This window comes from Pseudoalteromonas luteoviolacea NCIMB 1944, assembly GCF_001625565.1.
Lineage (GTDB): Bacteria > Pseudomonadota > Gammaproteobacteria > Enterobacterales > Alteromonadaceae > Pseudoalteromonas > Pseudoalteromonas luteoviolacea_F.
Genome location: NZ_AUXS01000097.1, coordinates 173,015 through 230,685, shown reverse-complemented (window position 1 = coordinate 230,685; position 57,671 = coordinate 173,015). Strand labels below are relative to the sequence as shown.

The following is a 57,671-nucleotide window of genomic DNA, read 5'->3' as shown; positions in this document are numbered from 1 at the left end:
AATCAACCGAATCAAGAAATAAAGGGCTGGCCAATAAATCATCTTCATTGGACAGCTGCTTCACTTCGGACTCTTCTAGCTCAACTGAATCTACGATTTGTTGGCGCACCTGTTGGACTAAGTCTTCAAAATCCTTCATTCAGTTACTATTTCCTGTAAATCAATGGCTGCAACGCGCTTTTTGAATGACGCTTTTGGCGGTACGACTTCAACCTCACCACTGCAAATCAGTTCGTTGTCCTGATTTAAAATAGTGATAGTCAGCCTGACATGCCGATTGGGTAATTTTTGCGTCACTTGGACATGTGCATAAATGGTATCGCCAATATACAAAGGCGCATGGTGGCTAACTGTCATATTAGTCACCATGGAACCAACCCCAGGTAGTTTCATACCAATTACTTGCGCTACCATGGCTGGCGCGATCCCTGCATGAGCAATACGTCCTGCTAACCCCATTTTCTGAGCAAAAACGCTGTCTACGTGTAATGGATTGAAATCACCTGTGATCCCAGCAAAACTGTATACGTCTGATTCAGAGATAGTTTTAGAATGAACAGCACTATCTCCTTCGTTAAGTTCCCTATAGGTTTTTCCAGCCGTGTATAGAGTCATCGTCTTCTCAACTTTTATGCCGCAACTTGCTCGGAAATAAACTCGCTAAGAGAATGAATTGATGCCATTTTCTTTTGCACTAATTCACTGGGAAACTCCTTGAACTTAAGTCCATACTTTTTCTCAACGGCCGACACTAAATCCAAAAGCTCAATGCTGTCTAAATCCAAGCCATCACCAACTAGTGCTGCATGCTCGTCGATTTCTTCTAGAGAGTCTGCAACTTCTAACTCTTCGATTAAAATGTCATGTTTAATAAATGTGATAATTTCTTGTGTACTATTCATTGTTCTTCCTTAGATTTAAAAAATTTTTAGCGCTTTATTTAATCGAATAAAAAGGCAACCATTTCTTCAATTTCACCGTCTAGCGCGCGGTCTTCGATAACCGGAGAGAAAGTAGAAGCTAGAGAATCAAAAAACGCACGAGATAACCCATTTAACTTTTCAGCAGATTGGTCCTTATCAAGGACATAATATGCTTGGCGAATTGCCATAGCTTGAATGGCGATAACAGGCTTAATCAAAGAAAGGATATTCTTCAAATCACGAGCAGCAATTGTGCCCATACTCACAATATCTTGATTCAATGCTTCAGTCGTACGAGAAAAGACAGACATCGGTCCAGATTGCTTGAGCGCTTCAGCCACCAAAGCTGACGCACTGATCTGCATTGCTTTGAATCCATGATTGATCCAAGCCTTGTCTCCCAAGTCATCCACTGCAACGAGGTTATTTGGAATACCACCGTTTAACCTGTCATCAACTAAAATACCCAGCTCACGCTCTAATAACGCGCCCATATTTGCAACTTGAGGCTTTAGCGCATCGCAGATTGCAGCAATATGTCCACCATAAAAGTGGCCTGCGTTGAGTATCAAGTCACTTTCATGATCAATTAGAGGGTTGTCATTGACTGAATTGATCTCCACTTGTAAAACTGACTTTGCCCAGTTCAGCGTATCAACCAATGGCCCTAATACCTGTGGCGAGCAACGAATTGAATAACTATCTTGCAAACGGAAAGTTTCTTTCATTCCGTGTTCAATCACTTTATCTGTTCGCTGTCTGCGGCCTAACCTGAGCTCTGGATTTGATAGACGTTTATAAATCAGGTCAGCGCAATATCTTTGCCCTTGATGTGGCTTCAACTCATGCACTTTTGGATGAAAAGGGGATGCTCTACCGTCAATCAGTTCAACGAACAAAGCAATTAACTTACACGAAATATCAATGGCCTTATCAAGCTCATTAATCGTATTGGCAGTTATTGCACTCATGACAGAAGTACCATTCATGATTGCTAGGCCTTCTTTCGCTTTTAGTTCATAAGGCGTGATATTGAGCTCTTCAAACACTTCAGATGTCGGTCTGATCACACCTTGGTAATAAACGTTTCGCTGCCCATTAAGTGCTGCGCCAATATAAGACAGTGGAGTTAAATCTCCGCTAGCACCTACCGAGCCTTTCGCAGGGATCGCTGGAAAAATATTATGTTGTAAAAATAACTCCATTTGTTTCAATAACTCCCAACTGACACCTGAATAGCCCCTCGCATTACAGTTCAATCGGATCAATAGAGTTACTGCACAATCACGTTCACTTAGATATTCGCCTACGCCACACCCATGATATGCCAATAGGTTTTTCTGCAACTCTTGAGACATGGCTGGAGAAATTCGGTTACTCGCAGAGTTACCAAACCCAGTTGTTACACCATAGATGTCTTCTCTATCCGAAATACGCTTATCTATATACTTCCGGTTATTCTCAATGAGTGATTTGTGAACCTCTCCATTCAACTGCACTTTCGGATAATTCTCGTAGATAAACTTCTTTATATCTTCAAGTGTTAGCTGGCTTATTAAGTCTATATCTATTGTGGATACTACTTTATTTTCAGACTCAACTATTGAATCTGAAAAAGAGAGTTCATTACTCATTTTTCTTGCTTCCTTTAACAATTAAAAAACGGTCATCTAAGTTTTATATTTAAAATTTATAATCGCGAAAATATAAATCGAGCATGTATTCCCAAGCATTTCATGACGTAATATCTATTATCATCGTTATGCCACTCTCATCGCTCATATGGTCTTCCTTTGCCCTCAAAAAGGTGCAAATAGATACTGATCAACTCACTCAAAAGCGTGTGTGTCATTTTTTACACCATTACATTTAATCAATCAATAGTACCCACAAGAATTACACCGAAAACATTTATTGCTATAAACTTTTACAAAATAGTGGATAAAACAACCTGATTTAACAAAAAACAAACACCAAAGGGGAAAGTAAACCACCCTGAACTTAACAAAAAAGACGTGCTTTTCAGCTAACATTTGTAAGCTGAACTGCTAGAAAAGACTTCAAGTGATGACCAGATTATTACGATAAAGTTTAAAATATAAGAAAGGTGAAGGTTTATAATAAATTAATAAAAATAGATTTGACTTTTTAAACACCCATATAAATAAACTCATACAAATTAAAATAGAATATTAACTCAACCAACAGAAAGAACCAAAACAAGAGACTGTACCTACAAAGGTTAAAAAATTATGTCGTAAAAATGAATAGACACTGGTGAATAGATTAATTTAGAAATATTATATAAAGTATAATTTTATACTTTTATGTACACCTACATTTTTGTGTAAACATTTCCATTTTTTCAAGTAACCACATAAGGTACAAACATAAAAACCCGAATAAAGTGCACCTTTTTACAACAATTAAGTTTTGGTTACGCTCAAAAAAACAAAAATATTTCCTATAGGTGCATGTCAATTCGGCTTATATGAAATAATACGCGCATCTATTCTTTGCGAAAAAAAAGAATGGTGCCGTCAGTGAGCAATAAAATTGTCATACTCAAATACGAAGTGTATTTTTCATGCACCTTTTTAGCCACAACGTGAGTCGTTATCCACTTACCTGATCATGAAACATGTTTAATTAGAGTTTTTTGTAATACCACAAACAGGAAACAACTATGAATTGTCAGGTTTTGCAAACCTCTGAACATCACTGTAGTTACAGAAACTGACGCAGCTATAAAGAGGAAGAAGCGTGTTGAAACCAAGGAATGAGCAGTTCTATTTACTACAATTAGAAAGCCAAATATACATCAAAGCGCACTTATCCATTCCCTCACTGTGCGCATAGCGGACAAAACACTCTACAAAATCGAACTATATGTCCATATTTTTCGGTTTTACGCCGCTGTTCTTTAAAACTACCATCTAACTTAAGCATTGTCTTAATTTCACCTTAATGGAGTTTCATACCGTGGCTCAATTGCTCAATTCAACCACATATGATATTGGCGGATTGACCGTCAACCGACTACTACCGCATATGAAAAAGCGCATGGTTGGCCCATTTATCTTTTTCGATCATATGGGCCCAACAAGCTTTCCTGTCGGTGAAGGCATTGAAGTTCAACCTCACCCCCATATCGGTTTATCGACACTAACCTATTTAATCGAAGGCCAAATACTACACCGAGATTCACTGGGCAATTGTATTGAAATCACCCCCGGCGATGTCAACTGGATGACTGCAGGTAAAGGAATAGTGCATTCAGAAAGAGAAAGCTTTGAAACTCGGGCTAGCCAGCATAATCTGAATGGCTTGCAATTGTGGGTCGCATTGCCTGAACATTATAGCGACATAGAGCCTAGCTTTGAGCATATCAGTAGACACGACTTGCCACAGATAACACACAAGGGAGTAATGAAAAGAGTGATCGCCGGAGAAGCGTATGGACTTCAATCACCTATAGCTACTTATTCTCCAATGTTTTATGTCGATATCATCGCGTCAGCACAAAATCAGCTAGAGGTCCCTAATCCGAAGCAAGAAACGGCAATTTATTTGATTTATGGAGAAGTTAAAGTCGCAGGCCAAACCTATAACCCTGGCGACTTTGTGCTACTTGCAGCCTCAGACAAAACCATTTCAGTGTCAAAAAATGCGCGTCTGGTCTTGCTAGGTGGCGATAAATGGGAGAACGTGCCATATATACATTGGAATTTTGTGTCATTTAGTAAAGATCGTATAGAACAAGCGAAGCGAGATTGGCAGCAAGGTGATTTTCCTAGTATTAAGTATGACAATCTTGAGTATGTGCCCTTGCCCACAAAGCGCACTTTGTAAATACACTCAAATCTTATTTAAGGTGAGTTTTTAGCCTATTCAAAAACGGACAACATCATGAGAGAAAAAGTCGAGTTTATTAGTAATGGGAACACCCTTGCGGGCCTGCTTGAGCGCCCGAGCGGCCATATCAAAGCGGTTGCACTTTTCGCTCATTGCTTTACCTGCACAAAAGACATCGCAGCAGCATCGCGTATATCTAGAGCTTTGGTAAAAGAAGGATATGCTGTACTGCGGTTTGATTTTACAGGGCTAGGTAATAGCGATGGCGACTTTGCCAATAGTAACTTTTCATCTAACCTAGATGATTTGTATGCTGCAGCAGAATATTTACGCCAGCGCTTATATGCACCGCAAATTCTCATCGGCCATAGCTTAGGCGGCGCAGCGGTTTTGGCCGCTGCCAACCAAATTGAAGAAGTCAGCGCAGTTGTTACTATTGGAGCCCCCGCCAATGCACACCACGTGGTCCACAATTTTTCAGCGCATGTCGATCAAATCAACCAAACTGGCGAAGCGCAAGTCCAGCTAGGTATGCGTACATTTAGTATAAAAAAACAGTTTTTGGATGACTTAGCAGCCCATAAAACACAGCAAAATACTTTAAATAAAAAGGCGCTCCTAGTAATGCATAGCCCTGTCGACGACGTCGTGAGCATTGAGCAAGCAGAAGCCATTTATTCCAAAGAGAAGCACCCGAAAAGCTTTATATCTTTGGATAGTGCAGACCACTTACTCAGTAAGGCAAGTGATTCTGAATACGCAGCAACTGCGATTTCTGGATGGGTTAGTAAGTACATTACGCCTCATCCTGAGCCCAAAGCTGAAACAGAGGCTGTTGAAAACGGCCATCTAGTCGTAAGTGAAAGAGACCATAAGTTTACCTTAAATGTTGTCAGTGATAGTCATACATGGTTGGCCGATGAGCCGACTCACGTCGGTGGGAAAAATCTTGGACCAGACCCTTATGAGCACTTGTTAGCAGCCCTTGGCACCTGCACTGTGATGACGATGCGCATGTATGCAAATTACAAAAAGCTGCCAGTAAAAGACATTAAAGTGACTTTACACCACCAAAAAAACCATCATCAGGACTGCGATAACTGCGACGACAACAACAGTTACGCTGAGCATATATCACGAGAGATAGAGTTAGAAGGTGACTTAACCTCCGAACAAAAGCAAAAACTCTTGCGCATTGCAGATAAGTGCCCGGTACATAAAACACTGCACAATGAAATTAAAGTTACGACCGAACTAAAAGACACTTATTAGTCGGTGTCTTTCGTTGTTGCTCGCGGAGCACTGAGCGACGCAAGCAACAACTGCTTTGGATGACATTACGTTTCAATCCCGCTCATAACGCTCAAACCACCAAAGGATATACTCTAACTTTTGCTGCAAATATGAGGGCCTAGCGGTCAGCGCGTGGCTCATGTTTGGCATTCTTACCATCGCTGTGTCGATATTTTGTAACTTAAGCGCTTGGTAAAATTGCTCCGTTTCAGAAATTGGTGTTCGGTAATCCGCCTCCCCTGTCATTAACAAACTCGGGGTTTTTATATTATCCATGTATGTTATAGGGGAATGCTTTAAATAATGCGCTGTATTTTCCCAAGGTTTGCCATTAAACCAATATTGCGTAAACATCGGGTAAAAGTCAGACGTCAACACAAAACTATATAAATTTACCGCTGGCTTCATTATGGCCGCAGCAGCAAACCGCTGTGTCTTACCTAACATCCAAGTTGCTATCATACCGCCCCCTGAGCCGCCCATAACGTACTGTCGCTTTTCGTCAATAAAACCACGCTCAATCAAGTACTCTACACCACTGGTTAAATCATCATGCTCATGATTGGGAAAGTTATTGTGGATCAGCTGCGCAAATTCGTTGCCATATGAATCACTGCCTCTTGGATTCATATACAGAACCACGTAGCCTTTTGCCGCAAGCACCTGTAGCTCTGCTGTAAAATGCGGTCCATAGTTGGCCATCGGTCCGCCATGTATTTCTAGCACTAAAGGGTATTTTTTATTTTTGTCAAAACTTGGCGGATAAATAACCCACCCCTGTATTGGGCGGTTATCATGTCCCGAATTAACCCATAGCTCTTCAACTTTACCAAGCTTAATGTTATCCAGAAAAGTTCCATTAAAATCGCTGATTTTATCTACCGTTCTTCCCTGTAGAGTAGCTAATTCAGGCGGTCTTTGAGTATCAGCCAATGAAAATGCCACCATACCATTTCCGGCAACATCAAATTCCCCTCCAGCATATGGGCGACCCGAAGTCATGTTCCCCAACTGCTCAGTCAGCACTCTAAAATCACCTTTTAATCCGCTGTAACCGAGATGTGTTTTTCCTTGATTGTCATAGCTGAAATAAATACCGGAGCTGTCGTATTTCCACTGTAATTGTGAAACGCTCCTATCAAGCCCCGTAGTCAGCGCTTTGGTTTCACCACTTCGCAAATCCTTGATATACAGCTCTTTGTTTTGATAAATCATGCCGTTGTCATCATAGCCAATAAAAGCCAGATAACGACCATCGGGTGATACTGTTGGCATATCGTCTGGGCCCTTACGCTCAACAACGCCAGAAATCTTATGTGTTGCTAAATCCAAATAATAAATATTGGTATTGAAATGTGAGAGCGCCGGTTCTGCGTAACGTTTAGCGGACAAATAAATACCGCGTCCGTCCTTTGCAAAACTGAGTTTACCAGTATGACTATACTTACCTGAAGTAATCTGCTTAGGGGAAGACTCTCTCACTGATTGCATGAATATTTGACTCGCACCCGATTTCAAATATCCCGTACCATCAAGTCGATATCGAGTAGATTGGATCAGTTTTGGCTCAGGGGCCCAGTTCGCATTGTGTGGCTTTGAGGATAGTGGTATTGGCGAGTTTATCCGCTGTTCAACAAACATCGTAAATGCAACCGATTGATTGTCTGGTGACCAAGTTAAGTTATTCGGTATACCCTCATACCACTGGGTATAAGTCAATTGACCACTTTCGAGGTCTTTAAAGTGAATACGTGCCTTATTGCCTTCTTTGCTTGCAATATAGGCCAGCGTATTTTGATCTGGGCTGAGAGACGGTGCGAAACTGGTATAGGTCCCTGTATCCACAGGCTGTAGTGTTTGTGTGGCATTGTGGTAAAACCATACTTGGCTTAGTTTTTTATCATTGACTCTATCAAACTGGTTTTTTACGAAATAGATATCGTTTCGGCTGTCTGATATATCAATCTGATCAACATACTTAAGCTCAAAGTAATCTTCAGGCTGTAAATACTTTTCACTGCTTGCTTGGGTCATAAATGTATTAAGCGCACAGGTTGTTGCAACACATAAGGTTACAATCACATTCGTTTTTTTCATAGTTTTTCCTCCTGTGCCTTCTTTGTATAACGGCCTGAGCCATCCATCCAGTGAACAAACTCTTTTATCAGGAAACCGTCAGGAGAAATACAATTAAAAACATATAAAGCAGAAGGTTACACTCTGATTGAAACAAAAAACTAAGTGTCTAATATATAACTATATGACCCAATAAACGTATATTAATCAACCACAGTAACTTCTATAAATGCTTTGATTGCTATATCTTTGTGCAAATAACTATTCGAGACTGAGTTGCGCTTCGTTCAGATCTAGGGGGTAGACTTTAGATATTTTATCTTCTTTGGTACATTTCGTAGCCACTTTATTTGAGCCAACGCTTATTGAATTTCGACAAGTTACAAATTGCGCTTTCAAACCAAATTTACGTTTGTAATGCGCAACCACTTTGTCTATTTTATGTTGCATCTGAGGCGTTGCCTTGACATAGAGCGCATCATAAAAATTTACCCACTCTTCAATACCGGACTCGGCAGCCACACCTAGCCACCCCATACCAATTATCGTTGACTGTTCAACGTACTGGCCTTTTAAAAACATAAATGCCAAGTAATATTGTGCATCCTTATAGCCCCATGTAGCGAGCTCACTAAGCGCCTCAAATGCCTCTGGATATGCTTTTTGATGGTAGAGCTTGATACCCTTTGTTTCCTGCTTATGAATCGCATCAATATCTTTAATAATGGCGCGATTAGATTGGCACGCAGGTAGTAGTGTGATCAATACAATTAGAAGAAGTAACTTCTGTATCATGATAGACGTCCGGTCAATTTAATAATAAGAATTATAATTTGAGTCAGGATAACTCGTTGCAATCAAAAGAGTAAAAACGAATAAAGTGTTAAATATAGCAGTCTAAAAATAAAAAAGCGGCGGGACACACCCCCACCGCTTTATTCAACACACTCTCTTCTTTCGAAGATAAAGGAACATAAGTATGCGAATACTTTGAATATTAACGATATTTTATGACAAAATAACGAAAACACTCGAATTTTTTTAAAGTCGAATACCGCCGTCAATTTCAACAACTCGACCTGTAAAGAACTCATTTTCAATGATAAATTGTGCCGTGTGGGCTATTTCTTGCGCTTCGCCTAAACGGCCAACAGGCTTCATCTTAACCAGACGCTCTTTCGCTTCAGGCTTCATCGCATCAGTCATCTTAGTGCGAATAACACCAGGTGCAATTGCGCCGACACGAATACCATAGCGACCTAACTCTTTCGCCCATGTTGTCGTCATTGCTACTACACCCGCTTTTGCTGCCGAGTAGTTAGTTTGGCCGATATTACCCGCACGCGCCACGCTGGACATGTTAATAATAACGCCACCTTGATCTGCCTCAATCATTTTAACAGCCGCTTCTCGTCCGCACAGGAATACACCAGTGAGATTCACATCCATTAAAGACTGGAATTGATCAAGAGACATCTTTTTAACCACTTCACCGTCTTTTACTTTTACAAACAATCCATCACGTAAAATGCCCGCGTTGTTGATCAGTACAGATAACGAGCCAAAATCTTCAACGATTTTATCAAATACTTCTTCTACATTGCTCTCGATACTGACATTCGCAACATAAGTTCTAACGGTTACATCAAATTGGCTAAGTTCTTCTACTGCTTCTTGCAAAACTTCTTCTTGCATATCAACAAGCGCTAGATTTGCGCCCAAACTTGCCATTTTATGTGCCATTGCAAGACCTAAGCCCTGTGCACCACCTGTAATTACAACCGTTTTATTTTCTACATTCATAACTAAATTTTAAACCTTTACGTTTTAAGACTTTTCAGAGAAAAGTTTAAATATCGCACTAAAATCTTCCGCCCCTTTGCCTTGGTTTTGCATTAGGTTATAAAGATTTTTAGCCAGTGCGCCCATTGGGGTGGCTGAATTTGTCTGCTGAGCGGCTTGCATTGCAAGTCCTAAGTCTTTTGCCATCAAATCCACCATAAAGCCCGGTTTGTACTCATTTGAAGAAGGAACATTGTCCAGTACATTCGGGCATGGGTTATACACTTCAAGTGTCCAATTGCGCCCAGAGCTATTGAGCATAATCTCACTCAATACTTTGGGGTCTAAGCCGTGATCTACACCCATTTGGAGTGCTTCGCTGGTCCCTGCCATTAAGATTGACAGCAGCATGTTATTACAAATTTTTGCGACCTGCCCGGCACCTATGTCCCCAGCGTGATAGATATTTTTACCCATATCCTTCAACACTGTGTGCGCTTTGGCAAAATCTTCGTCGCGTCCACCTACAATGAAAGTCAACGTCCCAGCAGCAGCTCCGGCCACACCCCCAGACACTGGTGCATCAACAAAAGACACGCCTGCATTTGCCAGCTCTTTACCAACAAATTGGGCGGACTCTGCGTCTATTGTCGAACAGTCAATAACCAGTGCCGACTTACTAAGGTAGTTGATTAATCCATCTTCGCCAGTATAAATTGAGCGAACATGTTTGCCAGCTGGCAACATGCTGATCACAAAGTCTGCACCTGTACAGGTATCAGATACTTTTGTGGCGGCGCTAGCACCTTGTTCAACTAGTTGATTTACAACTTCTTCATTAAGGTCAAATACCGTCACACTGTGACCAGCTTTCACTAAGTTTGCGGCCATTGGGCCACCCATATTACCTAGGCCAATAAATCCAACTTTTGCCATTTTTATTTCCTTACATAGTTGCCAATGGGTGGTTTTTGTCATCCCACTTAGGTACAAAGAAGCTCTCAATCACATCACCGTCTACATCAGCAATGGATTTAAAGCGCCAGTTTGGTTTGCCATCTTTATCTATCAATAATGCACGCACGCCCTCTTGAAATTCACCCACCTCTCCACAGTGAACGGACATCGCCAGCTCTTGTGAAAAACAAGCTTTTAAAGATTGGCCCGCAAGGCGCTTAAGTTGTTCACTGACTAATACGGCACTCAGCGGTGAGCCGTGTTTTAGGCCCGCCTGAGCTTTGCTCAGCCATTTGTTTTCGCTGCTGTCAATGGACAAAATATGTTCTACTTGCGCAGATAAATTTGGCAAATCCACTAGCTTCTTAATCTCATTTGCTAGCGGCTTAAGCGCGCTACTAGGCAGTGAGTGAGCGCCCTCTTCAATTGACAATAATAGTTGTGTCAATTTATCGTGATTCAGCACATTGGTTTTACCCCAATTTACTTCACTTAAGTTATGCAACAAGATGTCAAAGTGATCAGCATTGATAAAGTGATCTGCCAGACCAACAAACTTAGCGTCATTGGCATTCACAGAAGCGCCTGTTAAACCTAAAAACAGGCCAACACCTTCTGGCATTTTATTTAAGAAATAAGAGCCGCCCACATCTGGATATAAACCGATGGTGATTTCAGGCATGGCAATACGCGACGTTTCTGTTACCACACGGTGACTAGCCCCGGCCATCAGGCCCATACCGCCCCCCATAATGATGCCATTACCCCAAAGTAGAATAGGCTTATCATAATTATGGATTTGGTAATCGAGTTTGTACTCTTCGCTAAAGAAAGTTTCGAGGAAGTTATTTCCATCGTCGGCTGCCATCGCTTTATATAAACTGACAACATCGCCGCCAGCACAGAAGGCCTTATCACCCGACCCTCTCAGTACCACCATCGCAATGCTGTCATCGGCCGACCATTCACTCAACTGAGGAGCCAGTAAGCGGATCATGTCTAAATTTAGCGCGTTCAGCGCTTTTGGCGCATTTAAGGTCGCAATTGCGACCTTCATGTCGTTATTACAGTGCGCCAATTGAAACACGACCGGCGCGTCTTCTTGGTTTAGTAACTGTAATTCAACCATTAGCCATTCACCCAATTTGCTTTACGCTTTTCTAAGAATGCGTTGACGCCTTCTTTTTGATCTTGTGTATCAAATAAAGTTACGAATAACTCACGCTCTAACGGCAGTGCACTATCGATGGTACCTGTACGGCCTTTTTGGATAAGTGACTTACACGCAGTAACTGCAACAGGACTTTGATCTTCTACTTTTGTTGCAAGCTCTAAAGCCGCTTCTAGTGCCTGACCTTGCTCAACAACTTCTTCAACTAAGCCAATTTTTTCTGCTTTGTCAGCTTTAAGGCGCTCACCGCATAAAATCATGCGCTTCGCCCAACCTTCACCGACCAACCAGGATAGATTCTGGGTACCACCAGCACAAGGAAGTAAGCCCACTTTTGCCTCTGGTAACGCCATTTGTGCTTGCGCCTCTGCGATACGAATATCACACGCCAACGCGACTTCTAGACCGCCACCCATTGCAAAGCCATTAATCGCTGCAATCGATACGCCTCGGAAGTTGCTCAGAGTTTCAAATGCTTCGCCAAAGACGCGTGACATGTCAGCCGCAACACCTTTGTCACCATCTGCAAATACATTCAAATCAGCGCCTGCTGAGAAGAACTTTTCACCTTCACCTGTGATAACAAGAGAGTAAATCTCTTTGTCCGCGTTTAGTTCATTAACCAGCTCTTTTAAGCCAACCAATGTATCACGCGTCCAAGTATTCGCGGGTGGATTAGACATAGTTACAATTGCAATGTGACCACGTTTTTCAAGTTTTAATTGTGCAGACATTTATTCGCTCCTTATAAAACGCTTGCAGCGCCTTCAGCTAAAATTCGACGGGCAATGATCACACGCATGATCTCATTTGTGCCCTCTAAGATTTGGTGAACGCGTACATCACGTAAATGGCGCTCAAGTGGGTACTCTTTGATATAACCATAACCACCATGGATTTGCAGGGCATCATCACACACTTTAGTACCTACATCGGTTGCAAAGCGCTTTGCCATCGCACAGTAAGTGGTTTTTTCAGGATCATTGCTATCCAGTTTAAATGCTGCCAAACGCACCATTTGTCGTGCCGCAACAAGTTCGGTATTCATATCAGCAATTTTAAATTGTAATGCTTGGAAAGCAGCCAGTGGCTTGCCAAATTGCTGACGCTCTTGCATGTATTCTTTGGCAGTATTCAACGCCTGTTGCGCAGTACCAATTGAACAAGTTGCGATATTAATGCGGCCACCATCTAGGCCTTGCATGGCAAATTTGAACCCTTCGCCTTCTTTGCCCATCAAGTTCGCAGCGGGAATTCTAACGTCTTCAAAAGTGATCAAACGAGTCGGCTGTGCATTCCAACCCATTTTCTCTTCGGCTTTACCATAAATAACACCAGCGGCATCAGCTGGAACAACAAACGCAGAGATCCCTTTTGGGCCATCCTCACCGGTACGCGCCATAACCACTAAAACATCTGTTTCGCCCGCGCCCGAGATAAACATTTTCGACCCGTTCAGGATATACTCATCGCCTTCTAATACGGCTTTAGTTTTCAGTGATGCAGCGTCTGAACCTGAACCTGGTTCAGTTAAGCAATATGATGCAAGCAACTCACCCATAACCAGCTGGTCCATATACTGATTTTTCACTTCGTCAGTACCAAAGCTTGCAATCATCCACGTCGCCATATTGTGGATAGTCAACATCGCAGTTGTCGCTGTACAACCCATAGACAGCTGCTCAAAAATAATACTTGAGTCAAGGCGAGATAAGCCTAAACCACCCGCCTCTTCTGGCGTGTAAAGGCCACAAAAACCAAGCTCGCCTGCTTGTTTGATAACATCTTTAGGAAAAATATGCTCTTGGTCCCAGCGCGCTGCATTAGGAGCAAGTTCGGTCATAGCAAATTGGTAAGCGGTTTCGGCGAATGCCTGTTGATCTTCGTTCAGATTAAAGTCCATAAAAGACCTCTCTTGTTGTCGTATCAAGTGATATACATCACTTGTTTTTATTCTTGTTGCACCTGATCTGCGTCAGGCGGTACTACTAAAAGCCCAGCATAGGTACTGGGCTTTGGGATTTTGCAGAATTAACGTAGGTTAATACTCATATTTGGGCCAGTGACTGCTTCATCAGCAAACCAGCGAGATGTGATTGTCTTAGTTTCAGTATAGAAACGCACACCTTGTTTGCCGTATGTGTGAACATCACCATAGAAAGAGTTTTTCCAACCTGTGAATGAGAAGAAAGGCAACGGCACAGGAATTGGGATATTAATACCTACCTGACCAACCTGAATTTCTTGTTGGAATTTACGTGCAGCTGCACCACTTGCTGTAAATAGTGAAACACCATTTCCATAAGGGCTGTTATTGACAAGCGTAATCGCCTCTTCAAGGGTATCAACAAATACACAGTTTAGTACTGGACCAAAGATTTCCTCTTTGTAAATGTCCATGTCTGTTGTCACATTGGTAAATAATGTAGGGCCTACCCAGTTACCTTTTTCGTAACCTTCAACTGTAAAATCAGAACCATCTAGCAGACAAGTTGCACCTTGTGCTTTACCCGACTCAATCAAAGACAAAATACGAGCCTTTGCAGCTGCTGAAGTCTGTGGACCGTATGCTGCTTCAGGATCATTCCAGATACCTGGACGAACCTTTTCAAGACCCGCTTTTAAATCATCAACCCACTCTTGAGACTTACCAACAAATACAGCGACCGAAATACCCATACAACGCTGACCTGCCGCACCCACTGATGCACCAACTAGGTTGTTGATAGTCTGCTGTTTGCTAGCATCTGGCATGATCACCATATGGTTTTTAGCACCTACACATGCTTGAACACGCTTTAGGTTTTCAGTGCCTTTGCTGTAAATATATTGACCAACACCACACGAACCAACAAATGATACGGCGCGAATTTCCGGCGCTTCTAAAATTTGGTCTACTTGGTCTTTACCACCGTGAACAACTTGCAGTACGCCTTTTGGTGCACCTGCTTCTTCGAATAGCTCGACTAAGCGCATCGGCGTCAATGGATCTTGCTCAGATGGTTTAAGTACAAATGTGTTACCGCACACAATCGCCATAGGGAACATCCATAATGGGATCATTGCCGGGAAGTTGAACGGTGTAATACCAGCACAAACACCTAGAGGCTGGATGTACGAGTAAGTATCGATATTGCGAGCAACATTTTCTACTGTCTCACCCATCATCATGGCAGGCGCATTAGCGGCTTGTTCAACTACTTCAATACCACGCCAAACGTCACCTTTTGCATCTTCAAATGTTTTGCCAAGCTCATGACAAATAATGGTAGCGATTTCTTCTTGGTGCTCTTTTAACAGTGCTGCATATCGCATCATGATACGTGCACGCTCTGGTACAGGTACATTTTTCCATGTTTGGAAGGCTTCTTGAGCAGAATTAATTGCTGCTTGTACTTCTTGTGACGTAGCGCAAGGTACCTGTGCAAGTACTTCTTGATTTGCTGGATTAACAACGTCTAACCATTTGTCAGACTGCGACTGTGTGAATTCACCGTTGATGTATAATGGTACCTGGTGCATTTTGCACTCCTCCCCAAAAAAACTGAAAGTAGCGCCGCGTTAAAAGTTAGTATTGTTGCGGCGCTTGACGATTTAAACTTCTACTGCGAGTGCAACCGCCTCACCACCACCAATACATAGTGATGCAACGCCTTTAGATAGGCCGCGATTGCGAAGTGCGTGGATTAGTGTCACCAAAATACGTGCGCCACTTGCACCAATTGGATGACCTAGTGCACACGCACCGCCGTTAACATTGACTTTAGCGCTATCTAGCTGCATTTCGTTGATTGCAAGCATAGTTACCATAGCGAATGCTTCGTTGATTTCCCAAAGGTCGACATCTTCTTTTGACCAACCTGCTTTATCAAGCAACGAGTTCATAGCGCCAACAGGAGCAATAGTGAACTCAGCTGGAGCCTGAGAGTGTGTTGCGTGTGCAACAATCTTACATAAAGGCGTAAGACCGTGTGCTTTTGCTTCTGATTCGCTCATTAGGATCAGTGCCGCTGCACCATCTGAAATAGACGACGAGTTAGCTGCTGTGATAGTGCCATCTTTTTTGAAAGCTGGACGAAGTGAAGGGATTTTATCTGGACGTGCATTACCTGGCTGTTCATCCGTTGTTACCTCTACATCACCTTTTCGCGTTGAAATGATGTGTGGGATAACTTCGTTATCAAAACTGCCACTTTCAATTGCCGCGTTTGCCTTACTCAAAGAGTTAAGCGCAAATTCGTCCATATTTTCACGAGTGATGCCATATTGATCCGCAGTGTCTTGGGCAAAACAACCCATTGCTTTTTTATCATATGCATCTTCAAGACCATCTGCCATCATGTGGTCAATAACTTGGTTATGACCCATGCGCATACCACCACGAGCGTTAGGCATGAAATATGGTGCATTTGTCATGCTCTCCATACCACCTGCAACCGCAGTTTTTATACTACCTGATTTGATCAAGTCATGAGCGAACATTGCTGCTTTTAGACCTGAACCACATACCTTATTGATAGTTGTTGCACCTGTAGAACGTGCAAGACCTGCGTGCAGCGTCGCTTGACGCGCTGGCGCTTGACCTAAACCTGCTGGTAAAACACATCCCATGATAACTTCATCGATGCTGGCATCCGATAAACCAGTATCATTCATGACAGCTTTGATTGCAGTTGCACCTAGATCAGTCGCGGACGCGCCTGAAAGGCTACCCATAAACCCACCCATAGGTGTACGTTTTGCTGCTACGATGACTACGGCTTCGTTACTCATTTAAAACTCCTGTTAACAAGCAAATTGCTTGCTTTTAGTAATCTCTTACGTCGAGCATACCTAAAATTTACGTTTACGCCAACGTAAATCTAAAAACAAGCGCTTTGCGATTTTCAAAAATGTAAAGTTTACTTGCACAGCTGTGTTGCCAAGTTGGCAGTTTACTGCGCATTCCCTTGCTATATCCCATGTCGAAGAGCTAATTAACAAAGCATATAGTGCCTTATGCGAGCTAAAAGTAGTTCAAGATCCAGATTTTGCATATGCGACTAAAGCATGATGCAAAAACGACACTTTACCTTTACGTAAACTTCACTTATATTGGTCTAATCAGTTTCGAAGTAAGTGTGTAAATAATGCAAGACACCAATAAAGAACCAACCTACTCAATAAGCGAACTCGCTAAGGAGTTTGACATTACCACACGAAGTATTCGTTTTTATGAAGATCAAGGATTACTTTCGCCAGAGCGTAATGGTCAGACCCGTATATATTCAAAGCGAGACAAAGTGCGTCTTAAACTTATTCTGCGCGGTAAGCGACTAGGTTTTACGCTTGCCGAAACTGGCAGATTGTTTGAGTTATACGATGCAGATAAATCCAGTGAAAAACAGCTCCATACCATGTTGCAATTAATAGAAGAGAAAAAAGCCGACCTGAGTCAACAAATGGATGACATTAAGGTGGTGTTGATGGAACTAGTTACTGCTGAAAGACGTTGCCTCGATACTTTAAAAGAATTACAAGACTAATCAATACACAAATTTGTTTGCTGGGGCGTCTGCCAAAACCCGCCTCAGCAACCCGCAAGGGTGACAACACAAACCCTCACACAGGATGACAACAAGATGAGCACAGTATCACTATATAAAGAACTCAATTTTGGACTTGGTGAAACCGCAGATATGATCCGAGATCATGTCAATAATTTTGCTACTAGCGAAATTGCGCCACTGGCAGAAAAAACCGACCATGACAACGCATTTCCAAATGAGCTATGGCCAAAGTTTGGCGAAATGGGCTTGCTCGGTATCACTGTGCCCGAAGAATTTGGCGGTGCAAATATGGGCTACCTTGAGCACGTTATCGCAATGGAAGAGATCAGCCGATCAAGTGCATCAATTGGCTTGAGCTACGGCGCACACTCTAACCTTTGTGTAAACCAGATAAACCGCAACGGCAATCAAGCACAAAAAGAAAAATATTTGCCAAAGTTGATCAGCGGTGAGCACATCGGCGCACTGGCTATGAGTGAGCCAAACTCAGGGTCAGACGTTGTTTCTATGAAGTTAAAAGCAGAAAAAAAAGGCGACAAGTACGTTTTAAATGGCAATAAAATGTGGATCACCAATGGTCCAGATGCGGACGTTTTTGTGATTTACGCGAAAACAGATTTAAATGCAGGCCCTCGCGGTATTACAGCATTTATCGTTGAACGTGATTTCCCTGGCTTTTCTACAGCTCAAAAGCTCGATAAATTAGGCATGCGCGGCTCCAATACCTGCGAACTGGTATTTGAAGACTGTGAAGTACCGGAAGAAAATATCTTAGGCACATTGAACGAAGGTGTTAAGGTTCTAATGAGCGGCCTAGACTACGAGCGCGTCGTACTTGCCGGTGGCCCACTAGGCATTATGCAAGCGTGTATGGATGTGGTTGTACCTTATATTCATGAACGTCAGCAGTTCAATCAGTCAATTGGTGAGTTCCAGCTTGTTCAAGGCAAAATTGCCGACATGTACACTCAAATGAATGCCGCCCGTTCATACGTATACACAGTAGCAAAAGCATGTGACCGCGGTGAAACAACACGAAAAGATGCCGCTGGTGCGATTTTATATGCTGCAGAGCTGGCTACCAAACTTGCACTAGATGCCATTCAGCTACTAGGTGGTAATGGTTATATCAACGAATACCCTACTGGTCGCCTATTGCGTGATGCCAAACTCTATGAAATTGGCGCAGGTACTTCGGAAATACGCCGCATGCTAATTGGTCGTGAGCTATTTAACGAAAGCCGTTAAGGAGAAGTGCCATGACAGTATTAAATTCTTCTGTTAATACGCACGACCAACAGTTTAAAGACAACCATGACGCCATGGCGTCATTGGTTGACGATTTAAATGACAAGGTCGCAAATTTAAGCCAAGGTGGCGGCGAAGCCCTCATTGCTCGCCATCAAAGTCGCGGAAAACTGTTTGTCCGTGACAGAATAGATACACTACTCGACGAAGGTTCACCGTTTTTAGAAATTTCCCAATTTGCTGCATTTGGCGTATATGAGCAAGATATTCCATGTGCCGGGGTTGTTGCAGGTATTGGCCGTGTCAAAGGTGTCGAGTGTATGATTGTCGGCAACGATGCAACTGTAAAAGGCGGTACTTACTTCCCGCTCACGGTTAAAAAGCATCTAAGAGCGCAAGAAATTGCGGAGCGCTGTCATCTTCCCTGTATCTATTTAGTCGACTCTGGCGGTGCTAACCTGCCAGAACAAGATGAAGTATTTCCAGACAAGCTACATTTTGGTCGCATCTTCTATAATCAAGCACGTATGTCTGCTAAAGGCATTCCACAAATTGCAGTGGTTATGGGCTTATGTACTGCAGGTGGTGCTTATGTGCCAGCAATGGCAGACGAAAGCATCATAGTCAAAGAACAAGGCACGATATTTTTAGCGGGTCCTCCTTTAGTAAAAGCGGCGACCGGCGAAGAAGTAAGTGCAGAAGACTTGGGCGGTGCGGATGTGCACTGTAAAGTATCCGGTGTTGCCGATCATTACGCTGAAAACGACGAGCACGCGCTGTCAATTGCCCGCCAATGTATCGAACGACTTAACCATCAACGCCCAACTCAACCAATTCTAAAAGATATTAAACCCCCTCGATATGATATTCGTGAAATCTACGGCATCGTTGGAACCGATCTGAAAAAGCCTTTCGACGTTCGTGAAGTGATTGCACGTATTGTCGATGACTCTCAATTTGATGAGTTCAAACGTTACTTTGGTGAAACTTTGGTAACTGGCTTTGCAGAAATATTTGGCCGCCCAGTTGGTATCGTCGCAAATAATGGCATTCTCTTTTCTGAGTCTGCACAAAAAGGCGCTCACTTTATTCAACTATGTGCACAGCGTGATATCCCGCTACTATTTTTACAAAACATTACAGGGTTTATGGTCGGCCAAAAATACGAAGCCGAAGGTATTGCTAAACACGGTGCCAAAATGGTGACCGCGGTGTCATGTGCTGACGTGCCCAAGTTTACCGTGCTTATAGGCGGGTCATATGGCGCTGGTAACTACGGCATGTGCGGACGTGCATACGAACCTACCATGATGTGGATGTGGCCAAATTCCCGCATCTCTGTGATGGGCGGTGAGCAAGCAGCTGGTGTATTAACACAAGTGCGTCAAGATGGCTTAGCGCGCAAAGGCCAAAGCATGAGCGATGAAGAAGTCGCAGAGTTTAAGAAGCCAATTGTAGAGCAATATGAAAAGCAAGGTCATCCATATTATGCCAGTGCGCGTCTGTGGGATGATGGCATCATCGACCCTGCTGACACACGAAATGTACTTGGGCTTGCGCTAGAAGCGGCTGCAAATGCGCCAAAGCAAGAATCTAAGTTTGGTATTTTCAGAATGTAGGGGGCGTACATGTCTGTCACTTTAAATATTACGAAAAGCAAGGTGGCGATTTTAGAATTAAGTCGCCCTGAAAAACACAATGCGTTTAACGCAGAGATCATCGCAGAACTGATCAAAACCATCGAGTACGCCAATCAACTAGAGATCCGTGCTCTGGTGTTAAAAACCCAAGGCAAACACTTTTCTGCTGGTGCAGATCTCGCTTGGATGAAATCAATGGCGGATAACAACTATGAAGAAAACGTCGCTGATTCTCTAGAGCTGGCCAAACTAATGCAAGTGCTCGCCACATCACCACACCCAACTTTATGCTTGGTTCAAGGGGCTGCTTTTGGTGGAGCTTTAGGTCTGATTGCTTGCTGCGACATTGCCGTTGCGACAGCCAATGCAAAATTCTGTTTAAGTGAAGTGAAATTAGGCCTGATCCCTGCCGTGATCAGCCCATACGTGATCAAAGCAATTGGCGAAAGACAAGCGCGCCGTTATTTTTTAACAGCGGAAGTGTTTGAAGCAAGCAAAGCGCTGGAATTAGGCTTGATCCACGACATTAGTGAAGACCTAGAACACAGCGAAGAGTACTTTATCGAACAGCTATTAAATAACGGCCCTGTTGCAGTAAAAAGTGCCAAGTCGCTAATCAATGAAGTCGCGGGTAAATCCATTGATGAAGGGCTTATCACCCATACAGCCAAGCGAATCGCTGAAATTCGAGTCAGTGAAGAAGGACAGGAAGGTTTGAGTGCCTTTTTTGATAAACGCGCGCCAAATTGGCAACCGACAGCAAGCGAGTAAGGAGTACCACATGTTAAAAAAAATCTTAGTCGCAAACCGAGGTGAAATAGCCTGTCGAGTCATGCGCACAGCAAAACGCTTGGGATTGAGCACTGTGGCAGTGTATTCAGATGCAGATGCCAACGCACTTCATGTCAAGCAAGCTGATGAAGCCTATCATATTGGCCCTGCACCAAGTAAAGATTCCTATCTTGTCAGTGAACGTATTTTAGAAGTAGCCAAACAAAGTGGCGCTGATTGCATTCATCCTGGATATGGGTTTTTGTCTGAAAACGATGCTTTTGCAAATGCATGTGAAGAAAACAACATTGCTTTCATCGGCCCGCTTGCCAGTTCAATTGAAGCCATGGGTTCAAAAACACGCGCCAAAGAGATCATGGCAGAGGCCAACGTCCCGTTAGTACCGGGTTACTATGGCCAACAACAAGACACTGAATTTTTAACTGCTGAGGCAGAAAAAGTCGGCTACCCTGTGCTGATCAAAGCTGCATTTGGTGGTGGCGGTAAGGGTATGCGAGTAGTCCGAAACGCCGGTGAATTTCTCAGCGCTTTAGAAGGTGCAAAACGCGAAGCTTCGGCAAGTTTTGGAAATGACTTAGTTTTACTTGAGCGCTTTGTCGATAAACCACGCCATGTAGAAGTACAAGTTTTCGCCGACAATCACGGCAACTGTGTGTATTTGGGAGATCGAGATTGCTCCCTACAACGACGCCACCAAAAAGTCATTGAAGAGGCACCTGCTCCTGACTTAAGCGAGGCGCTGCGTAAAGAAATGGGCGAAGCCGCTGTACGCTGTGCTCAGGCAATTAACTATCGCGGTGCCGGTACTGTAGAGTTCTTATTGTGCGGCGATGAATTTTTCTTTATGGAAATGAATACGCGCCTACAAGTAGAGCACCCTGTTACGGAAATGGTGACAGGTCAAGATCTTGTCGAGTGGCAAATTCGTGTTGCCAACAACGAACGTTTACCGCTGTCTCAAGCACAAATCTCTTTACAAGGTCATAGCTTTGAAGCGCGAATTTACGCGGAAGATCCTGAAGAAAACTTTATGCCCTACTCTGGCACATTGGCCCATTTGAGTTTCCCTAAAGCCCAACGTGGCGTACGCATTGACACAGGCGTGCAACAAGGTGATGAAATAAGCCCATTTTACGACCCGATGATTGCCAAACTGATTGTTCATGGCCACGACAGACGTACGGCGTTGCTGAAGCTCAGATCAGCACTAAATGAAGTACACTTAGCGGGCGTAAAAAGTAATATTGCATTTTTACATCACCTAGCAGAGCACCCTACTTTTATGGCTGGTGCACCCGATACACACTTTATTGATACCCAAACTGAAGAGCTTACTGCCTCTAAAGCACCTAGCGATACCTTGGTGTGCCTTGCAAGTATTGCTTATCTTGCGCATAAGCAAGCACCGAAAGTAAATTCACCGTGGCAGCAAGTCGGCTTTAGACTCAACCAAACACGTAAACTCACCGTGCCATTTATTGATCACTTTGTTGTAGCTCAAGCCGAGGGCCATCACTGGCAAGTGCATTATCATGATTATGAACACCGCGTTGAGGCAAAGCTAGAAGACCATCAACTTATCGCAAATGTAGATGGAAAACGCATGGTCGCGGATGTACTTATCGATGAGTCTAGTATCACGGTCATGTATGGACCTTACCAGCACACCTTCGAATTAAAGACTAAGCACTATGTAAGCGAGCATGAGCATCAAGAAGCACCGCTTGCAGCCCCTCTCAATGGCACTGTTGTCAAACACCTGCAAGAAGTTGGTGCACAAGTCAGCAAAGGCGATCCAATCGTGATAATCGAAGCGATGAAAATGGAATATACTTTAAACGCGCCTTTTGATGGCACTTTATCAAGTTACTGCTTTGATGAAGGTGAACTTGTTAGCCATGGGGCAATGCTCGCAATCGTCGAGGAGGCATAACATGGCCAACTATCCGGCAAAGGTTAAAATTGTAGAAGTCGGTGCTCGTGACGGCTTACAAAATGAAGCCTCAGTCAGTACACAAAGTAAAATATCACTCTTGAATGCGCTGGCTGATGCCGGCCTCAAACATCTTGAAGCAGGCGCATTTGTATCTCCTAAATGGGTGCCTCAAATGGCAGATTCCGCTCAGGTGATCCAAGGGATAACACGTACACCTGGCGTTGAGATTAGTGCGCTGACACCAAATCTAAAAGGTGCCGAGTTGGCGCTTGAAAATCAAGTTGATGAATTTGCAATTTTCACGGCGGCAAGTGAAGCTTTCACGCAAAAAAATATCAATTGTAGCATTGAAGAAAGTATCGAGCGCTTCAGGCCTGTTGTTGAACTAGCTCAAAAAAACAACATCAAAGTAAGAGGTTATGTCAGTTGTATCGCAGGCTGCCCTTACCAAGGAAAAGTTGAGCCCGAGCGCGTTTTAGAGGTATGTAAACAATTGTTGGCACTTGGTTGTTATGAGATAAGCCTAGGCGACACAATCGGTGTTGGCACCGCGAATCAAATAGGATCATTGCTAGAATTGCTACTCGAACACATCCCAGCACAAAGGCTTGCGGTACATTTCCATGATACATACGGTCAGGCATTGGCAAACATTCACAAAGCTTTAGAGATGGGTATTGCAACAATCGACAGTGCTGTAGCTGGCCTAGGAGGCTGCCCTTACGCTAAGGGAGCGTCAGGAAATGTTGCCACTGAGGATGTCATTTACTTGCTGCAAGGACTTGGCATTAGTACCGAAATTGATTTAGAAAGGCTAGCAAAAGCAGGTTGGCAAATTTGCGATGCACTCAATAAAGAGCCTGTCAGCAAGGTTTCTTTAGCATTAAAAAATACGTGCCAGTCTTAACAACAAGACAATTTTGACAACGAGGAGTGGGCTAATGGCCGGTTTCGATAAAGTAGTTTCTAGCTACGAAGAAGCAATGGAGGGTCTCAAAGATGGAGATACCATTATTGCCGGTGGTTTTGGACTGTGTGGTATTCCAGAAGGTCTGATAGCTGAGATAAAGCGCAAACAAACAAAAGAACTAACAGTTGTTTCTAATAACTGTGGTGTCGATGATTTTGGTTTAGGTATCCTACTTCACGATCGCCAAATCAAAAAAATCATTGCCTCTTATGTTGGTGAAAACGCGTTGTTCGAACAGCAACTACTTGATGGCATTATTGATGTAGAACTCACACCACAAGGCACACTCGCTGAAAAGATGCGTGCTGGTGGTGCGGGTATCCCAGGATTCTATACTGCAACAGGCTACGGTACACCTGTTGCTGAAGGTAAAGAAGTCAAAGAGTTTAATGGCCGTCCTTATATTCTCGAAGAGTCTATTACAGGTGAATTTGCCATCGTAAAAGCTTGGAAAGCCGATCGTTATGGCAACTTGGTATTCCGCCATACAGCGATGAACTTTAATCCAATGGCTGCAACTGCGGGTAAAATTACCGTTGTTGAAGTGGAAGAGATTGTCGAACCAGGTGAATTGGAGCCAAGCGAAATTCACACCCCTGGCATTTATGTAAACCGTGTTATCAAAGGTGACTTTGAGAAACGCATTGAACGTGTTACTACGCGCAAGTAAGGAGATCACCATGGCTTTAAATCGTGAACAAATTGCAATGCGCGTAGCGCAAGAGCTTCAAGACGGGTACTACGTTAACTTGGGAATTGGTATTCCGACTCTCGTTGCTAACTATGTTCCTGACAATATGGAAGTAATGCTGCAATCAGAAAATGGTCTTTTAGGTATGGGTCCGTACCCAGAAGAAGACCAGGTTGACGCAGATATGATCAATGCGGGTAAAGAAACCGTGACAGCTGCTACAGGAGCGGCTATTTTTAATAGCGCTGAAAGCTTTGCCATGATACGCGGTGGTCATGTAGACTTAACCGTACTAGGTGCATTTGAAGTGGATCAAAACGGCAACATTGCCTCGTGGATGATCCCGAAAAAGTTAATCAAAGGCATGGGTGGTGCGATGGATTTAGTCGCGGGCGCACAAAATATTGTTGTGACTATGACCCATGCTAGCAAACACGGCGACTCTAAATTACTTGAGTCATGCACACTGCCTTTGACTGGGGTAAATTGTGTGAAGAAAATCGTCACCGACCTCGCCGTGTTAGAAGTTAAAGATGGCGCATTTCATTTGCTTGAGCGCGCGCCAGGTGTTAGTGTTGATGAAATAATCAGCAAGACTGCAGGTAAACTAATCGTTGAAGGCGATATACCTGAAATGCAGTTTGCTTAACCTAATTATTCGTGGTTCAACATCATAGTTAATAACTAACACAATTGTACCGACCTCATTCCCAGTGCCAAAGGCGCTGAGTTACCCAAAACCCCTCGCAAGAGGGGTTTTTTTTCTTTGCCCGACGCATCTTAGCTCCCTCAATTTGAAAACCAAGCCCATTTACGCACTTTTTCATACAACAACATCTTGTAACACTTCAGCGCCATACTCAGCCTTGAAGATCTCAGCAAGGTCTCCATATTGGAAGTATGAGCTGTTTTTACCTATCAGAGTAAAACAAGTAGGCAAGTAAACTTTTAAAGAGGTGACTATGAAACGCGTGTTACTTTTTCTGGCAACAAACTTGGCCATTATGGTTGTGTTGTCCATCATTCTATCTATCCTAGGAGTTTCGTCGAGAAGCTATGCCGGCATGCTGACGATTGCCGCAGTTTTTGGTTTTGGCGGTGCATTTATCTCACTATATATTTCAAAATGGATGGCAAAAAAGTCTACTGGGGCTTATGTCATAGAGCAGCCTCGCAATGAGACTGAACAGTGGTTAGTCAGTACTGTGGCAGAGCAAGCGCAAAAAGCAGGTATCAAAATGCCTGAAGTTGCAATTTACGATAGCCCAGAAATCAACGCTTTTGCGACAGGCCCAAGTAAAAACGACAGCCTTGTCGCTGTAAGCAGCGGACTACTTGCAGGTATGAGCCAAGGTGAAGCTGAGGCAGTGCTCGCGCACGAAGTATCTCACGTTGCCAATGGGGACATGGTAACCCTGACTCTTATTCAAGGTGTAGTAAACACCTTTGTTATTTTCATTGCCAAAGTGCTCGCCAATATTGTGGATGGCTTTTTGAATGGTGACGAAGAGAATGAAGGACATAGCTGGACTTATGTGATATTCGACTTGCTCTTCCAAATTCTATTTGGGTTCTTGGCGTCAATGATTGTTGCTTACTTTAGCCGCAAACGAGAATATGCAGCCGATAAGGGGGCTGCTGACCTAGTTGGTGCACATAAGATGAAAGCAGCCCTTGAAAGATTACGTAACAACCAAGAATCCAAGTTAGACGGACAGATGACAGCATTTGGTATTGCATCAGGCAAAAGCGTTGTAGATCTATTTGCATCACATCCGCCTTTAGAACAGCGAATTTCTGCCCTATCCTAAAATTTTGATGTAAATATTATGTTTATTTTATAACCACAGGCCCTAACGGGCCTTTTTTAAGACGATTTACAATAAATTAAATTTAGTGCCTAACTTCTATATTTTTATCATAAACAGTTATAAAAAATTATATGCATATACAACAACGTCATATAATCTATTTTTCCTGCTATTTTAATAAAAGCAGCACTTAAGTCTTCACTTAAAACCTAAAATAGGTAAAATACCCCCTCATTTCTTAAACAAATAGCTGCAAACGTTGCTTTTTGGTTATTTATTAACCGAAATATAACTGTAATATTAGCCGAAACCATACTTTTTGCGTGTATCCATTCAAGGCCCACTTGTTTAAAATATGTAACCCATTTTATTGACATAAAAGCAATATTGTATCTACGTAAGGTAAAAGAAGTATGCTGATCAAAACCCGATTACTCATTTCATTTATGCTGATTGGTTTATTACCGGCTGGTATATTAGCAATGGTTTCATTATGGACGGCGTCTTCAGCGCTTGAACAACAGGCATATAATCAGCTTACTTCCATCAAGCAAATAAAACACAAACAAATTGATGATTATCTGACAGCGAGAAAAAGCGACCTATCTGTCATTGCAAAAAAATGGCAGCTACTGGTAGAACAAAACCCAACTCTAACTAATGCTGAGCTGGCACATAATTATCATGACTTATTTGACACCTTTATCACACAAAAAGGATTTTACGATTTCTTTGTTATTGAGCGTGACGGCTTAATTAGCTACACAGTTGCTCGAGAGTCTGATTACCAAACTAATCTCGTAACTGGCCCTTTCAACAACTCCGGTTTAGCCACACTCTTTACTCAAGTCGTATCTTCGCGAAAATTTATCCTTGCTGATTACAGCGCTTATGCTCCGAGCAACAATGAGCCAGCCGCATTCATAGGCATCCCAGTGGTTATTGATGGTCAAGTCAATTCGGTGCTTGCATTACAGCTGTCTATAGATGCTATCAATGCGATAATGCAACAACGAGATGGCATGGGTGAAACGGGTGAATCTTACCTCGTTGGCAACGATTTCCGCATGCGTTCTGACTCATATTTAGATCCCATCAACCATACCGTGATCGCCAGTTTTGCAGGCTCAGTTGAAGCAAATGGCGTAGATACAGTTGCAGTTAGAAAAGGTTTACAGGGTATCTCTGATACGGAGATCATCATTGACTACAATGGCAACCCAGTTCTGTCGGCCTACCTTCCGTATACATTTGCAGGATTAAAGTGGGTACTATTAGCTGAAATAGATAAAGCCGAAGCATTTGCGCCCGTTTACAAATTATACTGGATTATTGCCGCTATCTTCTTCGCCACAATTTTGTCTGTTGCCGTCGCAACCGTTTTGATTGCTCGCTCGGTACTAAAGCCACTTGGCGGTGAACCCATTGAAATGCGTAAGATAAGCGAACGTATCGCTGCTGGCGACCTGCGTGAAGAGTTCGGTCATGATGAACATGCCATTGGTGTGTACGGTGCAATGAGGCAGATGAATGCTTATTTAACCAGTGTGATTGGAACCATCGTAGAAACAACCACGCAGCTAGCGTCGACAGCGACACAAACAAGCGCTGCGAGTGAGCAAGCAAATGCAAGTTTGCAAGAGCAGCACGCCAACATTGAACAAGTTGCAGAGGCAATTCAACAGACTTCATACTCAATTGATGAAGTTGCTACCAATGCACGAACAGTTGCTGATTTAAGTTTAGATGCAGAGAGAACCTCGTTATCTGCAAATCAAACACTAAGAGATACTGTGATCCAAATGGAGTCTCTCAATCAAGCAGTCGAAAACTCAGAAACAGCCATAAAAGAGGTTGAGTACAATACACAAAATATCAGCCGTGTGATAGAAGTGATCCAAGCTGTAACGGAGCAAACTAACCTATTGGCACTGAACGCCGCCATAGAAGCGGCTCGTGCCGGTGAGCATGGCCGTGGTTTTGCTGTAGTTGCAGATGAAGTCAGACAGCTGGCGCAAAAAACACAAGCATCCACTGCTGATATTGAAAACATGATTGCAAATCTGCAATCAACATCTCAAACTGCTGTATCGGAAATGCATGCGTCTGCTGAAGCGACTCGCCAGACAATTACCGCGGCCAATGACAGCGCGTCGTTATTGGAACAAAGCGTAAATCAAATTAACCAAATTGCACAGAGCGCTCAAACAATAGCGCAAGCGGCACAAGAGCAATCGGCCACAACAGAAGAGATTTCATATAATGTTGAATCTATCAGACAGGCTGCACTTGATAACGCAGCTGGTGCAGATCAAGTAACCAGTGCGAGCTTAGAACTTGATAAACAATCTAAAACGCTTAAACAAGTTACCTCCGCATTTAAACTGCCGCAACAATTAAATTAAACTCGGACATTGGTATGCAAGCGCTTAATCGCGCTTGCTCAGTCCAAACGTGAATACAGTAGCAATGACCAGCATGGCACTTGAGATCATCAAACACACTTCCAAGCCATATAGCTGATATACCAAGCCAGATAGGACTGTACCTAATAACCTTCCCATGGCATTGGCCATATAATAAAATCCGACATCCATAGAAACACCGTCGCTGTCGGCTATTTTCACAATTAAAAAGCTGTGCAAAGAAGAGTTAACAGCAAATACAGCACCAAAAATCAGTAGGCCAACCACTATCACCACTTTAGGTTGCCATTGTACCCATAAACCGAGTGCCAACAAAGCTGGTATAACTGACAGTAATCCGACCCAAAACAACGCCTGCCCGTAACTACTTCCCCTATTAGCAGTGATCTTTGGAGCATTCGCTTGCACAACACCATATGCAATGATCCAACTCGCCATAAAACCGCCAACCCACCAGTGATCCCAGCCAAATGTTGAGGCCAAAAACACAGGCAATGCGACTACAAACCACACATCTCTCGATGCAAATAAAAATAATCTCGCCCCAGCCAATAAATTCAACTGGCGGCTTTTCGAAAGTAGTTCACGAAATTTTGGTTTGCTCTTTTTCTTGCCCAAGTCTTGTTTCAATAACAACAAACTTGATAACCAAGTAAAGGTTAACATTGCCGACATAAACCACAATGCACCTTGAAAACCCATTAATGAGAGCAGTAATCCGCCGAGAAAAAACCCCACACCTTTTAAAGCGTTTTTAGAGCCAGTTAATAGCGCTACCCACTTATACAAGGTATTGTCTTGATCTTTGGGCACCAAAAGCTTGATGGCACTTTTGGCGCTCATTTTATTGAGGTCCTTTGCAATTCCAGACAGAGCCTGCGCCACCATAACATAAGCAATGGTTAGTAGCTGTTCATCTAGGGCCAGCATAGTCACGGCAACAATTTGTAAAAAGAGACCAATGTTCATGGTCTTATTAAGGCCCAATCGTGCACCTAACCAACCGCCAAGTAGGTTTGTGACAACACCGAAAATCTCATAGAACAAAAATAAAGATGCGATGGCAAGCGGGCTATAACCCAATTGATGAAAATAGAGAACCACCAGCATACGCAGTGCACCATCAGTCAAGGTGAAAGACCAATAGTTACCGGTGATCACCAGGTACTGCTTGATTTCTGGAGACAGCCTGGCCAATAGTGACTGCGTCATAGTATTACCCCCAGCGCTTTTCAATAACTAAGCGGACTAAGTCAGCAGTTCTATTTGCATATCCCCATTCGTTGTCATACCACACATAAAGTTTCACTTGTGTGCCGTTTACCACCATGGTTGAGAGTGCATCAACAACGGCACTTCTTGGGTCCGTTTTATAGTCTATTGATACCAATGGACGAGTTTCATAACCTAGAACCCCCGCCAATTCACCGTTTGCTGCTTGTTCCATCCAACCGTTGATCTCTTCTGCACTGGTTTCACGACTCACTTCAAAAACACAGTCGGTTATCGACGCATTAGTTAAAGGTACGCGTACAGCATGACCATTTAACTTGCCTTTTAACTCTGGGAAAATATGTGTGATAGCTGTCGCTGACCCTGTCGTAGTCGGGATCAAACTGGTTCCACAAGAGCGTGCTCGGCGCAAATCTTTATGAGGTGCATCAATGATAGTTTGGGTATTGGTAATATCATGGATGGTTGTCATAGAGCCGTGTTTAATACCAATATTATCTTGAAGTACTTTCACCACTGGCGCTAAACAATTAGTCGTACATGAAGCTGCGGTGACAATTGAATGCTGTTCAACATCATAATCTTCATGATTAACACCCATTACGACATTCAATACACCCGCTTCTTTTACCGGTGCTGTGACTACAACTTGCTTTACGCCTTGGGCGAAATACGCGGCAAGCTTTTCTTTTGTTTTGATTTTACCTGATGCTTCTATCACCAAATCACACATAGACCAGTCATTTTCTGATACTGATGTTTGTTGAGTGACACTAATACGCTTTCCTTCAATGACCATGTCATTTTCTTCACTCAGGGCTTCGTGTTGCCATTTACCATGCACTGAATCAAAGTTCATCAAATGCGCCAATGTATGTGCATCTCCCGCTGGATCATTGATCTTTACCAACTCAACCCCAGGTGAATTCCACAGCGCACGCATGGTTAAGCGACCCATTCTGCCGAAACCATTGATCCCTACTTTAACTTTCATCGTTCTTTACTCCAATATTCAATTTGATTGGTACAAAACACTGGTGACTGCCTTGCTGTGCTGTTCAATCTACCAAAGCGATACGCTAGGCTCACCAAGTTATGGTCATTTAGATGCCGACCTCAATATGCGATAAATCATATATTCATTTTTTCGTATATGCAATCACGAATTTGTAATGATTTTGTATCATTTTTATTAATTTTATTTGAAACTTTTTTTCGATTTACTACCATGAAATTAGCAGTAACAAGTAATGTAAAATTGAAAGGAGTTAATCACTATGAAGCTTAAAGTTACCAAAAAGCCACTGAAAAAGTTAAGTTACGATAGCCTACCCCTTGATAAGAAACTGACTCCACTAGTAGGTGGTGCGGGTTTAAGTAATGGCCCAACCCAAGAATGCGAAACCTATTACCACTGCGATTCTGAGACCCCATAACCAATAGATAGACCCCTGCAAGCGTTGTCTTAACATTGAGATGACGTTTGCCCTCTCCCGCCAAATTTGCCTATTCAAAGACGATTAATGTTAAACTAGAGCCAATCCTAGTTGTTTCGAGTATTTAAGATTGGATAAGAACACCTACATCCCAGAAAACTTTATCGAAGACGTTAAAAGCTACCTACCTACACATCTGAATTTAGATGATTTTATTGCATACTGCCAAAAGCCATTGAGATTATCAGTGCGCGTAAACACACTAAAAATGTCTGTCGAAGCATTTGAACTCGAAGCAAAAAATCTCGGTTGGCAGATAACCCCTGTTCCTTGGTGTCCAGAAGGGTTTTGGGTAGTACGTAGTGAAGAAGAACAAGCGGCTCTGCCAATAGGCAACACTGCATTGCATTTAAGCGGGTGTATTTACGTTCAAGAAGCCAGTTCAATGTTACCGCCGTTAGCACTGCGAGAAGAATTAATAAACATGGACACTGATCACTATGCGGTGTTGGATATGGCTGCTGCTCCGGGCTCCAAGACGTCTCAGCTGAGTGCGCTCATGAACAATAAAGGTTTGCTTGTCGCCAATGAGTTTTCATCGTCACGGTTGAAGGTATTAGCTGCAAATATGAAGCGAATGGGTATAGCTAACTGCGCCTTATCTCATTTTGATGGCCAAATATTTGGCGACTACATGTATGAGTGTTTTGATCATATTCAGTTAGATGCCCCCTGCTCTGGTGAAGGTACCGTCAGAAAGGACGCCAACGCACTTAAAAACTGGTCTATAGAATCAAACATTGACATAGCCGATGTGCAAAAAAGTCTTATTAGAAGTGCATTCCTCGCATTAAAACCTGGAGGCACACTGATTTACTCTACTTGTACATTGACACCGCTCGAAAACCAACAAGTCTGTAAATATCTGCTGGAAGAATTTAACGATGCGGTGGAAATCATACCTTTAGATGACCTATTCGAAAATGCAGACAAGGCCACAACCAGTGAGGGTTATTTGCATGTCTGGCCACAGATATTCGACAGCGAAGGGTTTTTCATTGCCAAGTTTAAAAAACGAAATTCGGTCGAACATCACAAGCAAAAAGAGAAAAAAGGCTCTTTTCCATTCGAACCCTTTCCAACAAAATCACAGCAAGCTTTCACTAGCTATTTAAAAAAACAGTTTAAAGTTGAACAACTGCCTGGCGTGCTTATGCAAAGAGACAAAGAACTTTGGTTGTTCCCAAGTAAACTTTTAGATGTTCAAAATAAAATTAAATATGCACGTTTAGGTGTAAAAATCGGCACAATCCATAAAAATGGAGTGCGTTTGGAACATGAATTGGCGACTGCATTTGGCCACTTGGCTGTCACCAATGCCTATGCACTCAGCGATCAGCAAGCAGCTGATTATTTTCAAGGGAAAGACGTCCGATTAGAAAAACCGACTAACGAAACTGGTGAAGTCATTTTAACGCTTTGTAATGCGCCTGTAGGGTTGGGTAAATGGCAAAAGGCAAAGATTAAAAACAACCTACCGAGAGACTTAATTGCTCAAGGCCAGTTGATAACTTGGGTATAACCTGATTAGAACTTTTTGACAACTTTAAGATTATTAATTCATATAGATGTAACACACTGTTTTATCTATGTTTTAAAAATGTCACTCTGTTTGTAACTTTTGTGGAGCGTTAACTACACTTAAAGAACTTTCTACTTCTCCCTTATGTAATAGAAGGTGTTTAAGTTAGCGCACGGCTCCATATGAGCCTTCCCCTACGCCCAGATTCACACATTACTGGGCGTTTTTTTATGCCTAAATTCTCAATAGCAGCCAAGAACCCATCACTTTGTGCGTCATTAAGCACTTCATATACACCGCCTGTGTATTTTGCACTTGAATATTCAATGTTTTAACAATATTATTTATATACAAAATATAACGATACATATATGCAATGGGTATAGTAAAAATATCAGAAGAACTTCATGAAGAAATCCGCTTGGCCAGTCAAGTTATGTCTCGGTCCATCAATTCACAAGCCGAGTTTTGGATGAAAATGGGCCGACTAGCGGAGCAAAATCCCGATAAGCCATTTGCAGAACTTATACAAATTGAACTGGAACAAGTGAAAAAGAAGCAGCATGAAATCAGTCACGATTAAGGATCAAAATCAAATTGAAAAAATGAGGCGATCTGGACAGATGCTCGCTTCAGTATTTAAAGCGCTTGATGACTTTATTCGTCCAGGTATCACCACTATGGAAGTCAATGACTTTGTCGAGGCCTATATCACTCAAGAGCTTGGCGCCATTGCCTCAACTAAAGGTCAATACGGCTATCCGTATGCCATCAATACTTCCGTAAATGAGGTTGTGTGTCATGGTATGCCAAAAGCCAGTCAAAAAATAAAGTCTACTGATATCATTAATATAGATATCACACTCAAGCATGATGGCTACCTCGCTGATTCGAGTAAAATGTATCTGATGAGCGATGCACAAGGTGTTGCAAAAAAATTAGCTAAAGTCACTTATGAAGCAATGTGGCAAGGGATCAAACAAGTTAAACCTGGCGTACGGCTGGGAGATATTGGCCATGCAATTCAAATTTACGCTGAACGACACGGATATAGCATTGTTAGAGAGTTTTGCGGTCACGGTATCGGCAGCGAAATGCACGAAGGTCCAGACGTGCTCCATTTTGGTAAACAAGGTAGCGGGCTGACTTTGCAAGCAGGGATGACATTTACGATAGAGCCGATGGTCAATCAAGGGCAGCACAAAGTCAAAACACTTAAAGATGGGTGGACTGTTGTTACACGAGACCGCAAACTTTCAGCGCAGTGGGAACACACTATATTAGTTACTGAAACAGGCTACGAAGTACTTACATTGAGAGAAGAAGAGCAATTACCACAGCACTAGTAATTGCCCGTCTAAATTATTGGCTATAGCGCTTATCTGCCGCTTTAAGAACCCTGTAAAAATATGCTGATACCAGTATTGCGACAGGGTTTATACCGATAGCCCATGGTTGCTGAAATTGAAAGATACTAAACTGAAAAATGCTGCCCAACATCGGCACCACATTTAGTCCAGTTTGACTTGATACAAAGATATTTAGAAATGCGCCATTGGTCAGTTGATAGCCAATAAATGGAGACATAAACAAAGGTATTTGAATTGCCCAAAATATCAAATTGTCTTTGATCACGCCAACCGTCGACTTTTCAAATAACCTCACCGCAGCCACGATCCCCAATACATAAACCACGAAAAAAAAGGCATAAATTCCATATGTGAATAATCCAGAAATATTTGGTAGGGTGGATAACATATGGGTGATCCCTAAAAAAGCGCCCCCGATAGTCAATACCGATGTCACCCTTTTAAACCATTGGTTAAGCTCAATAACCTGATCGTTTGGTATAGAAACAAAAGGCTTCTTTTGAATCGGTTTTTCATAGGTGCTATCGAGCTCTTGTTCTATCGGTTGTGGAGACTGCACCTGTCTACGATCCAGTTCATCACAAATTTCTTGATACTTTTCAGGGAACGCTTCCCTATCGATATCGGCACACACTTGCTGTAACTCTTGCAGTGAATACTCAGAGTAACCTCTCATCCTAAAACCTCATATACCTTAGTTTAATGCCACTGCGAAAACATCGTGGTGTTCAAACTTGTGAGTCTAAGACGGGTAAAGCACTAAATCAATGGAAGTGTTATAACTTCCCTCTCTAATTAAAATTGAGGTCACAGTGGGAGCTACCACTATAGCTTATTAAATTATAAAAATTCGCAATCACACGGGCTGATTTACTTTAAATCAGCCCTAAATAAAAGGTTTGTTAGGCTAACTTCCTAAAACTATGTAATGCTATTTGAGACAACACAAATAATGTCAATGTGAACATTAAACCAAATAACATTATAGGTTCATAACCCTCTGAAATTGTTGATATAACTCTAGCGGAGAAGTTAAAGAAAAAGTACAAAGACGCAGGTAATATCAACAGCCACTCTTTTTTAAATAGTCCAATTGCGGTAATAACCGCCAAACTCAGTGTAGGTGCACCAAGTGTACGCAAATTGGTAAAACCATAATTAGTCACTGCATTAAAACCACTTGGCTCGTTAATTACAGAGGGAAATAAGATAGCAGTCAATGCCGCAGAGCCCAGCACGAGAACAAAAATTGCGGATAGAAATTGTGCTAATTTGATCATAAAATATATGCCTGTATTTCGTTTAATGATTAGCAGACATATTAGTGAATTCAATTTCAGCCAACTTGCACTATTGAGTTAAAGATTTGCACTTTTCAATCAACCTGTCGATTTTCTCAATTGTGACGGTGTCAATTGAAAGTGTTGCTTAAATACCCTAGAGAAGTAGCTCAGTTCTTCAAAGCCACACTCGAGTGCAACATCAGTCACGCTTCTATCAGTTGTTTTTATTAATAACGACGCCCTTTCTAATCGCTTGGCAACGAGGTATTTGTTGGCACTCATGCCATAGACTTGTTTAAATTTTCGATTAAATGTCGATGCACTCATATGGCATAAAAAAGCCAATTCCTCTACTTTCAGTGGCGAAAATAGATGTGTCTGTACAACTTCTTGCAACATAGGCTGGTTAGGCACAAATAACTCCGCCAACAGTGCAGGAATTTCACCGCTAGTCTCTATGCAAGCAAACAGTTCTAGCAACTCCTGAATTTTCAAACCGATCAAAGAGTCGGTCATCATGCCTGAGCATTCAATGTAGTGTTTTAGTGTGGTGAAGTAACTCTTGAGCAGTGTTGATTGCGAAACCAATACCCTTGGCACAACATCAAAAGCCTCTGGCTTTGCGCCGACGAATGCGAATGTTTCAAGAGGGTTATTTTGATACAGCTTCTGAATGTGCTGCTGGGTTAACCTGACACCAACAAACTCAACGTCACCACAGTGCCCATTATCTAACCATCGATTGATAAAGTTGTCAGCCTTCATGAGTAAGGTATCACCAGCTTTAAGTGACAGTGTCTTTCCTGCACAAATTAAAGATGACTGCCCTTTAAATATATGGATTAACCTCGCTTCATTTACTAACCCATCTTGATAGGTATAAGGGGCACTAAACTGTTTAATCCCCATGACCGTTTCACCTTGGAATTGGGCACCTTGAAATACTTGCTTACCAGTCGACGTCATATATCTAATTTCAATTTTAAAGGGTACTAGTTATTTTAAATCAGTTGCTTGTGTCTGTCCTGCCTTATTAAAATAGCCAATACTAGGTAGCTTTCGCAACTCAAACCTAAGCTTTAGGCACTAAACATCGCTGTTTTCGATTTCATAACAAGTAATTTAGCGCACGACGCTTTTCAGGAAATGAGCAATTACAATCGGGATCTCGCAGTCAGAATTACATCACTGGTTTGGCGTCGTGGACTAAATACTTTCTCTTGCTACGTCAAATAAAATAGTACTCACAGCCGCTTTTAGGTCACTAGCAGGCAATAGAGTCTCAGGTAATAGTTTTGCTGAAATGGATTGAGTATACGAGTGCAATAGTGGGTCTAACTTACAAGGGCTGATCAAACCTTCTTTAATACCGCTAAACGTATCCATAAGCGGCTGTCTGTTTCTTTGTAATTCAAGGATCACATTCGTGCGGATTGGACTATTTTGGCAAAGGTGTTTTTTGCACGCGCGCAGTACAATGCTCATGAAAGCTGATATTTCTGCATTGCTATACGCTGGTTTATTTAATTGGGTACGCTTACCTTGTTGTTTAGCTGAGTCAGTCACACTTTTTTTAAAGCCCAAAGCTCTATCTCCGATCAGCTCCATTTCGTCACTTGTCAACATTTCATTCCCAAATCGCGCAAAGTACATCGCTCTTTCCGTTCTGTTTTTTGGGATAATTATGCGAATAATTCTTATTGTGTACATTACACTTTATTACACGAGCAATTGAGAATTTAAATTTGTTGCGCCATATACAACAGGATACAATGACGCTTTTAATCGTTTGAGCCCACTACCGTGCAATTTGAAGTTGAAGCCATAGGCCATATTGAATCTCCATATAAGCAAAAGTTTGCGATCCCAAGGCAACCTTGGTTAGTCCCTGAAGCAACCGCTAAGCTCATCTTTAGTGAATCATTTAACCGAGAAGAGTTTGTCCGTGGGATTGAAGAGTTTACTCATCTATGGCTCTTGTTTAGATTCCATGAAACCGCAGATAAAGGTTACTCCGCCTTAGTTCGCCCGCCTAGATTAGGTGGTAATGAGCGTAAAGGCGTATTTGCCACACGTGCGACTTTTAGGCCTAACGGCATTGGTATGAGCGCAGTCAAGCTGGAAGGTGTCGAGTATAAAAATGGCCAATTGGCGCTATTGCTCTCTGGCATCGATTTGCTCGATGGCACGCCAATAGTAGATATAAAGCCTTACCTCCCCTATTCAGATGCATTGCAAGATGCTTCTGCCGGATTTGCCGATACGCGTCCAGAAACCGAAATGACGGTCTCTTATAGCGAGCAAGCTCAAGATTTCATCGAAAAACAGCGCCAATATCCGGAGCTAATGAACTTTATCAGCAACGTATTAAAGCAAGACCCAAGGCCTGCTTATAAAAAGAAAAAACAACAAACACAGAGCTATGGTATGAGTCTGTACGAATTCAACATTCGCTGGCAAGTTGAAGATGAACATAACCATGTCATTGAAGTGAGTGCTGAGAAACCACAATCAGTCAAAAAACCACAAGATTAAATATCTTCACAGCGAAAATAACTCTTTTTTAGCACCTTAGGCACTGTTAAACTACGTGCCTAATTAAAAACACATAACATTGAACGGAACAAGCATGCGTACCAGTCAATATATTTTAGCGACTCTTAAAGAGACGCCTTCTGATGCCGAGGTGGTAAGCCACCAGCTAATGCTACGTGCGGGTATGATCCGCAAACTCGCTTCAGGCTTATACACTTGGTTGCCGTCAGGTTTAAAAGTACTTCGTAACGTAGAAACTATTGTACGCGAGGAAATGGAAAAAGCTGGCGCAATCGAAATGTTGATGCCTGTCATTCAGCCTGCTGATCTGTGGGAAGAGTCTGGCCGTTGGGAACAGTTTGGCCCAGAACTATTAAGAATTACAGATCGCCACAACCGTCCGTTTGCACTTGGTCCGACGCACGAAGAAGTGATCACTGACTTTGTACGTAAAGAAGTAAGCAGTTACAAACAATTACCTTTAACGCTTTATCAAGTACAAACCAAAGTACGTGATGAAGTACGCCCTCGTTTTGGTGTCATGCGTGCACGTGAGTTCACCATGAAAGATGCATATTCTTTCCACCTTGACGACGCATGTCTTGCAAAGACTTATCAAGTAATGCATCAAGCATACTGTAATATCTTCGAGCGTTTAGGTTTAGATTATCGTCCAGTAATCGCAGATACAGGTTCAATCGGTGGTAGTGTGTCACACGAATTCCACGTACTTGCAGAATCAGGGGAAGATGCTATCGCATTTAGCACCGAGAGCGACTACGCGGCAAATATCGAAAAAGCAGAAGCTCTAGCCCCTGCTATTGAACGTGCAGCACCAAGCAAAGAGCTCAACACATTCGACACGCCAAACGCAAAAACAATTGCTGATCTTGCTGAGCAGCATGGTGTTAAAGCGCACAAAGGGGTTAAAACTCTTATCGTATACGGTGCTGCCAATGAAGAAGGCGAGCGTGGTCTTGTTGCTTTAATCGTTCGTGGCGATCACGAATTAAACGAGCTAAAAGCTGAAAAGCTGCCGCTTGTTGACTCACCTCTTGAAATGGCGAAAGAAGAAGACATCGTTGCTGCCATTGGCGCAAAACCGGGCTCATTAGGACCTGTCGGCCTTGATATGCCAATTCTTGTTGATCACAGTGCTGCTGTAATGTCTGATTTTGTGGCTGGTGCAAACAAAGATGGTGTTCACTATAGTGGCATCAACTGGGACCGCGATGTTGCTGACTTTACAACAGCAGATATCCGCAACGTTGTTGAAGGCGACCCTAGCCCATGTGGTCAAGGCACGCTAAATATCAAACGTGGTATTGAAGTAGGCCATATCTTCCAACTTGGTAGCAAGTACTCTGAAGCAATGAATGCGGGTGTACTAGGCGAAAGTGGTAAAAACCAAGTAATGACTATGGGTTGTTACGGTATTGGCGTATCACGTATCGTGGCAGCAGCCATTGAGCAAAATCATGATAAGTTTGGGATCAAGTGGCCGCAAGCTCTTGCACCGTTTGATATTGCCATCGTACCAATGAACATGCATAAATCTCATCGTATTCCTGACATCGCTGAAAAATTCTATGCAGACCTAAAAGCAGCTGGCCTTGACGTATTATTCGATGATCGCAAAGAGCGTCCAGGTGTGATGTTCAACGATATGGAATTAGTCGGTGTACCATTTACCTTGGTAATTGGTGAGCGTAACCTTGATAACAATCAAGTTGAGCTGAAAAACCGTCGCACTGGTGAAAAAGTCATGCTAGACATTGATTCAGCAGTCGCTGAAATCACTAAGCTAATGGCATAACCAGCTAGCCTCATTTGAAAACGCGCCTATATGGCGCGTTTTTTGTTTTTGGCTTTGATGAAAATGTCATCATAGCGTCTCAATACTGATAAAAGTTTGTCATCTCGTGCCTTTAACGTAGACATTATTACGCTTGAGAGTAAACAAGATGGATCAAACCTACTACCCCAGCATATGGATTTCAGACGTACACCTTGGATACAAAGACTGCAAAGCAGACTATCTACTGGATTTTTTAAACTGCACCCGCTGTGATACCTTGTACTTAGTTGGTGATATAGTTGACCTTTGGTCTTTAAAAAGACAGTTTTACTGGCATCCAAGTCACTATCAAGTTTTAGAGTGTATCCAAAAAAAAGCCGAGTCAGGCACTCGCGTCATCTACATCCCTGGAAACCATGACGAAACGTTCCGCAACTATGTTGATATGACTTTGTTTAACGTTGAAGTACACCATACCTATGTACACACCACCTCTGCTGGCAAGCGGTTCTTATTACTGCATGGCGATGATTTTGATTCTGCGACACGTTACAACAGGCTCATTAGTATCATTGGCGATCAAGCCTATGACTTTCTGCTTTTTCTAAATCGCTGGACTAATCGAGTACGCAAACTCTATGGTGGTCACTATTGGTCTTTGGCTTCTTGGTTGAAGAACCGCGTTCATAAAGCTCGGGCCGCCATTGCTGCATTTGAGCAAGCCGCGGTTCATGAAGCGAAGAAACAAGGAATGGATGGGATCATTTGCGGTCACATTCATCAACCGCGTATCAATGTCACTGACGGCATAGTGTATTGCAATGACGGAGACTGGATAGAAAACTGCACCGCATTGGTAGAAAATGAACAGGGGCGCATCGAGCTTTTACACTGGTCCGATATACAAAAAGTGTTGAACGTTGTTGAGCTAGAAGCACAAAGCATAGACGGCGTTAAAGCCGCCTAATGCTTATCTAAACAACACAGACTCTTTGCTAAACCAGCGTACACAAAACGTTAGCAATGCACCTGCAAGCAGGGCTGATGCTACAAATATCAGCCCTACAGCGTTGTGATCAACAGTGCCTTTTATGATCTCTTTGATAGCCAATGACACATTGGTAATGGGGATCCAAGCTGTTGTGGTATTAAGCGACATGTTTGGCATCACAGACACCACTATGGGCACAAATACCAACATACTCAGCGGCCCCATATAGTTTTGTGCTTCTTTAAAAGTTCGTGCATAAATTGAAATGGCTAGTACCAAAGAAGAAAGCATTACAGCCACGGGCAATAAGAGTGCAAAAATCAATAAAAAGTCCGTGATTGTCACACTTGAGAAGGCATCAATAATGGTTTCAAGTATCCCTATTCCCCCTGCGATAGCAACCCAAATAGCCATACTCGAAACGGTAACCAAAGCACAGGATATCGAACTTGCTAAAATTGTTAAAAACTTACCAAGTACTAGCTGTGTACGGGTAACTGGTGTCAAAAGCAATGTCTCAAGGGTTCCCCGCTCTTTTTCACCAGCGCCAAGATCAATAGCTGGGTAACTTGCTCCCATTAGCACTAATGGAATAAGCATATAGGGGATCAGCGCACCTAACTTTTCACCATAGTTTTCACGCTTATCCGCCGTATCGACCTTAGTAATGGTGATCGGTTTTAATATTGCTAGGTGCTCTTTTTGGGGTGCACCTAAAGCTTCCAACCTTGTACTTCGGATCTGCGCTGCAAACTTATTGATGAGCTTTTCAAGACGCTTGTATACAAAATTGATGGACTGCGCATCATTAAACACCACATGCCAACTGATTTGTTGATGTTTGCCAGCTACCTGTTCGTCATAATTTTCAGGGATCTCAATACCAACATCTATTTTCCCTGCTTTAACTGCACTTTTTAACGCATCAATCGTTTCAAACTTCTCATTACCTTTATACGGTTTAAAACTTTTGTGATAAAACAGCATTTGCTCGAAATCCGGGGATAAAGAGGCGTTGGCAAGATAATAGGTGTGTACCTTTTGCTCCGCTTCAATGGTTGTTTTAGACGCCAAAAAACCAAGTAACGCAAACAAGATGGGAAAGATCACTATCGGTAATGCAATGACAAAAAATAAGGTTTTACGGTCGCGCAACAGCTCTTTAACTTCTTTTAAGAATACTTCAAACATGCATAGTTCCCTGCTTGACTATATTCATGAATGCGTCGTTTAGCTCACCACTTTGTCCCACTTCTTTAAACGCTTCGATACTACCACAAAAGCGACTTGTGCCGCGGTCAATTAAACAAACACTGTCACACAGCAAAGCCACTTCATCCAAATGATGGGTTGAAAAAACCACCGGGGTGTTGTCAGCTTTTAAGTCGCGGATGAATTCGATGATGTTTTGCTTGGTCATTATATCCAACCCCGTTGTTGGCTCATCCAACACGACGACATCTGGTTGATGTACTACCGCTCGGGCAATATTGGTTTTTTGTTTCATACCTGTCGACAAATGCTCGGCGCGCTTGTCCAGAAAATCGCCCATTGATAGCCGCGTAAACAGCTCATCACATCGTGATTTCAGAGCGCTGCCTTTTAACCCATGTAATTTGGCAAAATATTCAACATTTTCTCGTGCGGTAAGACGACCATAAAGCCCTGTAGTACCAGATAAAAAGCCTATTGCTTTGCGCCTTTAAGCGGGTTTTTGACAATATTGTGGCCAGATATTTCAATGCTGCCCGCATCTGGTTTAAGCGCAGTGGATAGCATCCGCAGTGTCGTGGTTTTACCTGCGCCATTGGGACCTAACAGCCCCAAAACTTCTCCACGACCACAACTAAAAGACACATTTTCAACTGAGTGAAAAAAACCTTCGCGCTGTCTTGAGTCGCCGCTACTTGTTGTATTTAACAGTTCTTTGGCAAGTTTAAAGCGCTTTTTCAGTCCGTTTACTACTATCACTTACCTTCCTTCTCTTTGGTCTAAAATAGCTTTCATCGGCATAAAATGCTTCATCCTGCACACCATAATGCCAATTTGGGATACCAAGTAAAGGAATTGGTGACATCTGTTTATTATCATCCAACACTTTATGTACAGTGATCAACTCGACTAAGCTTTCATCCAAATGCGTGTATTGTTCCACCAAAGGTAATTCATAAAAGCCATCTTCAACTTGAACACACAATAGTTTACCCGTCAGTCCTATAAACGGGTTTGTTAACATTTCATAGTTCGCATGTCCAAATACAAATGGACACACATTTTTGTGCCAATGAGCTTTTCGCTCGAAGAATGATTCGTGCCACAAGTGCGCGCGCAAATCGTCTTGCCACTGTGTTTCTCGCACTGCCAACACTAAACCGCACTCGTCAAATAAGGTTAACGCATTGCGCTTACGACTGCGCTCTTTTAACCCATGTAATTGGATCTCTTCCATATGTAAGCGATTTAATAGACTTTTCGTTTTTGGAAACAAGCACCAAATCATAGCCCCAAAGAAATCATGCCAATTGTTCTCTCGAGTAGGAACTTGACCAGTTTGCGCAATGATCTCCTCGTAATAACGAGTCTCTCCTTCAAGCTTACTGTTTTCTGTAAAAACAATGTGTTTACCCTGCGCATTGAGTTGATTGGTTTGTTGGTTTAACCATTCAAAACTTGGCCAGGTGTCAAATGCCTTTAAATTGAAGATTGCTTGTAAATGCGCAAATGGGGGTTGTGCCAGCAAATGACTTTGCCAGTTTTCAGGAGGAGTGAACTTTTTCATGCTAGCCGTGTGTACAAACTTCGCCAAAACTAAATCATGGCGCTTATTTTACCCTATCCCTGCTGAGGCGCAAAAATATAAATACCCTATGTGCACTTTTCCATCGCTCCGATGTGATACATCGGCTAAAGTCGAATTTACTTCGCAGTTATGGTATTAATGTGCCCGGAAGTAATCTCATAAAAAAGAAAGGTCATGAAACTAAAATTAACACTGAGTGCTTTGTCGCTTGCCATTTTAGCAGGCTGTGCAACGACTAAAAGCAACACACCTGAAGACATTGCGACTGCATACAACAGTATTAATGCAGAGCAATTAGGTGAACACATAAAAACGCTTGCCTCTGATGAATTTGAAGGCCGTGCGCCATCAAGTAAAGGAGAGGAGCTAACGCTTGCTTATTTAACCCAACACTTTAAAGCGCTTGGCTATGAACCTGGCAATGGCAATAGCTTCTTACAAGAAGTGCCGCTGGTATCAATTGAAGCCGATCCAAACATGACGCTGAAAATTGGCGAGCGCAGCTATCCATACAAAAAAGGTATGGTCATGGGCACAAGCCGTATTAGCCCTGAGCAGTCTCTAAACAATTCAGAGCTAGTATTTGTTGGTTATGGTGTCAACGCACCTGAGTATGGCTGGAATGACTACGAAGGTTTAGATGTCAAAGGTAAAACAGTTGTGATGCTGGTAAACGATCCTGGTTACGCAACTAAAGACCCTAAAGTGTTTAACGGCAACACCATGACATATTATGGTCGCTGGACGTATAAATACGAAGAAGCGAGCCGTCAAGGTGCTGCTGGTGCAATCATCATCCATGAGACTGCCCCTGCTTCTTACCCTTGGGAAGTTGTTGAAAACTCTTGGAGTGGCGAACAGTTTGGCTTTCAAAAAGAGAACAACAACATGGACCGTGTTGCAGTTGAAGGCTGGATCAGCGTAGATGTTGCAAAAGAGCTATTTGCAGATGCTGGTCTGAACTTTGACGAAGCGAAAAAGAAAGCTGCACAAGGTGCTTATCATGTAGACATGGGAGACTTAACCGCTTCTGTCGATGTAAAAAGTACCATTAAAAAGTCTGTGTCATATAACTTCATCGCAACGCTACCTGGTGCAAAAAAATCAGATGAGCACATCATCTACTCGGCACACTGGGATCACTTAGGTGTCGATCCTAATCGTAAAGGCGACAAAATCTATAACGGTGCACATGACAACGCAACAGGTACTGGCGGCATCATTGAAGTGGCTGAAGCATTTGCTAAGCTACCGCAGCGCCCTGACCGCTCAATTACTTTCTTAGCGGTTACTGCCGAAGAACAGGGTCTACTTGGCTCTAAATTCTACGCGGAAACGCCGGTGATCCCAGCAAACCAAACCGTTGCGAACATCAACTTAGATGCGCTGAACCTTCTGGGTAAAGTAAAAGACATCAGCGTTGTAGGTCTTGGCAAGTCGTCATTAGATGGCGTTTTAAAGGAAGTTGCTGACGAGCAAAGCCGTTCGATCTCAAATGAGTCAAATCCATCTGCGGGGATTTACTACCGCTCAGATCACTTTGCATTTGCAAATATGGGTATCCCAGCAATGTATGCAGGTGGTGGTCACGAGCCGTTTGATGATGCAACTGCAAAATATAGAAAACGTATGAGCCTTGTATTACGTGGCTGTTACCACCAACCGTGTGATAGATACAGAAAAGAGTGGGATCTAAGTGGCGCAGTTCAAGATCTTCAACTATTTTTCAAAGCTGGTTATCTGATTTCACAAGAAGAAGCGTGGCCGACTTGGAGCGAAACATCCGAGTTCCAAAGAAAATAAATATAAATGATATTGATTTTCATTTAATTTAACACTAAAGTGCAACTGTTATTATGTTACCGGTTGCACTATATGCTCTCATATTCTCGTTCTTATCCGTTTAAAACGGCGTCTCAATTTGCCTATCTGGCAGCTAACAAGCGGTTGATACTCCCGCTATTATTGATTGCAACTTTGTTTTATTCCCCCGTTCGCGATATTGCTTTGGGTACACTTGCAGATGCCTTTTTTCAAGTCAGTGTGTTTGTTGCAGGTACTTTGGCTATTTACTACTACTTAGTTGAGAAACTCCCACAGCTGGAACTCAGTTATTTGAATCGCAAGTCCCCAGTACTAGAAGTCACAATGGCAGCTGTGCTTGGTGCTTTACCCGGGTGTGGCGGTGCCATTATCGTAGTTACGCAATTTACTAAAGGACAAGCCAGTTTTGCCTCTGTAGTTGCAGTCCTTACCGCAACCATGGGTGACGCCGCATTTTTATTACTGGCTAAAAAGCCCCTTGAAGGCATGGCGATTATTTTGCTTGGTGTAGCGGTAGGTACACTCAGTGGCCTAGCTGTCAATCTCTTCCACAAAGCCGATTACTGCCGCCCTGAGCCAAATAACAAACAGATAGAAGATTGTGAACCCCCTACTTTTGCAGTCCGAATGAGTGAGCCAGTTTGGAAGGTACTGCTATTCCCTTGCCTTGCCATCTCTTTGTTTATGGCTTTTAACCTAGACTTAGGGCAATTTGAGCAACCCGTTGAGCTACTCGGCGCTGGCATGGCTATTTTTGCCGTCTTAATTTGGGCGCTGTCATCTAAGGGCAAGACCTATAAACAAATTACCGCCGAAGAAGAAGAAGTGAAACCTCCTTCTCGGCTCGCAAAAATTCTACAAGATACGCATTTTGTAACCGCTTGGGTGGTGGCTAGTTTTATGATTTACGAACTGTCAGTAGCCTTATTTGGACTCGATCTGGCTGCGTGGTTTACAGAGTATGCCATCTATGCACCACTGATCGCCATTATGATTGGTCTGCTGCCCGGCTGTGGACCACAGATTGTAGTCACCAGTTTGTACATTCAAGGTGTATTACCCTTTAGTGCCTTAGCTGCTAATGCAGTGGCAAACGATGGCGACGCGCTCTTTCCAGCCATCGCATTGGCACCCAAAGCCGCGCTTTTAGCCACCGCATATTCAGCCATTCCGGCATTAATTGTCGGCTATGGTATCTACTATTGGAATTTACCCTAACCTTTTTTCAATTAAGCATATAAACAACCAGAACCAAAAAGCGACCTCATGGTCGCTTTTTTATTTTTTAAACTTTAAGTCGTCAGGCTTACTTTTCTATCCAAGGTTTTACACTAACCAACTCTGTCATGACATTGAATCGGCTACTATCGTTTTCCCAGTCGTCTTGTACTTCAAAGCGACAAAAGTTCTGTTTACAACTGATGTGCTCACCAGACAAAACAACATCGTCTGAAAACTCCAATGTCACCCCTTTTTGATCCGGCAACATAAATGACAGTAACTTGCCAACAAATACACCAGACAGGTCACTCAATAACGTTTCAAACTCACGATGTAATTGAAACACTTGTCTTTTAGTGAGCTGTTGACTAGTAAAGTGTGCTGATTCTATCTGAATTTTTATTTCGCAATATTCAGCCGTTTTGGGTTTCACGACTACCACGGCTTTATCTTTATCAAGTTTGTCATCTATTGGCAATAACAGCTGAGCACCTTTGGTATACTGTAACGGCAATGATGTTTGCTCTGTCACAATTTTACCTTCAGCTATATCACACGGTCGCTTATTTTGACCTTCTACCAGATAAAAATTAACTCGAGCAAATTCAAACTCGCCTTTTTCAACCACCTTTAAACGATCGTAAAATCCTTCGTAAGAAGCCACAAACTCTTCAGCTAAACAACCAAAACTGCTTGATAACAGCAGCATTGGTAGAATCTTATTCTTCATCAAAATAAGCCTTGTTATGTCTGATCATATCATTGAGTTCTTCAATGTAATCAATGCCTCGCTCTGAGTATGACATTAAACCCGGCGTTAAAGCGGTGGCTGTAATTTCTTGTTTATCGGCTCTTAGCTGCGCGCGTACGGCTCTTAGCTCACGATAAGCATCATGGGTGTTTATATTTCTAAAATACGAGGTCACCGACGCCCGAACTGATTTAAATGCAGCAACCTCATGGGCAGCTTCATCCGCTCGACGTTTTGGGACCATGCCGCAACCAGCGCGATAACACCACTGGCCAAAAAAGTTTAAGCCAATGCGTGCAAATCGAGAGGTACCCCACGCAGATTCATTTGCCGCCTGCATTAACGCCAACTCTTTAGGAATAATGTCAACTCGTTCAAGGGCTAATTTTAAACTCTCAACGGTGATCTCTTGTTGATCTACCTTATAAAGTTTGAAGATATTCTCAACTCTTTGTATTTGCACATCGCTCAGAGACTCTTCAAATTGCAGCATCATAAGTGCAATTTCAATGCTAGCTCTTTGCTGTAAAATCACTTTATTTTCCGCCTCTACATGGGGCTTAATGAAGTCGAAAAAGCGCTTTTTCTTCGTAGCGATATCTTTTATTGAGCCAAAGTCTGGCAATTGAACATCGTGTAAAGGTTGCTCTGGTAAAATGACTTCCGGGGTCTCAATAATAATTTCTGGAACTTCTACAGGCTCAGGTTGCTCTGGCGGCTCAGTTATAAATGGATACATAATTGCGAATAAACAAACAGCAATTAGTACAATCTTAATCAAATTAGAACGCATGATTCTCCTCTCACTAGTACCTACCAAACGAGCTGTCTGAATTTCCTTTGTCAGATATTGACTCGTCGTACTTAGTTCATCTCATAAAACGGCGGCTGATTATAGCAACAATCACCGTTAAACGCGAATTTATGCCAATCCATCGCTAAAACACGCTTTTTTCCCATCTAGACCAAGTAATTACATTTTTAACTTTGCATCGCTATACTAAAACGAAGATGATGAATTTAGACGATAAACAGTCCCATAGAGTACTTTATGACCCAATCCGCATGGCAACAACGTTTGCTTAATCAAGTTAAGAATCGCCCCAATGATAACCGCTCAGCTTGGCAGGTTGATCGTTCAAGGATCATCCATGCTGCAGCTTTTAGACGCCTACAATCCAAAACGCAAATAATGAGTATAGGTGTCAACGACTTCTATCGGACTCGACTGACCCATTCATTAGAAGTATCGCAGATAGGCACAGGGTTATTACGCCATCTAAAGCTGCAAAACCCTGAGTTTGAACACTTTCCATCAGCTAGCCTAATCGAAACCATCTGCCTAGCTCATGACATAGGGCACCCTCCATTTGGCCACGGTGGTGAAATCGCCCTAAATTACCTGATGCGTGATCACGGCGGGTTTGAAGGAAATGCACAAACATTGCGGATCGTCACCAAGTTGGAACCCTATTCAAATGGCTATGGCATGAACCTGACCAGACGGACTTTGCTCGGGTTTATCAAATACCCGGCTTACATCTCAAAGCTGTTAATTAAGCCTCAAGTTACCAACCCCAGTGAACGTTTCATTTACACACAAAAGTGGTTCCCCGCAAAAGGGGTTTATGATTGCGATAAAGACGTTTTTGACTGGATACTCTCGCCTTTATCGAACAAGGATATAGATCTTTTCACAACGCACAGTCCCATCGATGAGTTTAAATCTAAAACAATTTATAAATCGCTGGATGCAGCCATTATGGAATACGCAGACGATATTGCCTATGCAGTTCATGATTTAGAAGACGCGATAGCGACAGGCACTTTGTCAGAGCGAGACTGGTATAACTATGCCATGCCTGCGTTTAAAGAAATCAGTTCACCTTGGTTGGAACAAAATCTTGCGAGCCTGACCCACAGGCTATTTTCTGATGACGAGCCACTTCGAAAAGACGCAATTGGAGAGTTGGTTAATATATTTATTGTCCACTGCACCTTGGTAAAACACGACGCAGACTTTGATGATCCATTGTTAAAAAACACCGTCAAGCTTAACGTCGAGTTTGAAGCCATTCTCAAAGTTCTTAAACAATTTGTATACCAGCGTCTTATTCGCGAACCGACCATGCAACAAATAGAATTCAGTGGACAGAATATGTTAATTGACCTGTTTGACGCATTTTCCAGTGACCCAATTCGCTTGCTGCCTTATACCGCACAATCACAGTACCAGAATGCCAATGGCGATATCGCAAAAATGCGGGTACTCGCAGACTATCTGTCAGGTATGACCGATGAATATGCGAGGCGATGTCACGCTAGATTGTTTGGCAATAGCATCACGCGGCTTTAGCAATTTACTCAGCATTTCGCCGATGCCCATTATCGGGATATAAATACATTGCACTTCTTGTTATAGCTGCTTTCAAATTGTGCAGCTAAACGGGAGGTGCAAAATCGCTGGTCACTAACAGTGCGTTGATTGTTTTATCTTTTAGAAGAAGTCTCACCTTTTTTAAACTCAGTATATCTAAGACAACTGAGTTTGAAACACACAGATTAATAAGCACAAATCATCTTGTCGATTCAGGAACACTGTAAGATTATTCAAAAATATTTGAATTTTTTATTTGTTTTAAGTTAATAACTGATGCTATGGTGATTCTGAACTAATCAAAAAAACAAAGGATTAACATGAAACTAAAATTACAGAAAGGCAATCTAAAAAACTTATCTGGTGAGAAGCAATTACTCAATCATAAAGCAACCAAGCAAATCGCTGGCGGTTGGTCTTGGGAATGCAGAACTGATTGGGCGCGCTGTGAGCCATAAGCACTGTTAGTTCTAGGGTCATAGAAGATAACTATGGCCCTAAATGTCCTGTATTCATACTGCCAACACCCTCCGCAACAAGCTAAACCACCTCAATAAAGTATGCCCGTTTTGCAAAAGCTATAAACAGTCGCGTGAGTAATAATCGAATTATACAGAACTTTGAATACTGCTTTGAAGACCAACTAAAAAATGATGGACAGATAGAAAAGCTCAGGTCGACTCTACTAAACGTCATCCAATACAAATGAACAAAGTACAGCAGGTAAGGCATTAACTCATCAAAAACTAACGTATATTGAGTGGGTGATGTCTTGTCAGTACATCACCCTAGGGCGAATATTACTTCAATTTTTCACCGACAATAGGATAGTGATCCCAGACATTCTTGTCAGCCAGAGAACGCACCAGTTTGACGTATTCTGCATGAGTCCAAGCGAGTGGAGTTGCCGAGTTTGTACCTTCACCTAACTGATAGCCAAATGGGTTGACGCCTACACCATCCCAAACTTGTTCAGGCAACATCAGGCCCTCATTAGCAAAATGCTCCATACCGCGTACATAAGTGTGTTTAATACGCTGAACTTCTGCTTTGTCTAGTCCTTTGGCAGCGACTGCCGCCGCAATTTCATAGTGCCCTTTTTCGCCAGTAAAGAAAGGCCATACTCTGCCACGCTGACCCGATGTATTTTGGCCGCCTTCAGCATAGTTGGTCCCTTTGACTTCGTCTTCGCCGTAGCCATCATTACCATAACGTCGGTAGCCTGGGTACGTGTTTGGATCGCCAGGGAATGTGAAGCTGTATTTCACACGCAAGTTTTCAGGTAAAGTCTCATCTTCATACTCGGGCAGCGTGTTTATCACACTCGGCGCATCGGCATCTCTGACACCATAGCGCACAAGCTCCAAGAAGCCCCCATCAATGATTTGACGTTTATCTAAACCAACGCGACCGTTGTTGTCACCTAGCTTAGTTGATGAATTTGGATTTTCGTCACGTGCGATACGGAAGAAATACTCACCATCCGCATCTTTACCCTGCAAGTTGCCCTCAGTAGTAAACATCAGCTTTTCGACTGTGTCATTATATTGTTTGGCTGTATCTAGGTATCTTTGTTGACCCGCTTTATCCCCTGCTAACTTCGCGATATCACTAGCCGTTACGAGGCCCGCAATAATCGCAGCAGTAGTTGAAGGTGAATAACCATCTTGCTCTTCCCAGCGCTCTTGCTGCGTAGCAGGAGGTGTAATTTGTGTGTCATTCCACAAAATCTTGGCGAGACCACCATCTACTAAAAACTCTGCCGCCGGTTTAAGCATGCGCTCGTACCAGTAAACAAGTTTTTCATCGCTCAATACGCCCGCTTGCCATAGTTTCCAAGCAAGCATGATTGGCATCGCAGTTTGGTCAAGCTGGACACCGACCCACTCAAGTTCACCATCTACGTGTGTTTTTTGCAAAAACCACCCGGTGTCACCTTGGTTACCCGGCGTACCATCCATCACTTGCACTTTCTCAAGGTATTCAAAGGAAGTTAGCGCAGTATCAGGGTCGCCCATGGCCATAAATGCCATCGCAACTTGATAAAAGTCACGTACCCAGACGGCCTTATAACCAGTATGACCTTGCTCTGCCGCGACTGTATCCCCCCACGGATTAGACAGTGAAGCAATAAGTGCCCCTGCGTGGGTTTTATCTTCTTGGGCTTTTAAGACTAATGCACTGGCATTCAACAGCTTACCGCTATCAGTCGTATAGTTTGCAAGTCGTTGCATAGGCTCAAGGCTGGCTAAATAGTCTTCCCAACCGATGTGTTCACCTTGGCCATTATAGTGGGCAAGCACCTTATCATAACCTTTGTCTAGCGCAGCTGCGCCTTGTGCAAAGCTATCCGCTTGCGATTTACCAAAGCTTAAAGCAAGATCAAAGGTAGCCGTTCCCTTGACTTCACCAAGCTCGGCAAGCCAATTTACATTCCCCTTCGTTTTGCCAGTGCTTTGGTAAGTACGCGTCAATGCATGATTTTTCTTAAGATCATTCAAATTGTCGCTGTGACCTGTGAAACCGACAGATGCCTGGCCAAAACCCGTACTGCTTTGCAGTGTTAAAAAGTTATCAGCTTCCCAAGCAACTAGCCCTTTATCGGTCACTGTAGCGGAATCATTCAGACCGTTGTTATTCACATAGGGATTTACATTTACATACGCTTTTACGCCGCTTAGATGTGTATCAACTTTTGCTCTTACAAATAAACTCTGACCATCGGGGTCAGTGAAAATGTGTTTCTCTAACGTAAAACGACCTTGCTTGTCTTTGCTAACCACTTTATAGGCTAATGATAGCGGACGACCTTGTTCGTCTTTATAAAGGTAATCAATAGACACATCTAATTCATCGCGCTCAGTAACGGTAAAGTCTCTACCTGTGACGATAAATTGCATATCGCGAATTTGCGCTTGGTGAATAAGGCCAAACATAGTTTCTGTGATCATACCTTTGGCAATTGAAAACCAAACTTTAGACACTTCACCCGTTTTTGCATCGTTTACATACTGGCCATTTTTATATGCTTCATAAGACGTACCGATGCCTGTTTTATCGGAATAAGTCCAATACGGCTTATCACCCGGGGCTCCGGGTGCAGTCTCAATTTGCTGTGTATTCGTTGCGCTACCACAACCGATAAGGCCAGCGGCAATCAATGCCAACGACAAACATGACAATTTTTTCATTTTTACTCCCCTGTGGCCTGCTTTATTGCGCATTTGTTTTAACACGCGCAACTGACAGCGCCGCCAAAATAAACGACACACCACCAATAACTAATGCATAAATAGGTTGATTCTCGAAAACATTTCTTAAGATAAGGCCAAGTACACTGGCTGCCATCAATTGTGGGATTACGATAAAGAAGTTAAAAATCCCCATAAACACACCCATTTTGTGTGCTGGCAGCGCATCACTCAGCATCGCGTAAGGCAGAGATAAAATTGATGCCCACGCAAAGCCGATACCTATCATTGGTATCCATAAAAGGCTTGGTTCAGAAATAAACTTAAAGCTGATTAACGCGCCTGCGCCCAGCAACAAATTAATACTGTGTGCCCACTTCAGTCCTACTCGCTTCACGACAAATGGAATGCACAGCGCAGCTAAAGCGGCAAAGCCATTGTAAGCGGCAAATAAAATTCCGACCCAGTCTGCACCATCGTTATAAGCTTTCGATGTCACATCTGTTGCACCATAGTGGAAGCTGGTTACCGCAGAAGTGGTATAAATCCACATCGCGAACAGTGAAAACCAGCTAAAAAACTGAACTACTGCAAGTTGCTTCATTGTATCGGGCATAGTGAAGACGTCGTAGATCACTTCGTAAAATCCACCGTCAGTACGCTGTTTATTTTGGAAATACCCGGCAATGAGGATAATCGCCGAAAACGATAGTAGCAGTGCGCTCAGTAGGTACAGCTCTTTTTCCAACTCTAAAATCGCCACACCGGCTAAAATCAAACCACCAACTGCACCACTAATTAATGCAAACTTTGCAAAGTTGATGGTTTTCTTAGGTTCAGCTGCTGCTTGTTTTAAGTCAGGTGATTCAAACTCTGTCAGTTGCTCTGGGGTATATTCTTTGGTTTTTAGAATCGTCCACCCTACCGCTAAAAATAAGATCACGCCGCCAAAATAAAAGGCATATTTAACCGACTCAGGTATTTCGCCAGGTGCTGCGGTGTTGCTGATCCCAAACCAGTTGGTCATCATCCACGGTAAAGCTGAAGCGATAATAGCGCCAATACCAATGAAAAAGCTCTGCATTGCGTATCCAGTCGCTCGTTGCTTTTTGTTGAGATTATCTCCCACCAATGCACGAAACGGTTCCATGGTTACATTGATTGATGCATCCATTATCCAAAGCATACCAGCAGCTATCCAAAGCGTTGGTGAATTGGGCATGATAAACAATGACAAGGTCGTGAGGATAGCGCCATACAAAAAGAATGGTCGACGACGCCCAAGCCCAGTCCAAGTTCTGTCACTCCAGTAGCCGATAATAGGCTGAACGATTAGTCCTGTGAGTGGTGCAGCCACCCACAAAATAGGGATATCATCAACTGACGCACCTAATGTTTGAAATATCCGACTGACATTTCCGTTTTGCAATGCAAAGCCAAATTGAATGCCCATAAAACCAAAGCACATATTCCAAATTTGCCAGAAGCTCAGTTGTGGTTTTTGTTTTTGCATAGTTAATTCTCTAGCTCATATACAACACTGGCAAGAGGCGCCAATGTCACTGTGAGTTGATTCTTTTCAATGACAAGCGCTGGATGAGACTCCAACTTGTCGACGACTTTACCTTGCCATCCCTTAGGTAGTTCAATAGTAACCTGCTGCACATTGTCAGCATCAAAGTTACTTGCCACAATCACTTGTTGAGCTGAATTATCACGAGCAAATGCCATGACTTTTTTGGCTGGTTTTTTAGTCCCATCCAGTGTGTTTATTTGTACCAGCTCACCATGCTGTATCGCAGGTAATGAGCTCAAGCTCATCAACTTTTTATAGTATTGACGTAGTGCCTTTTGCTCATTGCTCAGCTGACCGCCATCAAATTTTCCATTGTTCATCCAAGCCTGATGTGCGGGAACGCCAATGTAGTCAAATATACTGGTACGACTCGGCTTGCCAAACCCGGCCATTTCCGACCCGTCTTCCCCCACTGACTGGCCAAAATACAACATGGTTGGCGCTTTGCTGATCAAGTGGCTCACAACCATTGCGGGCTTGCCTTTTTCGGCGCTACCAGCAAACTCTGGGCTAGCGATGCGTTGCTCATCATGATTTTCTAAAAAGTGCAGCATATGCGGTGCAATATCTGACACACTTAAATGTGCATCCATCACACTTTGCGCGGTACCTGTGCCTTGCATAAGCAGCTTCAAGCTGTCATAAAAGCCGACCTTATCGTATAAGAAGTCCATTTTTCCTTGATGAATATACGGGCGGTAAAGGGTTGGGTTATATACTTCTGCCAATAAAAAAGCATCTGGATTTTGCATTTTGATAGATGAGTTTAAAAAACTCCAAAACTCTACAGGCACCATTTCAGCCATATCATAACGAAAACCATCTACACCTTTATCAAGCCAATACAGCGTAATATCTCTGAACTTGTACCAGCTATCAGGCAAGTTTTTACTTTGCCAAAAGGCATAATGCGCCCGATAATCTTGCTGCGCCATATCAGCTGGCAGCGTTGGGAAATCATAACTGCCATCTGGGCGCACACCGTAGTTCACTTTTACAGTTTCATACCAATCATGGATGTGAGGCTGTGCTGCACGTGCACCATTGCCAGTCCACTTCGCCGGTGATTCTGAAAACTCTCCGTCTACCAAAGGATGTGATTTGCCACCCAATACTTGATAGTCCGTTGACTCCGGCACTTTGAAATCTTGCCCTGTTACATAATAAAAGTTGTTGTCACGCGCATACACCAATGAAGTGTTATCCTGTGCGCCAAAGTCTTTTGCACCTTGCGGTGCACTCAATGATTGATAATTACGCGCAACATGATTGGGCACAATGTCAATCACCACTTTCATATCGGCATCATGAGTTCGCTGGATCAGCGCTTCAAATTCAGCAAGACGCTTCGCTGGTTCTAGTGCTAAGTCAGGGTTAACATTGTAATAATCTTTGATTGCATAAGGAGAACCTGCACGCCCTTTCACAACGTCTGGGTCATCAATACCAATCCCATACGCACTATAGTCAGCTACCAAGGCGTGATGTAGCACCCCGGTGTACCACACGTGGGTTACGCCCATTGCTTTAATTTCAGCCAACGCCTTTGGTGTAAAATCGTCAAATTTACCCACACCATTTTGCGCCGCAGTTCCCCAAGGCACGTTGTTTGTTTCGGTATTGCCAAATAGTCGAGTAAACACTTGGTAAACGACAGGCTTTTGCTCTTGTTGTTCGGCTTGTTTACTTTGCTCACTTACGTTAGCAGACTGACATGCAGTCAATATCATGCTTCCCGAAATCAAGCTCAGTGCAAGCACCAAAGGTTTTATTGTCATTATATTGTTGTCATATTGGTATTTTAATTGAGTCTACTGACTTGTAGCCCACTGTTGAACCACTTGCATACGTATTCAAAGTGGTGATTAATTTGTTATTCATATAAAAAAACGCGAAGTATGATACATACTTCGCGCCTTAACAATATTGCTAAAATACACCGCATTATTTTGTCATTTTGTCGATAAACACTTGGTGGCTTGGCAATTTAGCCACTGTACTTCGAAGTAAGGTTCTTAGGCTATCTAGCAAGCTTGTCAATTGCTCATCGCTAAACTGCTCTGCCAATGGGTGATGGCTTTTTGGTAAAAGCCCTTGCCCTACCATCACTTGCTGCCACGCAACATTTTGAAATAAGTCATCGGTTTTAGCTGTGCAGTGGCCCGTATCATTAAATAAAGCAATTTTACTTTGCAAGCTTGCTGGGATCGGCATGTTTTTACACCATTGCCAGAACCGAGTATCACCTCGTTCAGTCAGTTTATAGTGCAATATGATGAAATCTCTCACTTGCTTCATTTCATTACCAAACTCGGTATTTACGTTTGAAACTGCGTTGTCCGAGATCTCGTTGAATGGGAAGTGTCTAATCAAACGCAGAATTGATGTCTGAATTAAATGAATACTAGTTGACTCAAGCGGCTCTAAAAAACCACTCGCCAAGCCCACAGCAAAGACATTGCCCTGCCACTGTTTACGACGCATGCCGGTTTTGAATTTAATCAACTTCGGCTCAGCTAAAGCGCTACTTGGTAGGCTTTGCAGTAACGATTCTTTTGCATCTTGCTCTGAAATAAACTTACT

At 42.8% G+C, this 57,671-nt stretch carries 50 protein-coding genes and 1 pseudogene (2 of these 51 running past the window's edge); 23 read left to right on the top strand and 28 right to left on the bottom strand.

Annotation, left to right across the window (positions count from 1 at the left end):
- The 4 genes in view from N483_RS25995 to N483_RS25980 are tightly spaced (at most 38 nt apart) and all read right to left on the bottom strand, a layout consistent with a single transcriptional unit that may run on beyond the window.
- Window positions 1-139, bottom strand: the 5' portion of a protein-coding gene (locus N483_RS25995) for an AMP-binding protein (RefSeq protein WP_023400474.1). 1,400 nt of this gene lie to the left of the window's left edge; the window shows 139 of its 1,539 coding nt (coding positions 1-139); the start codon lies at window positions 137-139; its stop codon lies off the left edge, out of view.
- Window positions 136-615, bottom strand: a complete 480-nt coding sequence (locus tag N483_RS25990; RefSeq protein ID WP_023400473.1) for a MaoC family dehydratase — start codon at window positions 613-615, stop codon at window positions 136-138. Before N483_RS25990 ends, N483_RS25995 begins: the two co-directional genes overlap by 4 nt.
- Window positions 616-629: 14 nt before the next feature.
- Window positions 630-902, bottom strand: coding sequence for a phosphopantetheine-binding protein (locus N483_RS25985; RefSeq protein WP_023400472.1), 273 nt, complete (start codon window positions 900-902; stop codon window positions 630-632).
- A 38-nt stretch (window positions 903-940) separates the two neighbouring features.
- A complete protein-coding gene (locus tag N483_RS25980) occupies window positions 941-2,557 on the bottom strand; it encodes an HAL/PAL/TAL family ammonia-lyase (RefSeq protein ID WP_023400471.1) in 1,617 nt (538 codons plus the stop codon).
- A 1,348-nt stretch (window positions 2,558-3,905) separates the two neighbouring features.
- Here N483_RS25980 and N483_RS25975 point away from each other — a divergent pair.
- Window positions 3,906-4,775, top strand: coding sequence for a pirin family protein (locus tag N483_RS25975; RefSeq protein ID WP_023400470.1), 870 nt, complete (start codon window positions 3,906-3,908; stop codon window positions 4,773-4,775).
- 57 nt (window positions 4,776-4,832) lie between these two features.
- Entirely contained in the window at window positions 4,833-6,050 is a 1,218-nt protein-coding gene (locus N483_RS25970; protein ID WP_023400469.1) for an alpha/beta fold hydrolase, read from the top strand.
- Window positions 6,051-6,122: 72 nt separating this feature from the next.
- Here the strand turns inward: N483_RS25970 and N483_RS25965 are convergent, their stop codons facing one another.
- The 9 genes from N483_RS25965 to N483_RS25925 all read right to left on the bottom strand — a co-directional run bounded on the left by N483_RS25965 (window position 6,123) and on the right by N483_RS25925 (window position 16,830).
- A complete protein-coding gene (locus N483_RS25965; RefSeq protein WP_023400468.1) occupies window positions 6,123-8,168 on the bottom strand; it encodes a S9 family peptidase in 2,046 nt (681 codons plus the stop codon).
- 240 nt (window positions 8,169-8,408) lie between these two features.
- Window positions 8,409-8,942: a hypothetical protein gene (locus tag N483_RS25960; RefSeq protein WP_023400467.1), complete on the bottom strand. Its 534-nt coding sequence runs from the start codon at window positions 8,940-8,942 to the stop codon at window positions 8,409-8,411.
- Window positions 8,943-9,188: 246 nt separating this feature from the next.
- Window positions 9,189-9,950: an SDR family oxidoreductase gene (locus N483_RS25955; RefSeq protein ID WP_023400466.1), complete on the bottom strand. Its 762-nt coding sequence runs from the start codon at window positions 9,948-9,950 to the stop codon at window positions 9,189-9,191.
- 24 nt (window positions 9,951-9,974) lie between these two features.
- The gene (gene mmsB / locus N483_RS25950; RefSeq protein ID WP_023400465.1) at window positions 9,975-10,865 is read right to left on the bottom strand and encodes a 3-hydroxyisobutyrate dehydrogenase; all 891 of its coding nucleotides are present in this window, start codon (window positions 10,863-10,865) and stop codon (window positions 9,975-9,977) included.
- A 10-nt stretch (window positions 10,866-10,875) separates the two neighbouring features.
- A complete protein-coding gene (locus tag N483_RS25945; RefSeq protein WP_023400464.1) occupies window positions 10,876-12,015 on the bottom strand; it encodes an enoyl-CoA hydratase/isomerase family protein in 1,140 nt (379 codons plus the stop codon).
- Window positions 12,015-12,791 (bottom strand): enoyl-CoA hydratase, encoded by a 777-nt coding sequence (locus N483_RS25940; protein ID WP_023400463.1) that lies wholly within the window; start codon window positions 12,789-12,791, stop codon window positions 12,015-12,017. Before N483_RS25940 ends, N483_RS25945 begins: the two co-directional genes overlap by 1 nt.
- 11 nt (window positions 12,792-12,802) lie before the next feature.
- Window positions 12,803-13,960: an acyl-CoA dehydrogenase family protein gene (locus N483_RS25935; protein WP_023400462.1), complete on the bottom strand. Its 1,158-nt coding sequence runs from the start codon at window positions 13,958-13,960 to the stop codon at window positions 12,803-12,805.
- 128 nt (window positions 13,961-14,088) lie between these two features.
- A complete protein-coding gene (locus N483_RS25930; protein WP_023400461.1) occupies window positions 14,089-15,579 on the bottom strand; it encodes a CoA-acylating methylmalonate-semialdehyde dehydrogenase in 1,491 nt (496 codons plus the stop codon).
- Between the two features lie 72 nt (window positions 15,580-15,651).
- Window positions 15,652-16,830, bottom strand: a complete 1,179-nt coding sequence (locus tag N483_RS25925; RefSeq protein ID WP_023400460.1) for a thiolase family protein — start codon at window positions 16,828-16,830, stop codon at window positions 15,652-15,654.
- A gap of 356 nt (window positions 16,831-17,186) precedes the next feature.
- Between N483_RS25925 and N483_RS25920 the strand changes: the two genes are divergently transcribed.
- From N483_RS25920 to N483_RS25875, 10 genes are all read left to right on the top strand, one after another.
- The gene (locus N483_RS25920) at window positions 17,187-17,582 is read left to right on the top strand and encodes a MerR family transcriptional regulator (RefSeq protein ID WP_023400459.1); all 396 of its coding nucleotides are present in this window, start codon (window positions 17,187-17,189) and stop codon (window positions 17,580-17,582) included.
- Window positions 17,583-17,678: 96 nt separating this feature from the next.
- Window positions 17,679-18,854 carry an isovaleryl-CoA dehydrogenase gene (locus tag N483_RS25915; RefSeq protein ID WP_023400458.1) on the top strand — a complete coding sequence of 392 codons (1,176 nt, stop codon included), beginning with the start codon at window positions 17,679-17,681 and terminating at the stop codon, window positions 18,852-18,854.
- Window positions 18,855-18,865: 11 nt separating this feature from the next.
- Entirely contained in the window at window positions 18,866-20,473 is a 1,608-nt protein-coding gene (locus N483_RS25910; protein WP_023400457.1) for a carboxyl transferase domain-containing protein, read from the top strand.
- A 9-nt stretch (window positions 20,474-20,482) separates the two neighbouring features.
- Window positions 20,483-21,265, top strand: a complete 783-nt coding sequence (locus tag N483_RS25905; protein WP_023400456.1) for an enoyl-CoA hydratase-related protein — start codon at window positions 20,483-20,485, stop codon at window positions 21,263-21,265.
- 10 nt (window positions 21,266-21,275) lie between these two features.
- Window positions 21,276-23,219: an acetyl/propionyl/methylcrotonyl-CoA carboxylase subunit alpha gene (locus N483_RS25900; RefSeq protein WP_023400455.1), complete on the top strand. Its 1,944-nt coding sequence runs from the start codon at window positions 21,276-21,278 to the stop codon at window positions 23,217-23,219.
- Window position 23,220: 1 nt separating this feature from the next.
- Entirely contained in the window at window positions 23,221-24,129 is a 909-nt protein-coding gene (locus N483_RS25895; protein ID WP_023400454.1) for a hydroxymethylglutaryl-CoA lyase, read from the top strand.
- A 34-nt stretch (window positions 24,130-24,163) separates the two neighbouring features.
- Window positions 24,164-24,862 carry a CoA transferase subunit A gene (locus tag N483_RS25890; RefSeq protein ID WP_023400453.1) on the top strand — a complete coding sequence of 233 codons (699 nt, stop codon included), beginning with the start codon at window positions 24,164-24,166 and terminating at the stop codon, window positions 24,860-24,862.
- A 10-nt stretch (window positions 24,863-24,872) separates the two neighbouring features.
- Window positions 24,873-25,532: a CoA transferase subunit B gene (locus N483_RS25885; RefSeq protein WP_023400452.1), complete on the top strand. Its 660-nt coding sequence runs from the start codon at window positions 24,873-24,875 to the stop codon at window positions 25,530-25,532.
- Between the two features lie 313 nt (window positions 25,533-25,845).
- Complete coding sequence (htpX, locus tag N483_RS25880; protein ID WP_023400451.1) at window positions 25,846-26,694, top strand: protease HtpX; 849 nt, start codon at window positions 25,846-25,848, stop codon at window positions 26,692-26,694.
- A 413-nt stretch (window positions 26,695-27,107) separates the two neighbouring features.
- On the top strand, window positions 27,108-29,099 hold the full coding sequence (locus N483_RS25875; RefSeq protein WP_023400450.1) for a methyl-accepting chemotaxis protein: 1,992 nt from the start codon (window positions 27,108-27,110) through the stop codon (window positions 29,097-29,099).
- A 24-nt stretch (window positions 29,100-29,123) separates the two neighbouring features.
- Here N483_RS25875 and arsJ read toward each other — a convergent pair whose 3' ends face one another.
- Window positions 29,124-30,332 (bottom strand): organoarsenical effux MFS transporter ArsJ, encoded by a 1,209-nt coding sequence (gene arsJ, locus N483_RS25870; protein ID WP_023400449.1) that lies wholly within the window; start codon window positions 30,330-30,332, stop codon window positions 29,124-29,126.
- 4 nt (window positions 30,333-30,336) lie between these two features.
- Window positions 30,337-31,347: an ArsJ-associated glyceraldehyde-3-phosphate dehydrogenase gene (locus N483_RS25865; protein ID WP_023400448.1), complete on the bottom strand. Its 1,011-nt coding sequence runs from the start codon at window positions 31,345-31,347 to the stop codon at window positions 30,337-30,339.
- 283 nt (window positions 31,348-31,630) lie between these two features.
- Here N483_RS25865 and N483_RS27180 point away from each other — a divergent pair, with 283 nt between their 5' ends.
- The 4 genes from N483_RS27180 (at window position 31,631) to map (ending at window position 34,717) form a co-directional block, all read left to right on the top strand.
- Complete coding sequence (locus N483_RS27180; RefSeq protein ID WP_023400447.1) at window positions 31,631-31,789, top strand: hypothetical protein; 159 nt, start codon at window positions 31,631-31,633, stop codon at window positions 31,787-31,789.
- 130 nt (window positions 31,790-31,919) lie between these two features.
- On the top strand, window positions 31,920-33,371 hold the full coding sequence (gene rsmF / locus N483_RS25860; RefSeq protein WP_023400446.1) for a 16S rRNA (cytosine(1407)-C(5))-methyltransferase RsmF: 1,452 nt from the start codon (window positions 31,920-31,922) through the stop codon (window positions 33,369-33,371).
- A gap of 376 nt (window positions 33,372-33,747) precedes the next feature.
- Window positions 33,748-33,954 (top strand): ParD-like family protein, encoded by a 207-nt coding sequence (locus N483_RS25855; protein ID WP_023400445.1) that lies wholly within the window; start codon window positions 33,748-33,750, stop codon window positions 33,952-33,954.
- Window positions 33,935-34,717, top strand: coding sequence for a type I methionyl aminopeptidase (gene map / locus N483_RS25850; protein ID WP_023400444.1), 783 nt, complete (start codon window positions 33,935-33,937; stop codon window positions 34,715-34,717). The genes N483_RS25855 and map overlap by 20 nt, the downstream gene beginning before the upstream one ends.
- A 16-nt stretch (window positions 34,718-34,733) precedes the next feature.
- Here the strand turns inward: map and N483_RS25845 are convergent, their stop codons facing one another.
- The 4 genes from N483_RS25845 to N483_RS25830 form a co-directional block, all read right to left on the bottom strand.
- Window positions 34,734-35,417, bottom strand: a complete 684-nt coding sequence (locus N483_RS25845) for a hypothetical protein (RefSeq protein ID WP_023400443.1) — start codon at window positions 35,415-35,417, stop codon at window positions 34,734-34,736.
- A 226-nt stretch (window positions 35,418-35,643) separates the two neighbouring features.
- A complete protein-coding gene (locus tag N483_RS25840) occupies window positions 35,644-36,021 on the bottom strand; it encodes a hypothetical protein (RefSeq protein WP_023400442.1) in 378 nt (125 codons plus the stop codon).
- Window positions 36,022-36,120: 99 nt separating this feature from the next.
- Complete coding sequence (locus N483_RS25835) at window positions 36,121-36,990, bottom strand: helix-turn-helix domain-containing protein (protein ID WP_023400441.1); 870 nt, start codon at window positions 36,988-36,990, stop codon at window positions 36,121-36,123.
- A 240-nt stretch (window positions 36,991-37,230) separates the two neighbouring features.
- Complete coding sequence (locus N483_RS25830; RefSeq protein ID WP_023400440.1) at window positions 37,231-37,677, bottom strand: hypothetical protein; 447 nt, start codon at window positions 37,675-37,677, stop codon at window positions 37,231-37,233.
- Between the two features lie 150 nt (window positions 37,678-37,827).
- Here N483_RS25830 and tsaA point away from each other — a divergent pair, with 150 nt between their 5' ends.
- The 3 genes from tsaA to N483_RS25815 all read left to right on the top strand — a co-directional run bounded on the left by tsaA (window position 37,828) and on the right by N483_RS25815 (window position 41,324).
- Window positions 37,828-38,559, top strand: a complete 732-nt coding sequence (tsaA, locus tag N483_RS25825; RefSeq protein ID WP_023400439.1) for a tRNA (N6-threonylcarbamoyladenosine(37)-N6)-methyltransferase TrmO — start codon at window positions 37,828-37,830, stop codon at window positions 38,557-38,559.
- 94 nt (window positions 38,560-38,653) lie between these two features.
- The gene (locus N483_RS25820; protein ID WP_023400438.1) at window positions 38,654-40,375 is read left to right on the top strand and encodes a proline--tRNA ligase; all 1,722 of its coding nucleotides are present in this window, start codon (window positions 38,654-38,656) and stop codon (window positions 40,373-40,375) included.
- A gap of 148 nt (window positions 40,376-40,523) precedes the next feature.
- The gene (locus tag N483_RS25815) at window positions 40,524-41,324 is read left to right on the top strand and encodes a UDP-2,3-diacylglucosamine diphosphatase (protein WP_023400437.1); all 801 of its coding nucleotides are present in this window, start codon (window positions 40,524-40,526) and stop codon (window positions 41,322-41,324) included.
- Between the two features lie 3 nt (window positions 41,325-41,327).
- On the opposite strand, the gene N483_RS25810 is transcribed toward N483_RS25815, so the two are convergent.
- The 3 genes and pseudogenes from N483_RS25810 to N483_RS25800 form a co-directional block, all read right to left on the bottom strand.
- A complete protein-coding gene (locus tag N483_RS25810; RefSeq protein WP_023400436.1) occupies window positions 41,328-42,539 on the bottom strand; it encodes an ABC transporter permease in 1,212 nt (403 codons plus the stop codon).
- Window positions 42,532-43,319: pseudogene (locus tag N483_RS25805) on the bottom strand (ABC transporter ATP-binding protein). The gene N483_RS25810 and the pseudogene N483_RS25805 overlap by 8 nt, the downstream one beginning before the upstream one ends.
- Entirely contained in the window at window positions 43,285-44,127 is an 843-nt protein-coding gene (locus tag N483_RS25800; RefSeq protein ID WP_023400433.1) for a DUF3025 domain-containing protein, read from the bottom strand. Before N483_RS25800 ends, N483_RS25805 begins: the two are co-directional and overlap by 35 nt.
- Window positions 44,128-44,322: 195 nt before the next feature.
- Between N483_RS25800 and N483_RS25795 the strand changes: the two genes are divergently transcribed.
- Together N483_RS25795 and N483_RS25790 are read left to right on the top strand one after the other, a co-directional pair.
- On the top strand, window positions 44,323-45,951 hold the full coding sequence (locus N483_RS25795) for a M28 family metallopeptidase (RefSeq protein ID WP_023400432.1): 1,629 nt from the start codon (window positions 44,323-44,325) through the stop codon (window positions 45,949-45,951).
- A 72-nt stretch (window positions 45,952-46,023) separates the two neighbouring features.
- Window positions 46,024-47,190 (top strand): putative manganese transporter, encoded by a 1,167-nt coding sequence (locus tag N483_RS25790; RefSeq protein WP_023400431.1) that lies wholly within the window; start codon window positions 46,024-46,026, stop codon window positions 47,188-47,190.
- Between the two features lie 88 nt (window positions 47,191-47,278).
- Here N483_RS25790 and N483_RS25785 read toward each other — a convergent pair whose 3' ends face one another.
- Both N483_RS25785 and N483_RS25780 read right to left on the bottom strand, forming a co-directional pair.
- Window positions 47,279-47,923, bottom strand: coding sequence for a DUF2987 domain-containing protein (locus N483_RS25785; RefSeq protein WP_023400430.1), 645 nt, complete (start codon window positions 47,921-47,923; stop codon window positions 47,279-47,281).
- Window positions 47,913-48,737 carry a glucosaminidase domain-containing protein gene (locus tag N483_RS25780; RefSeq protein WP_023400429.1) on the bottom strand — a complete coding sequence of 275 codons (825 nt, stop codon included), beginning with the start codon at window positions 48,735-48,737 and terminating at the stop codon, window positions 47,913-47,915. The genes N483_RS25785 and N483_RS25780 overlap by 11 nt, the downstream gene beginning before the upstream one ends.
- 258 nt (window positions 48,738-48,995) lie before the next feature.
- Here N483_RS25780 and N483_RS25775 point away from each other — a divergent pair, with 258 nt between their 5' ends.
- Both N483_RS25775 and N483_RS27175 read left to right on the top strand, forming a co-directional pair.
- A complete protein-coding gene (locus tag N483_RS25775) occupies window positions 48,996-50,300 on the top strand; it encodes an anti-phage deoxyguanosine triphosphatase (RefSeq protein ID WP_023400428.1) in 1,305 nt (434 codons plus the stop codon).
- A gap of 341 nt (window positions 50,301-50,641) precedes the next feature.
- Complete coding sequence (locus tag N483_RS27175; protein ID WP_023400427.1) at window positions 50,642-50,779, top strand: hypothetical protein; 138 nt, start codon at window positions 50,642-50,644, stop codon at window positions 50,777-50,779.
- Between the two features lie 342 nt (window positions 50,780-51,121).
- Here N483_RS27175 and N483_RS25770 read toward each other — a convergent pair whose 3' ends face one another.
- The 4 genes from N483_RS25770 to N483_RS25755 all read right to left on the bottom strand — a co-directional run.
- A complete protein-coding gene (locus tag N483_RS25770; RefSeq protein ID WP_023400426.1) occupies window positions 51,122-53,512 on the bottom strand; it encodes a glycoside hydrolase family 15 protein in 2,391 nt (796 codons plus the stop codon).
- 22 nt (window positions 53,513-53,534) lie between these two features.
- Window positions 53,535-55,025, bottom strand: a complete 1,491-nt coding sequence (locus N483_RS25765; RefSeq protein ID WP_023400425.1) for an MFS transporter — start codon at window positions 55,023-55,025, stop codon at window positions 53,535-53,537.
- A gap of 2 nt (window positions 55,026-55,027) precedes the next feature.
- The gene (locus N483_RS25760; protein ID WP_023400424.1) at window positions 55,028-56,866 is read right to left on the bottom strand and encodes an alpha-amylase family glycosyl hydrolase; all 1,839 of its coding nucleotides are present in this window, start codon (window positions 56,864-56,866) and stop codon (window positions 55,028-55,030) included.
- Between the two features lie 166 nt (window positions 56,867-57,032).
- Window positions 57,033-57,671 carry the 3' end of a tryptophan halogenase family protein gene (locus N483_RS25755; RefSeq protein ID WP_023400423.1) on the bottom strand. Its footprint extends 858 nt past the window's final position, so only the last 639 of its 1,497 coding nucleotides appear in the window; its start codon lies off the right edge, out of view; the stop codon is at window positions 57,033-57,035.

Coding starts and splice junctions, on each gene's coding strand:
- N483_RS25945 (WP_023400464.1), bottom strand. CDS start 12,015: ATGGTTGAATTACAGTTACTAAACCAAGAAGACGCGCCGGTCGTGTTT.
- N483_RS25965 (WP_023400468.1), bottom strand. CDS start 8,168: ATGAAAAAAACGAATGTGATTGTAACCTTATGTGTTGCAACAACCTGT.
- N483_RS25830 (WP_023400440.1), bottom strand. CDS start 37,677: ATGTACTTTGCGCGATTTGGGAATGAAATGTTGACAAGTGACGAAATG.
- N483_RS25795 (WP_023400432.1), top strand. CDS start 44,323: ATGAAACTAAAATTAACACTGAGTGCTTTGTCGCTTGCCATTTTAGCA.
- N483_RS25940 (WP_023400463.1), bottom strand. CDS start 12,791: ATGTCTGCACAATTAAAACTTGAAAAACGTGGTCACATTGCAATTGTA.
- N483_RS25840 (WP_023400442.1), bottom strand. CDS start 36,021: ATGATCAAATTAGCACAATTTCTATCCGCAATTTTTGTTCTCGTGCTG.
- mmsB (WP_023400465.1), bottom strand. CDS start 10,865: ATGGCAAAAGTTGGATTTATTGGCCTAGGTAATATGGGTGGCCCAATG.
- N483_RS25770 (WP_023400426.1), bottom strand. CDS start 53,512: ATGAAAAAATTGTCATGTTTGTCGTTGGCATTGATTGCCGCTGGCCTT.
- N483_RS25855 (WP_023400445.1), top strand. CDS start 33,748: ATGGGTATAGTAAAAATATCAGAAGAACTTCATGAAGAAATCCGCTTG.
- N483_RS25835 (WP_023400441.1), bottom strand. CDS start 36,990: ATGACGTCGACTGGTAAGCAAGTATTTCAAGGTGCCCAATTCCAAGGT.
- N483_RS25895 (WP_023400454.1), top strand. CDS start 23,221: ATGGCCAACTATCCGGCAAAGGTTAAAATTGTAGAAGTCGGTGCTCGT.
- N483_RS25970 (WP_023400469.1), top strand. CDS start 4,833: ATGAGAGAAAAAGTCGAGTTTATTAGTAATGGGAACACCCTTGCGGGC.
- N483_RS27175 (WP_023400427.1), top strand. CDS start 50,642: ATGAAACTAAAATTACAGAAAGGCAATCTAAAAAACTTATCTGGTGAG.
- N483_RS25900 (WP_023400455.1), top strand. CDS start 21,276: ATGTTAAAAAAAATCTTAGTCGCAAACCGAGGTGAAATAGCCTGTCGA.
- N483_RS25910 (WP_023400457.1), top strand. CDS start 18,866: ATGACAGTATTAAATTCTTCTGTTAATACGCACGACCAACAGTTTAAA.
- htpX (WP_023400451.1), top strand. CDS start 25,846: ATGAAACGCGTGTTACTTTTTCTGGCAACAAACTTGGCCATTATGGTT.
- arsJ (WP_023400449.1), bottom strand. CDS start 30,332: ATGACGCAGTCACTATTGGCCAGGCTGTCTCCAGAAATCAAGCAGTAC.
- N483_RS25985 (WP_023400472.1), bottom strand. CDS start 902: ATGAATAGTACACAAGAAATTATCACATTTATTAAACATGACATTTTA.
- N483_RS25845 (WP_023400443.1), bottom strand. CDS start 35,417: ATGAGAGGTTACTCTGAGTATTCACTGCAAGAGTTACAGCAAGTGTGT.
- N483_RS25815 (WP_023400437.1), top strand. CDS start 40,524: ATGGATCAAACCTACTACCCCAGCATATGGATTTCAGACGTACACCTT.
- N483_RS25885 (WP_023400452.1), top strand. CDS start 24,873: ATGGCTTTAAATCGTGAACAAATTGCAATGCGCGTAGCGCAAGAGCTT.
- N483_RS25990 (WP_023400473.1), bottom strand. CDS start 615: ATGACTCTATACACGGCTGGAAAAACCTATAGGGAACTTAACGAAGGA.
- N483_RS25980 (WP_023400471.1), bottom strand. CDS start 2,557: ATGAGTAATGAACTCTCTTTTTCAGATTCAATAGTTGAGTCTGAAAAT.
- N483_RS25905 (WP_023400456.1), top strand. CDS start 20,483: ATGTCTGTCACTTTAAATATTACGAAAAGCAAGGTGGCGATTTTAGAA.
- N483_RS25810 (WP_023400436.1), bottom strand. CDS start 42,539: ATGTTTGAAGTATTCTTAAAAGAAGTTAAAGAGCTGTTGCGCGACCGT.
- N483_RS25960 (WP_023400467.1), bottom strand. CDS start 8,942: ATGATACAGAAGTTACTTCTTCTAATTGTATTGATCACACTACTACCT.
- N483_RS27180 (WP_023400447.1), top strand. CDS start 31,631: ATGAAGCTTAAAGTTACCAAAAAGCCACTGAAAAAGTTAAGTTACGAT.
- N483_RS25820 (WP_023400438.1), top strand. CDS start 38,654: ATGCGTACCAGTCAATATATTTTAGCGACTCTTAAAGAGACGCCTTCT.
- N483_RS25925 (WP_023400460.1), bottom strand. CDS start 16,830: ATGAGTAACGAAGCCGTAGTCATCGTAGCAGCAAAACGTACACCTATG.
- N483_RS25790 (WP_023400431.1), top strand. CDS start 46,024: ATGCTCTCATATTCTCGTTCTTATCCGTTTAAAACGGCGTCTCAATTT.
- N483_RS25890 (WP_023400453.1), top strand. CDS start 24,164: ATGGCCGGTTTCGATAAAGTAGTTTCTAGCTACGAAGAAGCAATGGAG.
- N483_RS25955 (WP_023400466.1), bottom strand. CDS start 9,950: ATGAATGTAGAAAATAAAACGGTTGTAATTACAGGTGGTGCACAGGGC.
- N483_RS25875 (WP_023400450.1), top strand. CDS start 27,108: ATGCTGATCAAAACCCGATTACTCATTTCATTTATGCTGATTGGTTTA.
- N483_RS25930 (WP_023400461.1), bottom strand. CDS start 15,579: ATGCACCAGGTACCATTATACATCAACGGTGAATTCACACAGTCGCAG.
- map (WP_023400444.1), top strand. CDS start 33,935: ATGAAATCAGTCACGATTAAGGATCAAAATCAAATTGAAAAAATGAGG.
- N483_RS25785 (WP_023400430.1), bottom strand. CDS start 47,923: ATGAAGAATAAGATTCTACCAATGCTGCTGTTATCAAGCAGTTTTGGT.
- N483_RS25760 (WP_023400424.1), bottom strand. CDS start 56,866: ATGACAATAAAACCTTTGGTGCTTGCACTGAGCTTGATTTCGGGAAGC.
- N483_RS25920 (WP_023400459.1), top strand. CDS start 17,187: ATGCAAGACACCAATAAAGAACCAACCTACTCAATAAGCGAACTCGCT.
- N483_RS25765 (WP_023400425.1), bottom strand. CDS start 55,025: ATGCAAAAACAAAAACCACAACTGAGCTTCTGGCAAATTTGGAATATG.
- N483_RS25865 (WP_023400448.1), bottom strand. CDS start 31,347: ATGAAAGTTAAAGTAGGGATCAATGGTTTCGGCAGAATGGGTCGCTTA.
- N483_RS25775 (WP_023400428.1), top strand. CDS start 48,996: ATGACCCAATCCGCATGGCAACAACGTTTGCTTAATCAAGTTAAGAAT.
- N483_RS25915 (WP_023400458.1), top strand. CDS start 17,679: ATGAGCACAGTATCACTATATAAAGAACTCAATTTTGGACTTGGTGAA.
- N483_RS25800 (WP_023400433.1), bottom strand. CDS start 44,127: ATGAAAAAGTTCACTCCTCCTGAAAACTGGCAAAGTCATTTGCTGGCA.
- N483_RS25780 (WP_023400429.1), bottom strand. CDS start 48,737: ATGCGTTCTAATTTGATTAAGATTGTACTAATTGCTGTTTGTTTATTC.
- N483_RS25935 (WP_023400462.1), bottom strand. CDS start 13,960: ATGGACTTTAATCTGAACGAAGATCAACAGGCATTCGCCGAAACCGCT.